Source organism: Arthrobacter sp. 10L430 (assembly GCF_056395245.1).
Genome location: NZ_JBFTJD010000006.1, coordinates 1 through 57,285 on the forward strand (window position 1 = coordinate 1; position 57,285 = coordinate 57,285).

The 57,285-nt window shown below is 63.3% G+C and carries 56 protein-coding genes and 1 pseudogene (1 of these 57 only partly in view); 41 read left to right on the plus strand and 16 right to left on the minus strand.

The genetic code is table 11. The features are described from left to right. Window positions 1–310, plus strand: a 310-nt coding sequence (locus AC1DDG_RS08400) for an aldehyde dehydrogenase family protein (RefSeq protein WP_476875683.1), incomplete at its 5' end; no start/stop codon positions are given. 409 nt (window positions 311–719) lie between these two features. Continuing rightward, the gene (locus tag AC1DDG_RS08405; protein ID WP_476875684.1) at window positions 720–1,787 is read left to right on the plus strand and encodes a glycoside hydrolase family 16 protein; all 1,068 of its coding nucleotides are present in this window, start codon (window positions 720–722) and stop codon (window positions 1,785–1,787) included. A 102-nt stretch (window positions 1,788–1,889) separates the two neighbouring features. On the opposite strand, the gene AC1DDG_RS08410 is transcribed toward AC1DDG_RS08405, so the two are convergent. The 3 genes from AC1DDG_RS08410 to AC1DDG_RS08420 form a co-directional block, all read right to left on the minus strand. Continuing rightward, window positions 1,890–2,360 carry an SRPBCC family protein gene (locus AC1DDG_RS08410; protein WP_476875685.1) on the minus strand — a complete coding sequence of 157 codons (471 nt, stop codon included), beginning with the start codon at window positions 2,358–2,360 and terminating at the stop codon, window positions 1,890–1,892. Next, complete coding sequence (locus tag AC1DDG_RS08415; protein ID WP_476875686.1) at window positions 2,335–2,706, minus strand: ArsR/SmtB family transcription factor; 372 nt, start codon at window positions 2,704–2,706, stop codon at window positions 2,335–2,337. Before AC1DDG_RS08415 ends, AC1DDG_RS08410 begins: the two co-directional genes overlap by 26 nt. A gap of 100 nt (window positions 2,707–2,806) precedes the next feature. Beyond that, entirely contained in the window at window positions 2,807–3,562 is a 756-nt protein-coding gene (locus tag AC1DDG_RS08420) for a phosphatase PAP2 family protein (protein ID WP_476875687.1), read from the minus strand. A gap of 442 nt (window positions 3,563–4,004) precedes the next feature. Between AC1DDG_RS08420 and AC1DDG_RS08425 the strand changes: the two genes are divergently transcribed. Next, complete coding sequence (locus AC1DDG_RS08425; RefSeq protein WP_476875688.1) at window positions 4,005–4,487, plus strand: hypothetical protein; 483 nt, start codon at window positions 4,005–4,007, stop codon at window positions 4,485–4,487. Window positions 4,488–4,605: 118 nt separating this feature from the next. Here AC1DDG_RS08425 and AC1DDG_RS08430 read toward each other — a convergent pair whose 3' ends face one another. Next, window positions 4,606–6,516, minus strand: a complete 1,911-nt coding sequence (locus AC1DDG_RS08430; protein WP_476875689.1) for an FAD-binding monooxygenase — start codon at window positions 6,514–6,516, stop codon at window positions 4,606–4,608. Window positions 6,517–6,740: 224 nt separating this feature from the next. Between AC1DDG_RS08430 and AC1DDG_RS08435 the strand changes: the two genes are divergently transcribed. From AC1DDG_RS08435 to AC1DDG_RS08475, 9 genes are all read left to right on the plus strand, one after another. After that, entirely contained in the window at window positions 6,741–8,225 is a 1,485-nt protein-coding gene (locus AC1DDG_RS08435; protein WP_476875690.1) for a fumarylacetoacetate hydrolase family protein, read from the plus strand. Then, a complete protein-coding gene (locus tag AC1DDG_RS08440) occupies window positions 8,222–8,944 on the plus strand; it encodes a GntR family transcriptional regulator (RefSeq protein WP_476875691.1) in 723 nt (240 codons plus the stop codon). The genes AC1DDG_RS08435 and AC1DDG_RS08440 overlap by 4 nt, the downstream gene beginning before the upstream one ends. Window positions 8,945–8,956: 12 nt before the next feature. Beyond that, window positions 8,957–10,471, plus strand: coding sequence for a 5-carboxymethyl-2-hydroxymuconate semialdehyde dehydrogenase (gene hpaE, locus AC1DDG_RS08445; RefSeq protein ID WP_476875692.1), 1,515 nt, complete (start codon window positions 8,957–8,959; stop codon window positions 10,469–10,471). Between the two features lie 49 nt (window positions 10,472–10,520). Then, a complete protein-coding gene (hpaD, locus tag AC1DDG_RS08450) occupies window positions 10,521–11,615 on the plus strand; it encodes a 3,4-dihydroxyphenylacetate 2,3-dioxygenase (protein WP_476875693.1) in 1,095 nt (364 codons plus the stop codon). Between the two features lie 88 nt (window positions 11,616–11,703). Next, on the plus strand, window positions 11,704–12,489 hold the full coding sequence (hpaH, locus tag AC1DDG_RS08455; protein ID WP_476875694.1) for a 2-oxo-hept-4-ene-1,7-dioate hydratase: 786 nt from the start codon (window positions 11,704–11,706) through the stop codon (window positions 12,487–12,489). Next, entirely contained in the window at window positions 12,474–13,295 is an 822-nt protein-coding gene (locus AC1DDG_RS08460; RefSeq protein ID WP_476875695.1) for an HpcH/HpaI aldolase family protein, read from the plus strand. The genes hpaH and AC1DDG_RS08460 overlap by 16 nt, the downstream gene beginning before the upstream one ends. A gap of 166 nt (window positions 13,296–13,461) precedes the next feature. After that, window positions 13,462–14,889, plus strand: a complete 1,428-nt coding sequence (locus AC1DDG_RS08465; protein WP_476875844.1) for an NAD-dependent succinate-semialdehyde dehydrogenase — start codon at window positions 13,462–13,464, stop codon at window positions 14,887–14,889. 67 nt (window positions 14,890–14,956) lie between these two features. After that, window positions 14,957–16,357, plus strand: coding sequence for an MFS transporter (locus AC1DDG_RS08470; protein WP_476875696.1), 1,401 nt, complete (start codon window positions 14,957–14,959; stop codon window positions 16,355–16,357). Window positions 16,358–16,474: 117 nt separating this feature from the next. Then, window positions 16,475–17,599 (plus strand): FUSC family protein, encoded by a 1,125-nt coding sequence (locus AC1DDG_RS08475; RefSeq protein WP_476875697.1) that lies wholly within the window; start codon window positions 16,475–16,477, stop codon window positions 17,597–17,599. A 202-nt stretch (window positions 17,600–17,801) separates the two neighbouring features. Here the strand turns inward: AC1DDG_RS08475 and AC1DDG_RS08480 are convergent, their stop codons facing one another. Together AC1DDG_RS08480 and AC1DDG_RS08485 are read right to left on the minus strand one after the other, a co-directional pair. Then, window positions 17,802–18,296, minus strand: a complete 495-nt coding sequence (locus tag AC1DDG_RS08480; protein WP_476875698.1) for a nucleoside deaminase — start codon at window positions 18,294–18,296, stop codon at window positions 17,802–17,804. A 231-nt stretch (window positions 18,297–18,527) separates the two neighbouring features. Continuing rightward, complete coding sequence (locus AC1DDG_RS08485) at window positions 18,528–19,082, minus strand: TetR/AcrR family transcriptional regulator (protein WP_476875699.1); 555 nt, start codon at window positions 19,080–19,082, stop codon at window positions 18,528–18,530. A 329-nt stretch (window positions 19,083–19,411) separates the two neighbouring features. Here AC1DDG_RS08485 and AC1DDG_RS08490 point away from each other — a divergent pair, with 329 nt between their 5' ends. The 6 genes from AC1DDG_RS08490 to AC1DDG_RS08515 all read left to right on the plus strand — a co-directional run bounded on the left by AC1DDG_RS08490 (window position 19,412) and on the right by AC1DDG_RS08515 (window position 27,765). After that, window positions 19,412–21,592 carry a hypothetical protein gene (locus AC1DDG_RS08490; protein WP_476875700.1) on the plus strand — a complete coding sequence of 727 codons (2,181 nt, stop codon included), beginning with the start codon at window positions 19,412–19,414 and terminating at the stop codon, window positions 21,590–21,592. Between the two features lie 398 nt (window positions 21,593–21,990). Beyond that, window positions 21,991–23,427 (plus strand): glycoside hydrolase, encoded by a 1,437-nt coding sequence (locus tag AC1DDG_RS08495; protein WP_476875701.1) that lies wholly within the window; start codon window positions 21,991–21,993, stop codon window positions 23,425–23,427. Between the two features lie 48 nt (window positions 23,428–23,475). Then, window positions 23,476–24,810 (plus strand): ABC transporter substrate-binding protein, encoded by a 1,335-nt coding sequence (locus tag AC1DDG_RS08500; protein WP_476875702.1) that lies wholly within the window; start codon window positions 23,476–23,478, stop codon window positions 24,808–24,810. 47 nt (window positions 24,811–24,857) lie between these two features. Next, window positions 24,858–25,739: a carbohydrate ABC transporter permease gene (locus AC1DDG_RS08505; RefSeq protein ID WP_476875703.1), complete on the plus strand. Its 882-nt coding sequence runs from the start codon at window positions 24,858–24,860 to the stop codon at window positions 25,737–25,739. Further along, window positions 25,736–26,647: a carbohydrate ABC transporter permease gene (locus tag AC1DDG_RS08510; RefSeq protein ID WP_476875704.1), complete on the plus strand. Its 912-nt coding sequence runs from the start codon at window positions 25,736–25,738 to the stop codon at window positions 26,645–26,647. The genes AC1DDG_RS08505 and AC1DDG_RS08510 overlap by 4 nt, the downstream gene beginning before the upstream one ends. Window positions 26,648–26,685: 38 nt before the next feature. After that, window positions 26,686–27,765, plus strand: a complete 1,080-nt coding sequence (locus AC1DDG_RS08515; protein WP_476875705.1) for a LacI family DNA-binding transcriptional regulator — start codon at window positions 26,686–26,688, stop codon at window positions 27,763–27,765. 491 nt (window positions 27,766–28,256) lie between these two features. On the opposite strand, the gene AC1DDG_RS08520 is transcribed toward AC1DDG_RS08515, so the two are convergent. The 4 genes from AC1DDG_RS08520 to AC1DDG_RS08535 form a co-directional block, all read right to left on the minus strand. Continuing rightward, complete coding sequence (locus AC1DDG_RS08520) at window positions 28,257–28,523, minus strand: hypothetical protein (RefSeq protein ID WP_476875706.1); 267 nt, start codon at window positions 28,521–28,523, stop codon at window positions 28,257–28,259. 76 nt (window positions 28,524–28,599) lie between these two features. Next, window positions 28,600–29,346 carry an IclR family transcriptional regulator gene (locus tag AC1DDG_RS08525; RefSeq protein ID WP_476875845.1) on the minus strand — a complete coding sequence of 249 codons (747 nt, stop codon included), beginning with the start codon at window positions 29,344–29,346 and terminating at the stop codon, window positions 28,600–28,602. A 171-nt stretch (window positions 29,347–29,517) separates the two neighbouring features. After that, window positions 29,518–30,867, minus strand: coding sequence for an MFS transporter (locus AC1DDG_RS08530; RefSeq protein WP_476875707.1), 1,350 nt, complete (start codon window positions 30,865–30,867; stop codon window positions 29,518–29,520). A 3-nt stretch (window positions 30,868–30,870) separates the two neighbouring features. Then, window positions 30,871–32,412 (minus strand): bifunctional 3-(3-hydroxy-phenyl)propionate/3-hydroxycinnamic acid hydroxylase, encoded by a 1,542-nt coding sequence (locus AC1DDG_RS08535; RefSeq protein ID WP_476875708.1) that lies wholly within the window; start codon window positions 32,410–32,412, stop codon window positions 30,871–30,873. A 123-nt stretch (window positions 32,413–32,535) separates the two neighbouring features. On the opposite strand from AC1DDG_RS08535, the gene AC1DDG_RS08540 reads away from it, so the two are divergent. The 7 genes and pseudogenes from AC1DDG_RS08540 (at window position 32,536) to AC1DDG_RS08570 (ending at window position 38,270) form a co-directional block, all read left to right on the plus strand. Further along, window positions 32,536–33,540 carry an amidohydrolase family protein gene (locus AC1DDG_RS08540; protein ID WP_476875709.1) on the plus strand — a complete coding sequence of 335 codons (1,005 nt, stop codon included), beginning with the start codon at window positions 32,536–32,538 and terminating at the stop codon, window positions 33,538–33,540. A 293-nt stretch (window positions 33,541–33,833) separates the two neighbouring features. After that, a complete protein-coding gene (locus AC1DDG_RS08545; RefSeq protein WP_476875710.1) occupies window positions 33,834–34,703 on the plus strand; it encodes a dioxygenase family protein in 870 nt (289 codons plus the stop codon). Between the two features lie 9 nt (window positions 34,704–34,712). Next, a complete protein-coding gene (locus tag AC1DDG_RS08550; RefSeq protein ID WP_476875711.1) occupies window positions 34,713–35,777 on the plus strand; it encodes a maleylacetate reductase in 1,065 nt (354 codons plus the stop codon). A 91-nt stretch (window positions 35,778–35,868) separates the two neighbouring features. After that, window positions 35,869–36,267 carry a nuclear transport factor 2 family protein gene (locus AC1DDG_RS08555; RefSeq protein ID WP_476875712.1) on the plus strand — a complete coding sequence of 133 codons (399 nt, stop codon included), beginning with the start codon at window positions 35,869–35,871 and terminating at the stop codon, window positions 36,265–36,267. Window positions 36,268–36,542: 275 nt separating this feature from the next. Further along, entirely contained in the window at window positions 36,543–36,977 is a 435-nt protein-coding gene (locus AC1DDG_RS08560) for an ester cyclase (RefSeq protein ID WP_476875713.1), read from the plus strand. Further along, on the plus strand, window positions 36,961–37,137 hold the full coding sequence (locus AC1DDG_RS08565; protein ID WP_476875714.1) for a hypothetical protein: 177 nt from the start codon (window positions 36,961–36,963) through the stop codon (window positions 37,135–37,137). Before AC1DDG_RS08560 ends, AC1DDG_RS08565 begins: the two co-directional genes overlap by 17 nt. Window positions 37,138–37,702: 565 nt before the next feature. Then, window positions 37,703–38,270 (plus strand): annotated as a pseudogene (locus tag AC1DDG_RS08570) (recombinase family protein). Between the two features lie 348 nt (window positions 38,271–38,618). On the opposite strand, the gene AC1DDG_RS08575 reads toward AC1DDG_RS08570, so the two are convergent. Next, on the minus strand, window positions 38,619–39,398 hold the full coding sequence (locus AC1DDG_RS08575) for an IclR family transcriptional regulator (RefSeq protein WP_476875715.1): 780 nt from the start codon (window positions 39,396–39,398) through the stop codon (window positions 38,619–38,621). Window positions 39,399–39,575: 177 nt separating this feature from the next. On the opposite strand from AC1DDG_RS08575, the gene AC1DDG_RS08580 reads away from it, so the two are divergent. Both AC1DDG_RS08580 and AC1DDG_RS08585 read left to right on the plus strand, forming a co-directional pair. Next, window positions 39,576–40,394 (plus strand): maleate cis-trans isomerase family protein, encoded by an 819-nt coding sequence (locus tag AC1DDG_RS08580; protein WP_476875716.1) that lies wholly within the window; start codon window positions 39,576–39,578, stop codon window positions 40,392–40,394. Between the two features lie 12 nt (window positions 40,395–40,406). After that, window positions 40,407–41,789, plus strand: a complete 1,383-nt coding sequence (locus AC1DDG_RS08585; protein WP_476875717.1) for an SLC13 family permease — start codon at window positions 40,407–40,409, stop codon at window positions 41,787–41,789. A 254-nt stretch (window positions 41,790–42,043) separates the two neighbouring features. On the opposite strand, the gene AC1DDG_RS08590 is transcribed toward AC1DDG_RS08585, so the two are convergent. Further along, complete coding sequence (locus tag AC1DDG_RS08590; protein WP_476875718.1) at window positions 42,044–42,658, minus strand: cysteine hydrolase family protein; 615 nt, start codon at window positions 42,656–42,658, stop codon at window positions 42,044–42,046. 189 nt (window positions 42,659–42,847) lie between these two features. Between AC1DDG_RS08590 and AC1DDG_RS08595 the strand changes: the two genes are divergently transcribed. From AC1DDG_RS08595 to AC1DDG_RS08620, 6 genes are all read left to right on the plus strand, one after another. Beyond that, a complete protein-coding gene (locus tag AC1DDG_RS08595; protein WP_476875719.1) occupies window positions 42,848–43,873 on the plus strand; it encodes an ABC transporter substrate-binding protein in 1,026 nt (341 codons plus the stop codon). Window positions 43,874–43,981: 108 nt separating this feature from the next. Continuing rightward, complete coding sequence (locus AC1DDG_RS08600; protein WP_476875720.1) at window positions 43,982–44,770, plus strand: ABC transporter permease; 789 nt, start codon at window positions 43,982–43,984, stop codon at window positions 44,768–44,770. Window positions 44,771–44,786: 16 nt separating this feature from the next. After that, on the plus strand, window positions 44,787–45,581 hold the full coding sequence (locus AC1DDG_RS08605; protein WP_476875721.1) for an ABC transporter ATP-binding protein: 795 nt from the start codon (window positions 44,787–44,789) through the stop codon (window positions 45,579–45,581). A gap of 11 nt (window positions 45,582–45,592) precedes the next feature. Beyond that, window positions 45,593–46,375, plus strand: a complete 783-nt coding sequence (locus tag AC1DDG_RS08610) for an ABC transporter permease (RefSeq protein WP_476875722.1) — start codon at window positions 45,593–45,595, stop codon at window positions 46,373–46,375. Window positions 46,376–46,525: 150 nt separating this feature from the next. Continuing rightward, window positions 46,526–47,986, plus strand: a complete 1,461-nt coding sequence (locus AC1DDG_RS08615) for a DHA2 family efflux MFS transporter permease subunit (protein WP_476875723.1) — start codon at window positions 46,526–46,528, stop codon at window positions 47,984–47,986. A gap of 172 nt (window positions 47,987–48,158) precedes the next feature. Then, a complete protein-coding gene (locus AC1DDG_RS08620) occupies window positions 48,159–48,881 on the plus strand; it encodes an isochorismatase family protein (RefSeq protein WP_476875724.1) in 723 nt (240 codons plus the stop codon). Window positions 48,882–49,131: 250 nt separating this feature from the next. Here the strand turns inward: AC1DDG_RS08620 and AC1DDG_RS08625 are convergent, their stop codons facing one another. After that, window positions 49,132–49,329 (minus strand): transposase, encoded by a 198-nt coding sequence (locus tag AC1DDG_RS08625; RefSeq protein WP_476875725.1) that lies wholly within the window; start codon window positions 49,327–49,329, stop codon window positions 49,132–49,134. Between the two features lie 521 nt (window positions 49,330–49,850). Then, window positions 49,851–50,030, minus strand: a complete 180-nt coding sequence (locus AC1DDG_RS08630) for an IS3 family transposase (protein WP_476875846.1) — start codon at window positions 50,028–50,030, stop codon at window positions 49,851–49,853. An 852-nt stretch (window positions 50,031–50,882) separates the two neighbouring features. Between AC1DDG_RS08630 and AC1DDG_RS08635 the strand changes: the two genes are divergently transcribed. From AC1DDG_RS08635 to AC1DDG_RS08660, 6 genes are all read left to right on the plus strand, one after another. Next, entirely contained in the window at window positions 50,883–51,206 is a 324-nt protein-coding gene (locus AC1DDG_RS08635) for a 2Fe-2S iron-sulfur cluster-binding protein (RefSeq protein WP_476875726.1), read from the plus strand. Window positions 51,207–51,292: 86 nt separating this feature from the next. Next, window positions 51,293–52,573, plus strand: coding sequence for an aromatic ring-hydroxylating dioxygenase subunit alpha (locus tag AC1DDG_RS08640; RefSeq protein WP_476875727.1), 1,281 nt, complete (start codon window positions 51,293–51,295; stop codon window positions 52,571–52,573). A 3-nt stretch (window positions 52,574–52,576) separates the two neighbouring features. Continuing rightward, complete coding sequence (locus tag AC1DDG_RS08645) at window positions 52,577–53,092, plus strand: hypothetical protein (RefSeq protein ID WP_476875728.1); 516 nt, start codon at window positions 52,577–52,579, stop codon at window positions 53,090–53,092. Next, entirely contained in the window at window positions 53,089–53,895 is an 807-nt protein-coding gene (locus AC1DDG_RS08650; protein ID WP_476875729.1) for a 3-methyl-2-oxobutanoate hydroxymethyltransferase, read from the plus strand. The genes AC1DDG_RS08645 and AC1DDG_RS08650 overlap by 4 nt, the downstream gene beginning before the upstream one ends. A 12-nt stretch (window positions 53,896–53,907) precedes the next feature. Next, window positions 53,908–54,756 (plus strand): alpha/beta fold hydrolase, encoded by an 849-nt coding sequence (locus AC1DDG_RS08655; RefSeq protein ID WP_476875730.1) that lies wholly within the window; start codon window positions 53,908–53,910, stop codon window positions 54,754–54,756. Then, window positions 54,756–55,460: a 2,3-bisphosphoglycerate-dependent phosphoglycerate mutase gene (locus tag AC1DDG_RS08660; protein ID WP_476875731.1), complete on the plus strand. Its 705-nt coding sequence runs from the start codon at window positions 54,756–54,758 to the stop codon at window positions 55,458–55,460. The genes AC1DDG_RS08655 and AC1DDG_RS08660 overlap by 1 nt, the downstream gene beginning before the upstream one ends. Here AC1DDG_RS08660 and AC1DDG_RS08665 read toward each other — a convergent pair. Continuing rightward, window positions 55,384–55,620, minus strand: coding sequence for an RpiB/LacA/LacB family sugar-phosphate isomerase (locus AC1DDG_RS08665; RefSeq protein WP_476875732.1), 237 nt, complete (start codon window positions 55,618–55,620; stop codon window positions 55,384–55,386). The genes AC1DDG_RS08660 and AC1DDG_RS08665 overlap by 77 nt on opposite strands. On the opposite strand from AC1DDG_RS08665, the gene AC1DDG_RS08670 reads away from it, so the two are divergent. Continuing rightward, window positions 55,538–55,858, plus strand: a complete 321-nt coding sequence (locus AC1DDG_RS08670; RefSeq protein ID WP_476875851.1) for a hypothetical protein — start codon at window positions 55,538–55,540, stop codon at window positions 55,856–55,858. The genes AC1DDG_RS08665 and AC1DDG_RS08670 overlap by 83 nt on opposite strands. Here AC1DDG_RS08670 and AC1DDG_RS08675 read toward each other — a convergent pair. Further along, window positions 55,855–56,802 carry a substrate-binding domain-containing protein gene (locus tag AC1DDG_RS08675; protein ID WP_476875733.1) on the minus strand — a complete coding sequence of 316 codons (948 nt, stop codon included), beginning with the start codon at window positions 56,800–56,802 and terminating at the stop codon, window positions 55,855–55,857. The two genes, AC1DDG_RS08670 and AC1DDG_RS08675, sit on opposite strands and share 4 nt — an antisense overlap. A 99-nt stretch (window positions 56,803–56,901) precedes the next feature. Here AC1DDG_RS08675 and AC1DDG_RS08680 point away from each other — a divergent pair, with 99 nt between their 5' ends. After that, window positions 56,902–57,285 carry the 5' portion of a zinc-dependent alcohol dehydrogenase gene (locus AC1DDG_RS08680; protein WP_476875734.1) on the plus strand. The gene runs 765 nt beyond the window's last position, so the window shows 384 of its 1,149 coding nt (coding positions 1–384); its start codon is at window positions 56,902–56,904; its stop codon lies beyond the right edge, outside the window.

Below are 57,285 nucleotides of genomic sequence, written 5' to 3' on the forward strand. Positions count from 1 at the left end.
CGACAACCCCCTCGTGGCCGAGGAACAGTTCGGCCCGGCCCTGCCCATCATCCGCTACAGCACCGTGGACGAGGCCGTCGCCAAAGCGAACGGACTCGACGTCGGGCTTGGCGCCTCGGTCTGGTCCTCCGATCCGGCCCGCGCACGTGAAGTGGCAGCCCGCATCGAGGCCGGCACCGTGTGGATCAACAAGCACGGCGCAGTTGACCCCCGCGTCCCCTTCGGCGGCGCCAAACAATCAGGGTACGGCCTGGAATTCGGCGTCGAAGGCCTCAAAGCCCTCGGCATCCCCCAGGTCATCAACGGCTAACGGGTCAGTTACCCTCGGCAGAAGAGCCGCCGTCGCTGCATGCGAGGGCGGCTCTTCTTCGTCCTCGCGAACCATTTTCAGCCGGGAACCAGACCCGCCGGGGAACGCCGGCTAACGCTCCTCTCCGGGTCACAACAACCAGTTTCGGTTTGCAGTCAATGGTCACGAACCGGTAACGTTGGCGACTGGTCCAGAGGACCTGGCCCCAAAGGGGCCCCGGATGCCCGAATGCTGGGCCCGGATGCGTCGAGTGGCGATACAGCCGTTACCCCCCTGCCAAGGGGGGCCGAAAAGAGCTTCCCGCACGCGGTCATCACCCCGTTGTGGTTACATACGTGTGAGCCTGTCTATGCCCCGGAGGGGTCTTTTGTTCAATAGAAAATTAGCCATTGCAACGACCATTGGTGCCGTGTTCCTGACCGGATGCGGCGCTGCCACGACCCACCAGGCATCAGCGCCTGGTTCCGTGGCCCCGGCTGTCTCCGCCGCGGCTGCGACGGCCCCGACGGCCGGAGTCTCAGCTGCTGCCAAGGCGCCGGCGTCCGCTGCCGTGGCGAAGGCAAAAACCGCCCACGCCGCGGCAACCGCTAAGCGTGCGCCAGAGAAGGTCCCTGCAGCAGCCCCCGCGCCCGCGGCCAAGACTGCTGCGCGCCAGGTAGCGCCTGTTGTTGCTGCCCCCGCAACGGCAGTGGCGGCGAAGGCCGCGGAGGCCGCCGCCCCTGTCAAGGCAGCTGCGCCCGCGCCGTCAAAGCCGGCACCTGCGGCTCCCGCACCCGTCGCACCGGCCAAGCCGGCGCCGGCAGCCCCCGCACCCGTCGCCACCGCGGGCAACGGCACCCAGGCTGCCACCACCCACGGGTGGGGTCCGGTTGTTACCGGCGATGAGTTCTCCTACGCCGGCGCTCCGGACCGCACGAAGTGGGGTGTCTACAACGGTTCAGGCCACGCGGGCAAGGGCGTCCGCAGCCCCCAGGCCTGGTCGGTGGGCAACGGTGTGGCCACCGTGAGCGGCAACTCCGCCGGAACCACGGGCGGCATGTCGGCCAAGTTCGCGCAGCAGAAGTACGGCCGCTGGGAAACGCGCATGAAGACCAACGTCCGGGACTCCGAATACCATCCGGTCCTTATCCTTTGGCCCAATAACAACGCTTCCCCGAACTGCGCCGAGATCGATTACGCCGAGAGCACCTCGGACACCGCTCTGATGAAGTTCTTCCTGCACTATGCCTGCGGCGGCAGTGCCCAGACCACGTCAGCGAAACCGGTGGATAGCACGCAGTGGCATAACTACGCGGTGGAATGGACCCCCGCCGGCATCACCGGGTACATCGACGGCGTGAAGACGTTCACCGACACGAACCCTGCGCACCAGCCCTCCGTCGGCATGCACCAGACACTTCAGCTCGACTGGTTCCCTGACGGCTCGGCCACGTCACCGTCGCAGATGCAGGTCGACTGGGTGCGCGTCTACAAGTAGGTCAGCACCGACAAAATCAGCCAGACAGGATGCCGGCGCCCGCGAGGGTGCCGGCATCCTTTCTTTGTGGCCGGCTGCGAGCCGCCCCTGCCGTGGCAGGGTCTAGGCCAGCACCTTGTCGAGCTTGGTAAACGAGGTACCCCAGCCCTCGCGCGTCATGTCCACCCATTCGGTACTGTCGAAGGGGCCCTGCGTAAGGTGCAGCCGGGTCCGGCCTCCTCCGAGGTCCTCGAACTCAAGTCGCATTTCGACTTGGCGGGTGGTGCCGGTGTCGGGCTCTGCCCTCTGCATGGCCACCAGCAGCGACGGCGGGTCGTAGGCGGAGATCACGGCGTCGATGGGCCCCTCCTTGGCGACGCCGTCCTCGTCCCAGGCCATGACCAGCTGCCAGGCTCCGCCGACACGGGGTTCGACGACGATCCGCTCCCGGGGCGAGTCCACTCCCTCCGGGCCGAACCATGCGGCGAGCTGGTCCGGATCAGTGAAGGCCTTGAAGACCAGTTCGCGGGGAGCATCAAACTCCCTGGTCATGGTGAGGGTGTGGGACTCAGTGGTGTTCTCTTGGGTGTTCATTGCCTGACTCCTGATTCTTCGGATCTTGTTGGATTTTTCGCAAATGCGCATCGAGACGGCTGAAGCTGTCGTCCCAAAAGCGCCTGTACCTGTCCATGTATTCGGCGGCCTCGCGCAGCGGTGCGGCCTCGAGCTTCGAGGAGCGCCATTGCGCATTTCGGCTCCGGGTGATCAGCCCGGCGGTTTCCAGCACCTTAAGGTGGCGGGAGATCGCCGGAAGGCTGATATCGAAGGGCTCGGCCAGCTGATTCACGGTGGCCTCGCCCTCCGCCAGCCGGGCCAGGATCGCCCTGCGCGTGGGGTCGGCGAGCGCCGAGAAGATGAGGCTGAGCCGGTCGGATGACATCAGAGGGCGCCTTTTGTACTTAACGCTTTTGCTAATTAACTGATGCGTTAAATATGCGCTCCGGGGGTCCCGCTGTCAAGGGTTCCGCAGGACGCCTTGCCTACTGAACCTGCTCGATGGCCCGCCCGCCACCTCGTTTGTACACACGGTAGGCAGTAATGACGATTACGAGCCAAGCCCCACCCAGCGCCCAACCCGCCAGGACATCAGTGAGCCAGTGGTGGCCGAGGTAGACCCCGCTGAGGCCCATGGTCACGGCGAACAGGACCGCAACGGAGCCGGCCAGCACACGGCTCCGTGTCCTATCCACGCGCAGCGTGATCAAGTAGGCGATCATGCCAGCGATGACAACCGCGTTCAACGCATGCCCGCTGGGAAACGATGCGGAGAAATCATAGGGCGGTACAGCCTCGAGCAGAGGTGGGCGGATGCGGACCACGAGCCGCTTGCCGACGATCGTCATCAGCAGCGAACCGGCCGATGCAGTGACTATGTGGGTTGCCGGGATCCAGGACTTCCACCTGATGGCCAGTATCCCCGCGGCAGTCACGACAAGAACTGGCATCCCAACTGTGTCACCGAAGAAGGCGTAGGCAGTGACCAGGACATCCAGCGCGGGAGAGCGGACGCTTTCGCCCGCAGCCAAGGCCGGGCGGTCCAGGCCCGCCCACCCGTCAGCCGCGTCCACCGACCCGGAAACCCAGACGAAGAAGCACATCAGGCCCAACGCGGTCGCCGAGCCAGGCAGCAGCGCCCGAAGCAGCCCGCCATCCCGGCTTATGAGTCCGACGGAGCCATCGCGACGCCCGACGATATGACCCTGATCCACCTCAAGGCGAAGGCTTTCATCGGTCAAGCTGCGTCGTTCATAGCTCAACGTCATCTCCACCTCGCTGTCAGACCCGCCGACACACCGTTAGCCAAACCCGGCGATATTGGGGATGCAGCCGGGCCCGGCCGTAGTGGTCCCGAGCGAAGGTTTGCGCACCGTTCGGGGCACTGCCACAATGACAGCCCCGGCTTGGAAAAAGTAGGGGCAGCCCTCAAGAAAAGGTTGCCGGAGGCCACTAACATGGGGGGTCAGCGCGCTGACGCCGAAGCGGTTGTTGCCTGCCCGGGATTAATCCGTAGCTGCGGCCGGACGGGACGCGCCAGCCGAACCTTCGCCTCTTGCCCCCAAGCGCTTCGGGGAGCACCATGACAAATGACGACAGGGACGGCCCCTAAGGCGTCGTCCCCGTGACCAGCGAGGGAGGATTCATGATCCGGGACAACAGCGCGGCCCAGGAGCCGCAATCGTGACCATCAAAGGGGCTCTTGCCGCCGGGGCTCTGGCGGGAGCGGCAGGCACTACCGCCCTGAACACCGTCGCGTACCTGGACATGGTCTGGCGGGCCCGCGCCGCCAGCAGCACTCCCGAAGCCACCGTGAAGAAGCTTGCGGACGTCACTGGCATTCCGATCCCGGGCACTGAGGACGAACGCACGAACCGCATAGCCGGATTGGGGCCATTGATGGGCCTCATGGCGGGAATCAGCGTCGGTGCCGTTCTCGGGCTGGTCCGCGCGGCCGGATACCGGCCCGGTCCTCTCGGTACTTGCCTGGCCGCCACGGCCGGGGCGCTCGTCGTCGGCAATGGCCCCATGACCGCGCTCGGAGTGACCGACCCCCGCACGTGGTCCCGTACGGACTGGCTTAGCGATATCTTCCCGCATCTGGCCTACGGCATCACCGCGGCAGCCGCGCTGCGGGCACTGGACCCGGAGCCATCAGCAGGTTAGACGCCCGGCAGTGGATGTCCCGCCCTTGCGTCCCCGGCCGGCTCCGGCCAACGACACTGCAGGCTGCACCCGAATGGGCGCAGCCTGCAGTTCATAAGTGGATAAGGAGCCGGTTTACTCAGTGGTCCAGGAATTCGGGGACGCGCTTGCCTGCTCGCAGGAGGGGCGCGAAGAACGCGGCGAGTTCCGCCGTCGCCGTCAAGGGCAGGACGTTCGCCACGTACTGGTCCGGGCGCACAACCACGACGACGCCGCCGCGGTCGATGCCGCGCAGTTCGAAGATGTCCGCCGCCGGATCGGTGGCGTAGACCTTCTCGAGATAGGTGAGCTGGAACGGACCGACCTCCGGCTTGAACACCGCCGGGACGGTGCCGATGTCGATGTTCGTGTGGTCCTGCTGGTAGATCACCTTCACGTCGAACCATGCGTCACGGTCGGCTCCCGACGGCGTTGCGGACAGCGGCGAGTCGGGTGAGTTCGCGATCCACTCGGCAAAGTCGGCCACGGGCGACGGGGCGCCGGCCGCGGCCGGGTCGGCAAAGACGTAGATGCGCCACCGGCCGTCCGCCGTTGCCTGGTGGCCGAGCTGCAGCGGGTTTGTGTCGCAGACACGCACGACGGGCGCGGACTTGAAGCGCTTCCCGATGGTGAAGCCGGTGGCCAGGTCTTGGTGTGCGGACTCGGCGATGAGCATGGAGGGGGAATACTGGGTCATGAACCCCGCCGGGAATTCGGCAGTGCTGACGTAGAAGTCCTCCAGCTCGGAGGGGTTGTCGAATTCCTCCGGCTTCTTCGCCATGAGTGTGGACCACTCCTTGTCGAAGTCGATAAGGTTTTTCGCGACGACCTGGCGCTCGGCCGAGTACGTGGACAGCAGGCTCTCCGGGCTGCGGCCCTCGAGGACGTGGCCGAGCTTCCATCCCAGGTTGAAGCCATCCTGCATGGAGACGTTCATCCCCTGGCCGGCCTTGGCGCTGTGCGTGTGGCAGGCATCACCGGTAATGAACACCCGCGGCGTGCGGGTGCCGCGCTGGTCCGGGAGGACGTCGTCGAACCTGTCGGTAAGGCGGTGGCCCACCTCGTAGACGCTGTGCCACGCCACATTGCGGACGTCGACGGTGTAGGGATGGACGATCGCGTTGGCCTTGGCGATGATCTGCTCGATGGTGGTCTTGCGGACGGCTCCACGGTCGTCCGCGGCCACCTCGCCGAGGTCGACGTACATGCGGAAGAGATGGCCGCCCTCGCGCGGGATCAGCAGGATGCTGCCGCCGTCATGGGACTGGATGGCGCACTTGAGGCGGATATCGGGGAAGTCCGTGGTGGCGAGCACGTCCATGACCCCCCAGGCGTGGTTGGCCTGGTCTCCTGCCATGGTGCAGCCGATCGACTCCCGCACCTTGCTTCGCGCGCCATCCGCGCCCACAACGTACTTGGCCCGGACCACACGCTCCTTGCCCTCGTCGGGGCCGGACGTGTGAGCAAGCGTCACTGTGACCGGGTACTCCCCCTCGCCGACTTCCAGCCCGCGGAACTCGTAGCCGTAGTCCGGCGACATGCGCGTTGGGGCTTTCGCCATGACATCGGCGAAGTAGTCCAGCACACGGGCCTGGTTGACGATGAGGTGCGGGAATTCGCTGATCCCGGCCGGGTCGTCGAGCGTGCGGGCGGCCCGGACGATGTTTGAGGGGTTCTGGGGGTCCGGCTTCCAGAACGCCATTTCGGTGATCCGGTAGGCCTCGGCGATGATCCGCTCCGCGAAGCCGAAGGCCTGGAAGGTTTCGACGCTCCGGGCCTGGATGCCGTCGGCCTGACCGATCTCGAGCCTCCCGCCGCGGCGCTCCACGATGCGGGTGGTGATGCCGGGGAACTGGGACAGCTGCGCGGCCGTGAGCATGCCTGCGGGCCCGGTGCCCACGATGAGCACGTCGACCTCGTCGGGAAGCTCCGTGGGCCGGTTGATGCCGACACCGGCGGCCGGCTGGAATCGCGGGTCACCGGATACGTAACCGTGATGGTGGAAATGCACGGGGATTCCTCACTTCGTTGTGTGGCTGTTTAGGGCAGTCAATTGTGTTCGATATCAGAACTAATCGTTCTATAATAGAAATCTTTGGATGATCCAAAACTGTACGCAGATATGACCTGCGTTACAAGTGCCCTTGAAAACACCCGAGAAATCAGGGGTTGACGTTCGGTGGCTCCTAGGCAATAGTGATTGTATACGATTTCGTACTCGATGAGGAGTAACTCTTGGAACAGGTCACCGACCACATCCTGGCCGCGGCCCGCAAGGTCATCGCGGTGCACATCAACTACCCCAGCCGGGCAGCCCAGCGCGGCCGCACTCCGGAACAGCCGTCTTACTTCCTGAAGCCATCCTCCTCCCTGGGCCTCAGCGGCTCAACGGTGGAACGCCCTGCCGGCTGCGAACTCCTCGGCTACGAAGGCGAGATCGCCCTGATTATCGGCAAGCCTGCCCGCCGTATCGGAGTGGAGGACGCCTGGAGCCACGTCGAATGGGTCACCGCGAGCAACGACCTCGGCGTCTACGACCTCCGTTATGCGGATAAGGGCTCGAACCTCCGGTCCAAGGGCGGCGACGGCTTCACTCCCGTCGGCCCCGGACTCATCGCCGCGGACGCCGTCGACCCGGCAGGCTTGCGCATCCGTACCTGGCACAACGGCGAGCTGGTCCAGGACGACACCACCGAAGACCTGTTGTTCCCTTTCGCCCGGCTCGTCGCTGATCTTTCGCAGCTGCTCACGCTCGAAGAGGGCGACATCATCCTTACCGGCACGCCGGCCGGCGCCTCCGTTGCCAAGCCAGGCGACGTCGTCGAGGTTGAAGTCAGTACGACGACGGCGGGAGCCGGCGGCGCCGGCCTCGCCACCGGCCGTCTGGTCACCCGGGTGGAGGAAGGTACGACGCCGTTCGCCGATTTCGGTGCACGGCCCAAGACGGATGATCTCCAGCGGGAGGAAGCCTACGGCTCCCGGGAAGCCGCCGGTCTGGCAGCCGGGGCGGCGACGGTGCCGGTACTGACGCCGAAGCTGAAGGCCAAGCTAGAGAGCGTCTGCACCGCCACGCTGTCCTCCCAGCTGCGCAAGCGGGGCCTGAACAACGTCAGCATTGACGGCCTCAGCTCCACCCGGCCGGAAAGGCGGATCGTGGGCCTCGCCCGGACCCTGCGCTACGTGCCCAACCGCGAGGACCTCTTCAAGACCCACGGCGGCGGCTTCAACGCGCAGAAGAAGGCGATCGATTCGGTCAACGAGGGCGAGATCCTCGTCATGGAAGCCCGCGGCGAGAAGGGCACCGGCACCATCGGCGACATCCTTGCCCTCCGCGCCCAGGTCCGCGGTGCCGCAGCCATCATTACCGACGGCGGGGTCCGTGACTTCTCCGCGGTGGCCGCCATGGACATGCCCACCTACTATGCCAACCCGCACCCGGCCGTCCTGGGCCGCCGGCACATTCCCTGGGACACGGACATCACCATCGCCTGCGGCGGCACCACCGTGCAGCCAGGGGACATCATCGTGGCTGACTCTGATGGCATCCTGGTCATCCCGCCGGCCCTTGCCGCAGAGCTCGCGGACGATTCGATCGCCCAGGAACGCGAGGAAGTCTTCATCGCCGAAATGGTGCAGCAGGGCCACAGCGTGGACGGCCTCTACCCGCTCAATGCCGAATGGCGGGCACGCTACGAGGAATGGGAAGCGGGCACCAAATGACTGAAACAGCCACTGCAGGCATGCGCACAGGCAGCAAATCAGAACAGGCCTACGCGGCCGTCAAAGCCCGGATCGTGGACGGGACCTACTCCCCCGGCTACCGGCTGGTTCTCGCCAAGATCGCCGAGGACCTCGGGGTCAGCGTGGTTCCGGTCCGCGAAGCCATCCGCCGGCTCGAAGCCGAAGGGCTGGTCAAGTTCGAACGGAACGTCGGCGCCACCGTGTCCGGGATCGACCCCACCGAGTACCTCTACACGATGCAGACCCTGAGCATCGTCGAGGGCGCCGCCACCGCACTGTCCGCCCCGCTGATCGGGGAGGCTGACATTGCCCGTGCCCGGGCAGTGAACGCCGAGATGCGCGAATGCCTGGAACACTTCGACCCAGTCCGGTTCACCCGGCTGAACCAGGACTTCCACAGCGTCCTGTTCGAGCACTGCCCAAACCCGCACATCCTGGACCTTGTCCACCGGGGCTGGAACCGGCTCGCGTCCCTGCGGTCCTCCACGTTCCGATTCGTCCCCGGCCGCGCTCATGACTCAGTGGCCGAACACGAAGCCCTGCTCCGGCTCGTCGAAACCGGCGCCAGTGCCGACGACATAGAAAAGGCAGCCCGTTTGCACCGCAGCGCCACTCTGGACGCTTACCTGGCCCAAACCCCGGCAGCAGTGCAGTCCGCTGCAGCCGACCACCCGACCCCGCAGACCTCCCAGCAGTAAGGAAAAGTAACAATGACGTTCACTGCCGCAGAAACCACGGCCCACTACGTTCCGCAGGATCTTCCGACCCACATCCAGCACTACATCAACGGCGAATTTGTTGATTCCGTGGGCGGCAAAACCTTCGACGTCCTGGACCCGGTCTCCAACACCAACTACGCCACCGCCGCCGCGGGCCAGAAAGAGGACATCGAGCTCGCTGTCGGCGCCGCCCGCGAAGCCTTCACCAATGGCCCGTGGCCTAGGATGAAGCCCCGCGAGCGCGCCCGCGTCCTGAACCGGATCGCGGACGCCGTCGAGGCCCAGGAGGAACGGCTCGCGGAACTCGAGACCTTCGACACCGGCCTGCCCATCACCCAGGCCAAGGGCCAGGCCCTCCGCGCCGCGGAGAACTTCCGCTTCTTCGCGGACCTGATCGTGGCACAGTTCGACGACGCCATGAAGGTCCCCGGCTCGCAGATCAACTACGTGAACCGCAAGCCGATCGGCGTCGCCGGCCTCATCACGCCGTGGAACACGCCGTTCATGCTGGAGTCCTGGAAGCTCGCCCCTGCACTGGCGACCGGCAACACCGTGGTCCTCAAGCCGGCCGAGTTCACCCCGCTCTCGGCCTCGCTCTGGGCACAGATCTTCAAGGACGCGGGCCTGCCGGACGGCGTCTTCAACCTGGTCAACGGTCTCGGTGAGGAGGCAGGCGACGCGCTGGTCAAGCACCCGGATGTCCCGCTGATCTCCTTCACCGGCGAGACCACCACGGGGCAGACGATCTTCCGCAATGCGGCAACCAACCTTAAGGGCCTGTCCATGGAGCTCGGCGGCAAGTCCCCGTGCGTCGTGTTCGCCGACGCCGACCTGGACGCCGCGATCGACTCCGCACTGTTCGGTGTCTTCTCGCTCAACGGCGAGCGCTGCACCGCCGGCTCCCGCATCCTCGTCGAACGCGCCATCTATGACGAGTTCTGCGAAAAGTACGCCGCCCGCGCAAAGAACATCGTGGTCGGCGATCCGCACGATCCCAAGACCCAGGTGGGCGCGCTCGTCCACCCCGAGCACTATGAAAAGGTGGCCTCCTACGTGGAGATCGGCAAGTCCGAAGGCCGGCTACTGGCCGGCGGCGGCCGCCCGGAGCACCTGCCCGAGGGCAACTACATCGCCCCCACCGTGTTCGCCGACGTCGCCCCGGACGCCCGGATCTTCCAGGAGGAGATCTTCGGCCCCGTCGTCGCCATCACGCCGTTCGAGAACGACGACGAAGCGCTGGCTTTGGCGAACAACACCCGTTACGGCCTGGCGGCCTACATCTGGACCCAGAACCTCACCCGGGCCCACAACTTCTCCCAGGACGTGGAAGCCGGGATGGTGTGGCTGAACAGCCACAACGTCCGCGACCTGCGCACCCCGTTCGGCGGCGTCAAGGCCTCCGGGCTGGGCCACGAGGGCGGCTACCGCTCCATCGACTTCTACACCGACCAGCAGGCCGTGCACATCACGCTCGGCACCGTTCACACCCCGAAATTCGGCGCCTAAGTTTTTCGTCAGCGCCCAACCAGACCCCTTTCAAAGAAGAGAGAATCCCATGAACCGCCAAATTTCACAGGACAACATCATCCCCAAGCCTTCCGTACCGGCGCCTGACATCGTCCGCTGCGCCTACATGGAAATCGTGGTCACCGACCTCGCCAAGTCCCGCGAGTTCTACGTGGACGTCCTCGGCCTGCACGTCACCGAGGAAGACGAGAACACCATCTACCTGCGGTCCCTCGAGGAGTTCATCCACCACAACCTGGTCCTGCGCAAGGGGCCGATCGCCGCCGTCGCCGCCTTTGCCTACCGGGTGAAGTCCCCCGCCGAGGTGGACGCCGCCGAGGCCTACTACAAGGAACTGGGCTGCCGCACCGAACGCCGCAAGGAAGGCTTCACCAAGGGCATCGGCGACTCCGTCCGCGTGGAGGACCCGCTGGGCTTCCCCTACGAGTTCTTTTACGAGACCGAGCACGTGGAGCGCCTCACCCAGCGCTACGACCTCTACTCCGCCGGGGAACTGGTCCGGCTGGACCACTTCAACCAGGTCACCCCCGACGTTCCGCGCGGCCGCAAATACCTCGAGGATCTTGGCTTCCGCGTCTCCGAGGACATCCAGGACTCAGACGGCGTCACCTATGCCGTGTGGATGCACCGCAAGCAGACCGTGCACGACACCGCACTGACGGGCGGCAACGGCCCGCGCATGCACCACGTCGCCTTCGCCACGCATGAGAAGCACAACATCATCCAGATCTGCGACAAGATGGGCGCCCTGCGCATCAGCGACCGGATCGAGCGCGGCCCCGGCCGGCACGGCGTCTCCAACGCGTTCTACCTCTACATCCTGGACCCGGACGGCCACCGCATCGAGATCTACACCCAGGACTACTACACCGGCGACCCCGACAACCCCGTGGTGACCTGGGACGTCCACGACAACCAGCGCCGCGACTGGTGGGGCAACCCCGTGGTCCCGTCCTGGTACACCGAGGCGTCCCTGGTCCTTGACCTGGACGGCAATCCTCAGCCCGTCATCGAGCGCACCGACGCCTCGGAGATGGCCGTCACCGTGGGCGCCGACGGTTTCTCCTACACGCGCAAAGACGGAGCCGACGCCGAGGGGTTCAAACTCGGGGCGCAGGTCTAGCCAGACAGCGCTGCCGGCCCCGCGCCATGGCGTGCGGGGCCGGCAGCCTTCCGACGGACTGACCTGCCCACCATTGAGGAGCGCATGAATGCTTGACCCGAAAACAATCGAGGCGATCGCCGACGAACTCGTGGAGGCCGGCCGCAGCCGGACGCCGGTGCCGCGCCTGACTGCCCGCTACCCGGACATGACGGTGGAGGATTCCTACGCCGTGCAGCAGCTGTGGCGGCGGCGGAACGAGGAAGCCGGCCGGACGCTCGTGGGCCGCAAGATCGGCCTCACGTCCAAGGCGATGCAGGCGGCCACGGGCATCACCGAACCCGACTACGGCGCGATCTTCGACGACATGGTCCTCGAAACCGGCTGCTCCGTCCAATGGGACAGGTACACACACCCGCGGGTCGAGGTGGAGCTCGCGTTCGTGCTCAAGCAGGACCTCTCCGGCCCCGGCTGCACCATCTTCGACGTCCTGAACGCCACCGACTACGTGGTCCCGGCCCTCGAGATCCTGGACTCCCGGATCGAGATGGAGGACCGGACCATCGTGGACACCATCGCGGACAACGCGGCCATGGGCGCCATGGTGGTGGGCGGCAACCCCGTCCGCCCGGACGCCGTCGACCTCCGCTGGGTATCCGCGATCCTCTACAAGAACCAGACGGTGGAAGAGACCGGCGTGGCCGCCGGCGTCCTGGACCACCCCGCCGCGGGCGTGCACTGGCTCGCCAACAAGATTGCCGCCCACGGCGACAGCATGAAGGCCGGGGACATCATCCTCGCCGGCTCTTTCACCCGACCGCTGTGGGTCTTCAAGGGTGACACCGTCCACGCCGATTACGGACCCCTCGGGAGCATCACGTGCCGATTCGAGTAGAACCCGATGCAACATTCCGGGACGCCTTGGCAGCCGCGGACAGGCCGCTCGCCGGCATGTGGGTCTGTTCCGGCAACCCGCTCGTGGCCGAGATCTGCGCCGGGGCAGGCCTGGACTGGCTCCTGATCGACGCCGAACACAGCCCCAACGGCCTGGAATCAATCCTGGCCCAGCTCCAGGCAGTGCACGGCTACCCCGTCCAGACCCTGGTCCGTCCCCCGGTCAACGACACCGTCATCTTCAAGCAGTATCTGGACCTTGGCGTCCAGAACCTGCTGGTCCCCATGGTGAACTCAGGGGCCGAGGCCGAAGCTGCCGTCGCCGCCACCCGTTACCCGCCGCACGGCGTCCGCGGGGTCGGCTCGGCGCTGGCCCGCGCCGCCCGGTGGAACCGCATTCCGGACTACCTGGCCCGCGCCTCCGAAACGGTGAGCGTGACCGTGCAGATCGAGTCCGAATCCGCCGTTGCCGCGGTGGAGGACATCCTGGCGGTGGACGGTGTGGACGCCATCTTCCTGGGACCGTCAGACCTCGCCGCCTCGATGGGCCTGCTGGGACAGCAGGAACACCCAAAGGTGCGCGCCGCCGTCGAACACTGTATCGCCGCCGCCAACACGGCGGGCAAACCCGCCGGCGTGAACGCCTTCAGCCCGGACACCGCCCGCAGCTACCTGGCGGCCGGCGCCGCGTTTGTTCTGGTGGGCGCCGACGTGGCAATCCTGGCCCGCGGCTCCGAAGCACTCGCCGCCGAGTACGTCAGGCGGGACCCGGTAACTGAGCCTGCTGAAACCCCGGCCAGCTACTGACTCGAACCGCTGGTTGAGCCTGTCGAAACCGCTTCCGCCGGTTGAGCCTGTCGAAACCCCGACCAAAACTTTCTGAGGAGACTCCCGCATGACCACTTAGCCCGCACTCTCCCCTGCCGTCTCACCCGCCCGTGAGACTGATCTTCTCGCCTCCGTCCCCACCGGCCTGCTGATTGGCGGGCAGTGGCGGCAGGCGTCCGACGGCGGCACGTTCGACGTGCACGATCCAGCCACCGGGGAGGTACTCGCCACCCTGGCCTCCGCCACGAGCGCAGACGCCGTCGCCGCTCTCGACGCCGCAGACAATGCCCAGGCCTCCTGGGCCCGGACGGCGCCGCGTGAACGCGCCGAAATCCTGCGCCGCGCCTTCGACCTTGTCACCGCACGGGCTGAGGACTTTGCCCTGCTGATGACCCTGGAAATGGGCAAACCGCTGGCCGAAGCCCGCGGCGAAGTCACCTACGGCGCCGAATTCCTGCGCTGGTTCTCGGAGGAAACCGTCCGAGATTACGGCCGCTACCTGACGACACCGGAAGGCAAGAACAAGATCCTGGTCCAGCACAAGCCCGTGGGCCCCTGCCTGCTCATCACCCCCTGGAACTTCCCGCTCGCCATGGCCACCCGCAAGGTCGCCCCCGCCGTCGCGGCCGGATGCACCATGGTCCTCAAGCCGGCCAAGCTCACCCCGCTGACCGCACAGCTGTTTGCCCAGACCATGCTCGACGCCGGCCTGCCCGCCGGCGTCCTGAACGTCGTCTCCTCCTCGTCTGCTTCCGGTATTTCCGGACCGCTGCTCGCCGATCCCCGGCTGCGCAAGGTCTCCTTCACCGGCTCCACCCCGGTCGGCAAGCGCCTCATGGCCGACGCCGCACAGAATGTCCTGCGCACCTCCATGGAACTCGGCGGCAACGCCCCGTTCATCGTGTTCGAGGACGCCGACCTGGACAAGGCCGTGGACGGAGCCATGGCCGCCAAGATGCGGAACATGGGCGAAGCCTGCACCGCAGCCAACCGCTTCCTGGTCCAAGAATCCGTGGCGGCCGAGTTCACACAAAAATTCGCCGCTGCCATGGGAGCCCTGGTCACCGGCCGCGGGACGGAACCGGACACCAAGGTCGGCCCGCTGATCGACGCCGGCGCCCGTGACGACGTGCACGCACTGGTGAGTGCCGCCGTCGAGGCCGGCGCCACAGCGGTTACCGGCGGCGCACCGGTAGCGGGCGCCGGCTACTTTTACCAGCCCACCGTCCTGGCCAACGTGCCGAATGACGCCGAGATCCTGCGCCAGGAGATCTTCGGGCCGGTGGCTCCCGTCACCACCTTCACCACCGAAGAGGACGCCATCCGGCTCGCCAACGCCACCGAATACGGTCTGGCGTCCTACGTCTACAGCCGGGACTTCAACCGGCTGCTCCGTGTGGCCGAACAGATCGAGTTCGGCATGGTTGGCTTCAACGCCGGCGTCATCTCCAACGCCGCCGCTCCGTTCGGCGGCGTCAAGCACTCCGGGCTCGGGCGGGAAGGCGGCTCCGAAGGCATCGCCGAATACACCACCACGCAGTACATCGGCATCGCCGACCCGTACGCTTCCTGACTTTCTGGACTTCGTCAAAAGCCACCGCTAGCGGGACACACCGACGTGCCCGCAGGAAAGAGACACAATGAGCGCCCTGTCGCATCAACAACGCAATTCGGCACCGCACCGAAATTCGGGACGGGAAAACCGTCGAGTAGCGTTTGCCACCATCGTCGGGACCACCGTCGAGTGGTACGACTTCTTCATCTACGCGAACGCTGCCGGCCTGGTTTTCGCCAAGCTTTTCTTTGAACCCGCCGGCAACGACATAGCCCTGTTGGTTTCCTTCGCGTCAGTGGGTCTGAGCTTCCTGTTCCGGCCCCTGGGCGCATTCCTGGCCGGACACTTCGGAGACCGATTGGGTCGCCGGGCCATGCTGGTCCTCACCCTGATCCTCATGGGAGCCGCCACCACCCTGATCGGCGTGCTGCCCACCTACGAGACCGCCGGCCTGGCTGCACCCGTCCTGCTGCTGCTCCTGCGCATCCTGCAAGGCATCTCTGCGGGCGGGGAATGGGGCGGTGCGGTCCTCATGGCCGTGGAACACGCGCCCAGTTCCAAGCGCGGCCTGTTCGGTTCGTTCCCCCAGCTCGGCGTCCCCTTGGGCATGCTGCTTGCGGCCGGCGTCCTGGCCCTGATGTCCGGCGTGGTCTCGCCCGGCGCGGCTTTCGTCGAGTGGGGCTGGCGTGTCCCGTTCCTGCTCAGCTTCGTGCTGATCATCGTGGGCTTCATTGTGCGCCGGAGCGTAGACGAGAGCCCTGTCTTTGCGGAAATCGCCACTCGGAGGCAGCAGACGCGCGTTCCGATCGTGGAGCTGTTCAAAAAGCACTGGCTGCTGGTCCTCCTTGCGGCGCTGGTCTTTGCAGGCAACAACGCCGCCGGGTATATGACCACCGGCGGCTATATCCTCAGCTACGCCACCGCCCCGAAGGGACTGGCCATGGACCGCACCCAAGTGCTCCTCGCCGTCACGGCCGCGGCCGCCCTGTGGTTCGTCTTTACGCTCATCGCAGGTTTCCTCGCCGACAGCATCGGCCGCAAGAAGACCTACCTCATCGGCTATGGCTGCCTGATGGTCACGTTCTTCCCGCTGTTTTGGCTCATCAATACCGGCAACATCTGGGCCATGCTCCTGGGCCTGGCCTTGTTCAGCGTCGGACTCGGCCTCACCTACGGACCGCAGGCCGCCCTCTACAGTGAACTCTTTCCGGCATCCATCCGTTTCTCCGGAGTGGCCATCTCTTATGCCCTGGGCGCGATTATCGGCGGTGCCTTTGCTCCGGCGATCGCCACCGCACTGGTCCAGGCGACGGGGACCACCATGTCAGTGTCTGCGTACCTGCTCGTTGTCGCGCTGATCTCAACGGGCGCGGTGCTGATGATCCGCGAACGGAAGGGCATCGACCTGGGCATCGACAACCAGGCCGAGCAGGAAGTCGGCGCCACCGTGTTCGACAGGCGCAGCGCCGTCACGAACGAGGTCTGATCCCCGGGATTGAGCCTGTCGAAACCCCCCCGGTCCTCGACAGGCTCAACACCGGCAGTAGGGCTACCCGGCCTGCCGCGGCAATGTCCGGGGCGGCTCCGGCAATAGACTGAAGCCATGGCCCAGACAGGACTCTCCGCAAGCAGACGGTTCCTGCGAGGAAGGATCCGCACGGGGGTGGTCCGGAGCCGCAACTCGCTGGTCCCTGCCGTCCAGATGACGGTCTGCGCCGTGGGTGCCTATGCGTTCGCCGAGTACATCCTGGGGCACACCGGTCCCCTGTTCGCGGCCACGTCGTCGCTGATTGCCCTCGGGTTTTCCCGGGATCCGCGCCTCCGCCGCGTGGTGGAGGTTGGCCTGGGCTGCACCCTGGGCATCGTCGTCGGCGACCTGCTGCTTCACTGGCTGGGCGCCGGAATCTGGCAGGCCGCCGTCGTCCTTCTTTTCTCCATCCTGCTGGCCCGCTTCCTGGACAGCGGCACCATCTTCACCACCCAGCTCGGGCTGCAGTCCCTGCTCGTGGTGCTGCTGCCGGCGCCGGCCGGCGGGCCGTTCACGCGGAGCATCGACGCCGTGGTGGGCGGTGTTTTTGCGCTGCTGGTCACCATTCTGGTGCCCAAGGACCCGCGCCGTGAGCCCCGGAAGGACGTCCAGAAGCTGCTGCACGAACTCGCGGAGGTGCTGCGCGAGTGCGCGTCGGCCCTGCTCCACAGCGATTCCACCGAGGCGTGGCATGCGCTGGTGCGCGGCCGCAACTGCCAGCCGCTGGTGGATGCGATGAGGCAGTCGCTGCGGGCGTCCGGCGAGGTGGCCACGCTGGCGCCGGCCTACCGCAGGCACCGGGACGAGCTGGACCGGCTGGAACAGTCACTTGATTTCATTGACCTCGCGCTGCGCAACAGCCGGGTCTTCGCGCGCCGGCTGACCAGCGCGATCAACCACGCGGCGCTCTCCGACGAAGCCGTCGAGAATATTGCCGAGGTCCTGCAGGAGACGGCGGCGGCCATCGATGAGCTCTCGCTGGGGCTCGCGGAGGTCCACGACGGCGTCCGCCGCACCCATCTGCGCACGGCCCGCGTCGACCTGAGCGACATCGCCGGGCGGCTGCACCCGAGGATGCTCAAAGTGCAGCGGCTGGAGGGTGAAACCGTGGTGATGCTGTTCCGGCCGCTGATGGTGGACCTGCTCGAGGCCACCGGCATCGACCCGCGCGAGGCCCGCGACATCCTGCCGCCGCTGTAGGGGGCCGCTGGCTGAGTTCGCCGCGCATCCGAGGAGGCCTGACGCGCAGCGCATGACGTTGGATCAGTGCCGAACAGTCCAAGGGATCGGCAGCTGCAACCACGGGTTGGAAGCCCGAGCGCTGCGAATTAGTTTCCGCTGCCAGTGCCGGAGTAGATAGTCATTTCGCGGCAGCCCTTGGTCCAGGTGGCACGCCCTGGTCCTACTCGACGGTGTCCTCTCCGATGTCCTCCGCCCACAAGTCCGGGTTGTTTTCCTGGAACGTGCGCATCATGTCCACGCACCGCTGATCATCCAAGACCACGACCTCAACGCCACGTGATCGCAAAAGCTCGAACTCGCCGTCGAACGTGCGGGCTTCGCCCACCACGACCCGCGGGATCTTGAACTGGATGATGGTTCCGGTGCACATGGCACACGGGGCGAGGGTGGTGTAGAGCGTGGTGTCCCGGTAACTCTTCTGCCGGCCGGCTGCACGAAGTGCGGCCATTTCCCCGTGCGCGATGGGGTCGCCGTTTTGGACTCGCTTGTTGTGTCCGCTCGCGATGACCACGCCGTCACGGGCGAGTGCTGCTCCGATGGGGATGCCGCCTTCGTTGACGCTCTTTTGGGCGGCTTGATAGGCGGCTTCGAAAGCGGGGTCAGGGGCTGCTCCTGGTTCCGGGTTGGCGGCGGACTGCTGCGGTTCGTAGGTCATGGGGTCATCTTCGCATGCGGCCATTTTGCCGACTCCACTAACAGGCTGGCGTCATCAGCTCAGCAGTTTGGGTGGAGGTGTTTTTCCTCGCGTCGGAAAGCGCTAGATTCCACGCCAAGCCAAGCGATAGACCAGTTCATTGGCAAATATTTTGTGAGACAGGTGCGGTTACGAGACATTTCGGCCGCTTCCCTCCGGTGACGAGGTCCGCCGGGAGAGCGCAGCGAGGGCTCACGACCGGTGGTGGTCCATCAGCAGCTCGGCCATGGCCCTGGCGCGGCCAGCGGCGCGGGAGTCGCCCTCGGCCGCGGCGACGATGGCTCCCTTGATCAGGATGTGAATGGACCAGGCGAAATCGTGCGGGTCGTTAAGGCCAGCGGATTCTGCGAGTTCCGCAATCTGTTGCCGCGTCTGGTCCATGTACCGGATGCTCGCTTTCCCGAGGGGGTGGTCGGGGCCCATTTCCATCATCACGTGCAGGAAGGAGCTAACCTGGGCCGCGCCTTGGCGGAACCAGTCGTCGAAGACATCGAAGATCGTCAGCATGGCTGCCTCGTCGCTGGTCCCGCGCCGGGCGATTGCGTTCTGGATCGCGGCCGTGCGTTCCAAGTACCACTGCTCGAGGAAGGCAAGGACGACATCGTCCTTGGAGCGGAAGTGCCTGTAGAAGGTTGCCTTGGCCACGCCTGAAGCACGGATCAGTTCGTCGACTCCGACATCGCGGATGCCGCGACGGGCGAACAGTTCATAGGCGGCGGCAACGATCTTCTCCCGAGGCCTATCCATTGCACGGGGCCTTGACTGTTCAGCTCTGCTTTCTGGGGTCTGCACACACGGATGATACACAATCCCACTGGGCCGAGACAGACCGTTCTGTCTAGGGCGACCCGACTGCATCAGTTCGACCCTTATCGGGACATCGCCGCCTCCTGTCAGGCTGCCGAACCGGCATCAGGAAGAACCAAAACCCTGCCATAAACACGAATCCCCAACCCAAAAGGCAGGATTCCCGCAGCTTCACGGCCGGTCCACGATGTGACAGGTCAAATACGGCGGCTTGGTGGTACGCTTTCGCGAAAATGCCGCGCTGGGTGGCAGTTGCCGGGGAAAACTTAATGATTCTGTCTTCACGTTTCACGCGTCCGCTTGCCGCGGTCGTCGTGGCATTGTTCCTTGTCGTCGGGCTGCCACACACAGCTTGGTCGGCTTCCTCGGCGCCGGGCGCCCCTAAGTTGACGGCGCTCACGTTGGAATCCGCGGCGGCAGCGGAACCGGGCGACACGGTGACGTGGCGGTGGCGGGCCCGTGAAGATACCGAAGTCGTCGGTTCGCTGGTCCTCCGCACCGACAGCGATCCGCAATGGCTGAGGTTCCTGCCGTTGCTGAACGCCGTCCAGGACGGTGACGGGTCCTGGACCGGGACCGTTTCCGTCACGCTGAACGACTATGACTGGCCCTCCGGCTCGCTCTACGTCACGGAAATTCAGATGAACGATGGAGCGGCGTACGGCGCTTTCTCTTCGCCGTCGGATTTCACCTCCCCGACCGTGGCGGTGAGCGGTACCGAGTATCAGCTTGGTCCCCGGCTGCGGGACGTGAGCTTTCTGCCGAGTCAACCGCTCCCGGGCGATACGGTTCGCGCTACGTTCCGGGCGGAGGATCTGCAGGGTATCCGCAGCCATCAGGTGACAGTCAAAGGCCCCAATGGCTACGTGGCGTCGATGTACAACGAGCACGTTGACGCCCGCCAGACCGCGGACGGCAGTTGGGAGTGGGAGGACTTTATTGCCACCAGCGCCGAGGACCTTGCGCCCGGGACTTACTGGGTAGCCTCAGCCTCGCTTTACGATCACAAAACGGGATCCTCTTCAAGCTGCTGCTACCCCGCCCCCGGAGAGTCACCGGATAGCTTCGTGGTCGCCGACGATCCGGCGTACACCACATCGGTACCGGTCATCTCGGGCCGGGCCCAGGTGCCCTACACGCTGAGCGCGGATCCTGGTATGTGGGGGCCGGGCCCCGTTGACCTGTCGTATCAATGGACGACCAAGTCACTGACGGGGTGGCCACTCGAGGCGCAGCCTATCGAGGGTGCTACCGGCCGGACCTACCAGTTGAAGTACGGGCTCTATCAGGACCAGCTGCAGGTCCGCGTCACCGGCACCTGGCCCGACGGAACCAAGCGCACACGCTTCTCGGAACCAATCACCAAGGTCCTGAACGGTGATCTTGGAGCCCACAAGGCCACCCTGACCGGGGCGGCGGCGGTAGGAAACAGACTCACAATCAACGTCGACGGTACCTGGCCTGAAGGAACGTGGTTCGACTATGAATTCGTTGCCGCCGACGGCAAGACCATCAAGCCGGGCCAATTCATCGATCTGGCGCCGGAGCACTTGGGTAAAACTATCGTCGGGCGAGTACGGGCCTACGCGGACGGCTACAACACCGGCTCGTTCGACGCTGCCCCCGTGACCGTAGTGAAGGGAACGATCCCGAATGTCTACAACCTCGGGTACAACAACTACCCGACCTATGGCATCCCTGTGGAACCGGACATCAACACCATGGATCCTGGGTGGACCACTGATTACCAGTGGATGAGGAACGGTCTTCCGTTCGCAGGTGCCACCACCCCTCGTTACACCCCCGTGCCTGCTGATATCGGCACGAAACTTACGCTGCGCGTCAGAAGGAATCACCGGGCCTACAACACCTTCACTGAGGTCTACGGACCCGGCGCCTATCCCGTCCTGAAGGCGACCTGGTCGACCTCGACGAAAGCCACACTCTCGGGAACGGCCAAAGTCGGTTACGCCCTCACAGCCGGAGCCGCATCCCAACCGCCGGGAACAACGTACACCTACCAATGGTTCCGCGGCGCGACTGCCATCCCCGGAGCGACAGGGCGAACCTACACACCGGTAGCAGCCGACCGCGGACACCAGCTCCGGGCGCGGGTGACGCCCCTCAACCCCGTCTACTACATCCACGCGGCGTGGACTCCCTACTCAGCCGTCATGGCTTACGGAACACTGACTCTTGGAACGCCCTACCTCAAAGGCCCGGCCCTGGTTGGGGGCGCACTCACCGCGTTCATTCCCGGGTACACCGCCGGAACCACTCTAAAGAGGCTGTGGCTGCGTTCGGGCGTCATCATCGCGGGGGCCACCGGAGGTTCCTACCGGCTCACACCTTCCGACCGCGGAAAACGGATCTCTTTCCGGGTCATCGCCAGCAAACCCGGTTACACGACAGTGACCAGGTCTTCGCCGCCCACTTACACGATCCGCTGAACAACGGGCGGCGCCACCTCATGCACCGGAATCGGGCCCGGTAGTGGGCCATTCGTCGGCGGGCGCTTGCTGAGTTGGGCTGGCGAAGGACTGAGCAAGGTCGCATATGACGGATTCTGTTTCGGATTGTCGCCTCCCAGGAGCATGGACCGCCAGTGTCGTCGGTACTGCCTTTCTAAAAGGAGATACGACACCATCAGCGGGGGCGGCGCCACCCGTGCCCTGTGCCCGGTCCGCGGCGCCCCTGGTAGTAGTCGCAGTCATGGAGTGGTCCCTTGCTTCCGCATAGAGCTCCGTCAACGGTGGTGCAACCTTTTTTGGTAAAACGCTTGATCAATCCCGGGCGCATGAGTATCTTTGGGTGATCAAGCGTTTTAGCAGACAGGACATCACCGCCGATGACTCGCCCAGCATTCTTCCAGCCCACCGATGGATGGGTCGGAGATCTCATCCCCTTCGAGAAGGACGGGGAGTTCTGGCTCTTCTACCTTCACGAGGTCCGCACCGATCCGAAACCAGGAACCTCGTGGAACCTGGTCACCACCAAAGACCTCACGCAGTTTGAGGACCAGGGCGTTTCCCTCCAGCACGGAAGTGAAACCGACCTGGACTTCAACGCCTACACCGGTAGCGTAGTCGTCGATGAAACCGGCATCCATCACCTGTTCTACACGGGCCAAAACCCGCGAAACCTCGGCCTGGACGGTGCGCCCCTGCAGCTCGTCATGCGGGCCACGAGCACCGATGGCATGCAGACCTGGGTGAAGCACCCGGAACTGACTTTCGGCGCCCCTGACAACTACGAGTCCGGGGACTGGCGGGATCCTTTCGTCTTCCGGGACGCGGCCGCAGGCCAGTGGCGGATGCTGCTGGCGGCACGGCACTCCGACGGACCGGAACGCCGTCGCGGCGTCATCGCCCAGTGCGTGTCCAGTGACCTGATCACCTGGCAGCACACCGAACCGTTCTGGGATCCGCGCCGGTACATCACCCATGAATGCCCGGACGTCTTCGCCTGGGGTGACTGGTGGTACATGGTCTACTCGGAGTTCTCCGAGTCGTTCACGACCCGCTACCGGATGGCCAAGAGCCCCGACGGTCCGTGGACAGTACCGAGTCGGGACAGCATCGACGGGCGCGCCTTCTATGCCTCAAAGACCGCGGAGCGTGACGGACGCAGGTTCTTCTTCGGCTGGATCGCCACCAAGGAAGGCAACCGTGACGACGGCCCCTGGCAGTGGGCCGGCACCATGTCTGTCCTCGAAGGACACCAGAACCCCGATGGCACCCTGGCGTTCTCCTTCGCCGACGAACTCGTGGAGAGCTTCTGGGACGATATTCCCGTAACGTTTGACCGCGCGCTTCCTGCCGCCCTGCACGCTCCGGACGGGTATGCGGCGATCGTGTCCCGTGAGGACCTGCCCCCGCAGTTCTATGCCAGGGCAGTTCTGCAGATCGCACCTGACACAACAGAGTGCGGATTGCTGCTGCGGTCAACTGACGACGGGGACCGGTCCTACGTCATCCGACTCGAACCGAAGCGCGGCAGGCTCGTCTTCGACCGGTGGCCGCGGGAAGTCACCGGTGACGCGCAGTGGCACGTCTCCGGTGACATTCCGTTCAACATCGAACTGGAGCGCCCCTGCGACCTCGCCCCCGGCGAACACACCCTGGAAGTCATCCTCGACGGCGACCTGTGCGTGGCCGTTCTGGACCGGCAGGTCGCCCTCAGCGCCAGGATCTACGACCTGCCCGCCGGCCGGCTGGGCGTTTTCGCCGGCGAAGGATCCGTCACCGTCACCGAACTTGAGATACGTCAGCGCACCGACAACTAAATACCCCTCCACCGCATATCCTGTTCCAATCGAAGGAGATTGTTCCCCTTGCAGAAACTATTTCGCACGGCTGCCGTAGCGGCCATAGCTGCCCTGTCGCTGGCCGCCTGCGGCGGCGGTGGGGCCACCAGCCCCTCCAATGTGAGCCCGACCGGCGAGATCAAACCGAGGGAAATCTCGTGGCTGCTCTCCCGCCCCGCCGACGGGGCGGTAATCAACATTATGAAGAAAATCGCGGACGACTATGCCAAGGACCACCCGGGCTTCTCGCTGAACCTAATCACCACCCCCGATAGGCCCTCCTACATTCAGAAGCTTGAAACCCTCGCCGCTGCAAACAAGCTTCCCGAGCTGTTCGACACGGATGCGACCCCGTTCGCCCAGCAGCTGGCCAAGCAGGGCAAGATGCTAGATGCGGAGAAGCTGCTCAAAGACCTGGGCGTCTACGACAATTACCGCCCCAACGCGCTGAACTACCAGCGCTTCGACGACGGGTCGCTGTACATGGTTCCGTTCCAGTTCGAACTGGAGTTCATCTGGTACAACAAGGCCCTCTTGCAACGGGCCGGCGTCTCGGTGCCGAAGTCGCTCGATGACATCCCCGCGATGTGCACCGCCCTGCGCAGCTCCGGCATCACACCGATCGCCATCGACGGGCAGGATCAGTGGCCACTGGAGCGGTACGTCGCTTACCAGGCGTTCAGGGCGGCGGGCCCGGACTTTCTCCAGAAGCTGAAGAAGGGCGAGGCGAAGTTCTCCGATCCTGCCGGAAAGAAGGCCGTTGACTGGGTGGCTGCGCTCGGCAAAGCCAAGTGCTTCCAGGATGGCTTCTCCTCGCAGGGCTACTCCGACGCCCAAAACCAGTTCACCTCGGGCAAGGCGGCCATGTACAACATCGGCACGTGGGAACTGCCCAGCCTGGCGACAGACAAGCTGAACCCGGATGTTCGGGCCAACATCGATTTCATGACCCTTCCGACAACGCAAGGATCCGTCACCGCTGTCAACGAATACGTCTCGCCGTCCGGAATCGGCATGGCCGTGAACACCAAGACCTACGACCCGCTGGTAAGCGACTTTCTCAAGTTCGCACTGACGAAGTACCCTGCGGAGTACGCGGCCACCGGCGCGCTGTCACCGACGACCGACGTGCAGACTGCCACCCCGGCGAATGCGACTCCGCTGTACAAGAAAGCCCTCGAGACTGCCAACGACCTCGGGGATCAGCAGGCCATGCCGTGGGATACCCAGCTGGACCCGACGACTGACGCCCGGCTCAAGCAGGAGCTCGTGCTCCTCGTCCAGGGCGACATCACGCCCGAACAGTTCACCGGCACGATGGACAGCACCATCGCGCAGAACGCACCGAAGTTCTTCAAATAACACGCAGCGGTGGGGGGCTTCGGCCCCCCACCCGAAAGGGCCCCGCCATGCTCCCCAACAGGTCGCGACTTTCAGTCCTGGTATTCCTGCTCCCACCCCTGCTGCTCTACGGCGCCGCCGTACTGTTCCCCATCCTCCAGTCCCTGTTCCTGAGCTTCTTCTCCTGGAACGGCATCAGCGACATGGAGTTCGTGGGCCTCGCCAACTACATACGGATGTTCACCGGCGACGACGTCTTCTGGCGCTCCTTCCTCAATGCACTTGGCTACCTGTTCATCTGCCTGGTCCTGCAGCTCGGCGGTGCGCTGCTCGTCGCCAGCCTCATCACCTCGCTGCGCCGGGGCCGGGAACTCATCAAGACGCTTTACCTGCTGCCGGCCGTAATCTCCACCGTGGCCATCGCCTTCCTCTTCGTGCGGATCTACTCCATCGACCCCGTGGGTCTGCTCAACCAGGTTCTGCACTGGATCGGCCTCGGCGCCCTCGAACACGCATGGCTCTCCGACGTGAACACCGTCCTAGCCGCAGTATCGGTACCGGAAGGGTGGCGCTTCACCGGCCTGTACATGCTCATCCTCTACGCGGCGCTGCTGTCCGTTCCACAGGAACTCGAGGAAGCCGCCCGCCTCGACGGTGCGTCGCGGTGGCAACTGTTCACCAAGATCCGCTTCCCCCACATCCGGCCCGTCTGGATCACCACCACGATCATGGCGACAACCTACGGCCTGCGCGGATTCGATATCCCGTATCTGATGACCAACGGCGGCCCCGGACAATCCTCGGAGCTCCTGACCACCTATATGTACAAGACAGCTTTCACGAGCACTGACTTCGGCTACGCCAGCACCATCTCGGTATTCATCGTCGTGGAGTGTCTGATCGCCGTCGGACTCATCCTCCTCATGCTCAAACGAAAGGCGGACGCATGACCGCGCAAGCAGCTCCGATCACAAGGCCCACCCCTGCATCATCAGAGAGCAGGCCGCCGCTCCCCAGGCGGCGCAACCGCAAGCCAAGCCTGCATGGCGCTCTGTCAAAGGTGCTGATCGCCCTCATCGTCATCGTGCAGGTCTACCCGCTCGCATGGCTTTTCATCACCAGCCTGCGCACCGAACAGGACTTCGCGACCGGCGACCCGTTTGCACTGCCCAAAGCGATCACCTTCGATAACTACGCCCGCGCGTTCGAGACCGGCAATCTCGGCATGAACATCGTCAACAGTTTCATCGTCACGATGGGCGCCAACCTGCTGATCGTGCTGCTGGGAATGATGGCAGCATATGCACTCCAGGTCCTCGGCTTCCGCCTCAGCAAGGTCGTCCGCGGCCTGTTCCTGATCGGCATCATCGTGCCCGTTCAGATCGCGCTTGTCCCGCTTTTCATCGACTACTCGACAATCAACCTGCTCGACACGTATCCCTCGATGATCATCCCCCTGGCGGGCTTCGCCCTTCCGATGTCGATCTACCTTTTCTCCTCGTTCTTTGACTACATCCCCCGGGAAACGTACGAGGCGGCCTCGCTGGACGGCGCTGGCCCATACCGCATCTTCGGGCTCATCACCCTGCCCCTGTCGGTAAACACTGTCGTGACCGTCGTGCTGGTCAACAGCATCTTCATCTGGAACGACTTCATCTTCGCCAACACCTTCGTCCTCTCTGAGGAGCTCAAGACCATCCCGCTGGGCCTGCAGAACTACATCGGAGCCATGGGCAAGACCGACTGGACGGCCACGTTCGCCGCCGTCTGCGTCACCATCACCCCGCTGCTGCTGGTCTTCCTGGTGCTCAACAAGGCAATGATCCAGGGCCTGGAAAGCGGGGCGACCAAGGGATGACTGCAACAACCGACGGATATACTCCTGACGGAGGGCACATGATTTCGCAGGAGAATAGTTCGGGCACGCCATCGGCTGCGACTGCCGCCGTAAGACAGGCCCGGCGCCCCCAACCCGTCACCCTCCGGCAAGTTGCGGAAGCGGCCGGCGTCTCCACCGCCACCGTCTCCCTGGTCGTGAACAAGAAAAAGACCGCCCGGATTTCCGACGAGACCCGCAAGCGGGTGCGGGACGCCATCCGGGATCTGGGCTACCGGCCCAATGCGATGGCGCAAACCCTGGTCAGTGGCAGTTCCCGGTTCATAGGCCTCGTCGCCGACGCCATCGCCACGACCCCGTTCGCCGGCCAGATCATCCACGGTGCACAGGATGAGGCCTGGAAACACGGATACGCCCTCCTGATCGCCAACACCGAAGGCAATAGCGAGTTGGAGACGGACGCGATTGCCATGATGCTCGAATACAAGGTCCGCGGCATCCTTTACTCGACCTGGTTCCACCGCGCCACGGACATACCGGCCTCCCTTCGGGAGTCGGACTTCGTCCTCGTCAACTGCTTTTCTGCGGAATCCGGTGCCCGGGCTGTCGTCCCGGATGAAATACAAGGCGGCCGTTCAGCCACGGAGATCCTGCTGAAGCACGGCCACCGCCGGATCGCCTTCATCAACGCCACCATCCCGGCCCCGGCGAAAGACGGACGCCTCCAGGGCTACAAGGAAGCGTTGGAGGCGGAGGGCATCCCATTCGACGCGGGCCTGGTCCTCGAAGCCTATCCAGACCAGGAAGGCGGGTACGGAGCCACCGAGGAACTCCTCAAGCGCAACGTCACGGCCGTGTACTGCTACAACGACCGAATGGCGATGGGACTATACGACGGGCTGCGCGAGCACGGCCTCTCCATCCCCGACGACATCGCAGTGGTGGGATTCGACAACCAGGAAGTCATCGCCGCCCACCTCCGGCCCCCGCTGTCCACGGTATCTCTCCCCCACTACGAACTGGGCGCAGCGGGAGTGAGGATACTGCTGGGGCTTGAAGAAGCACACGCCAGCGCCCCCGCAAAAATCCACTGCCCCACGGTGGAACGAAATTCGGTGCGGGCACTGGCCCCCGCCTAGCCAACCCCAGGCATCTGCGAAGCACCACGAACACGACGGCCTGGGGAGCCAACGGAATCCACCGGGCATGATCGCAGGGAAGACGACGACATGACAGAAGGTCCGAAATCGGCATTCCTGAATGCGCCACTAGAGGTCCTTGAAAGCGCAGAGTGAAACGCCCCTTCACGGCACGGTACGCGCCTAGCCACGAGATCCTCGATTACGCGGCCAGGGCGGACTTCCGCAGCTAATGAAGGCCTTTGTGCGGAGTTTGGTCGGATGCAACTCTGTGACTTCCAGACTCTGGCACTCTGTTGGAGCGTCCGCCGCCGATAGTAATGATTATGACAAGCTGTGCCTCAGAAGAGGCTGGTGTTTCTGAAGGATGATCATGGCCCGCTGTCAATGACGGCGGATGCTACGACAGATGGCTGAGAGCCAACCGGGGACGGGTGGGGCTGGTCGGCTGTCTGTGGTGGTTGCCCGATGTTCCTTTTCGGCCACGAACGTTAGTGGTTCTTCGTCTGCTGGGTGCGACTAGTTAGGTGATCGCGTTGACGACGTGCCGGCAGGAAGCGGCGGAGACCGATCAGGATGGCTGCGGATGCGGCGGCAAAGATAGCACCTGTCAGGGGTGCCCAAGCGGTCCCGAGGGTGTCGACGGTGGGCTCGCCGAGGGCTGCGCCCGCTGCGATGCCAATCTGGTTGAAGACGGCCGCGGCCGCGTATCCAACCCCACAGATCCCCAGCAGTACGATGGCGACCACGACATTCACAGGCAGCAGCGTCAGGCCGAGGAAGCCGGCCCTCACAACAAGCAAAGCAACGAGGGCGGCACGGTCTCGTGTTTTGTCACGATGCAATGTCGGCGGACACGCCCAACTCGCTGGAGATCGTCCGCGCGGTTTCGAGGAGCACCGAGGTGACCTTGTCCATCTCGTCTTTGTCCACTTCTTCCGCAGGGAACACGACGGTGATGGCGAGGGGCAACGAGTCCACTGACGAAAAGACGGGGGCCGAGACTGAGGAAACACCGGGGATGATCCCTCCTGATGTGATCGCGTAGCCGGCGGCAAGGACTTCGCTGCGGCTCCGGTCAATGTCGGTGTCCGAGTATGCCTCGGCTTTGTGGCGTGCCCGGTCAGCCGTCAGGGCAGCGGCGGACATGGATTCGGGCAGGTAGGCGAGAAAGATGAGTCCGCCGGAGGAGGTCAGCATGGGGAGTTTTGCGCCGACCCGGACATTGAATGGAAGTACGTGGGCGCCGTAGTCCCAGCGGACGACCACCGGCCCGTCTTCTCCCCAAACGGAGAGGTTGACGGAGTGCCCGCACGCGTCCCGCAGCCTCATTGCGTAGTCCGAGGCCACTGAAACTTCATTTGTCCGCCGCAGGGATTCGGCGCCTAGCCGCCGCATGGCCGGCCCGAAGTCGTATCTGCCCGTCTTCGGGGACTGCGAGGCCAATCCGGAGCGGACCAGGCTGACCAGATACCGATGGGCCTTATTCGGCTGGAAGCCGCTGCGCTCGGCAATCTCGGACAGCGCCAAAGGACCGCCGCCAGCTTCGAGGGCCTGCAGCACGCGCATGGCCAGCTCCACGGACTGTATACCTTGACGCTCGGTCGCTGGTTCCTGGTCGAGGTCGCTCAAATCAGGTCACTTCCCTTTTTGTCTTGTATTTCGCAGCCGATGCGCCGTTGGCTGCACCCCAAAGGCTGATGCCGTGATGGGGTGCAGCCAGTTTACGGGGCAGCAGCGGCCTGTCTGGTTCTAGGCCTCCCGGGCCGGGACCCCGGACAGGGGTGTGTTCGTCGGCGCAGGTGTCGTAAAGGTCTTCACCTTCACTTGAGGTACGAGCATGGAGGCCACGGCCCCAACTACAGCCGGAATGGCGAAAGCGTAGAAGTTCCACTCGAGGGAGAGCCCGGAGGTCATGACCCAGGCGCCGAGCGAGGGTCCGACAATGGCGCCCAGGCGTCCGAAGGAGAGCGCCCAGGCCAGGCCGCTTCCGCGGATGTCGTCGGGGTACCGGGTCAGGATGAAGCCGTTGACCAGGATCTGGGAGCCGATGAAGCCAACGCCGCTGAGGAACATGAAGATGAAAAGTACGATCACGTTGGGGTTCAGGCTCATGACGATCAGGCTGACAGCGCCGGTCAGGAATGCCACGATGACCACCGGCTTGGCTCCTATGGCGTCAGCTATCCGGCCGCCGATCACAACTCCGACGCCAACGCCGACCCACATGGCGGCGGTTTGAAGCAGTGCCGATCCCAGGGAATAGCCGCTGGCCTGCATCATCGTTGGCAGCCAGGCAGTGATGCCGAAGACCAGCAGGAGGCCGCAGAACGTCATCACCCAGAACAGCAGGGTTGCCGCGGCGACGCCAGAAGAAAACAGGGGGCCGATGCCGGCGAGGTGCCGCTTTCCGGCCACGGTCAGTACCGGCACGGGCAGCCCCATGGACTCGCTGAGGCGATGCGCGTCCTCAATTTTGCCGGTCCGGAGCAGATGTACCGGCGGGACCGGCAGCAGTTTCCATGCGAACGGCAGGCTGATGAGGACCGGGATCACCCCGATGATGTACAGCCACCGGTAAGAGATGCCTGGAAGCATTACGGCTCCCAACAGCGGCGCTGCCAGGCCGCCGGCGGCATAGCCGGCCATGACGATCCCGGTATTTCGATTGCGGTGGCTCGGGACGGACAGATCTGCCACATAGGCCAGCAACGTGGGCAGGACGACGCCGAGCCCGAGGCCGACAAGTGCGCGACCGGCCCCGAAGAGGGCCACATTCTGTGCCAATGCGGAGATCACCATGCCGACGGAGAAAACGATGCAGCTGGCAAGGATCAGCCGCAGGGCTCCGATCCGGCGCATCATGGCGCCGGCCAGTCCGGCTCCGATGAGCATGCCTGCCCCTACGACTGAACCCAACACTCCGGCGGAGGCCTTGTCTACGTGCAGTGAAGCATCGGCCAGCAGGGCAGGAACGGACACGCCGTAAACCGCCAGGTCGTAGCCTTCGAGCGCGGCGATCACGAAGGCGATGGCCAGAAGGGATCGTTCAGTAATGGCCCGGACGTATCGTTGTCCGACCGCCGTGTGAGTTGTTGACATGGCCTACACTCCTACTGATGCTGTAGTGCTGCTCACTGTCGAGCAGGCATTGTGGTACTCGCGGCGGAGTGAACCATACTCGTCGAGCGTCCCCGCCGCTCCGTAAATGTAGAAATCGGGACGGACAAGAACTGCGGAACAACTGTTGTTCTCAAACCAGTTCAAGTAGCTCCCGTTGATGTCCGTGAACGACCCGATGATCAGTCCGGTGTCCGGGTCGATGACGACGACATCGCCAGCGATGTCGGCGGATGACGGCTCGGTCGCTCGGTACCATTGAGCGCTGCATAGAAGCCGGAAGCCGTATCCGAAGACTTCGTCGAAGCGTCCGGATGCCGTCCCGGTGCGGACTTCGTCCTGGATGAAGAGGCGGCCATTGGCCGGATGGGACGTGGGTGCGATGAACCCCGGGCCGAGCCCGGGGAACTTCAGTTTGTCGGGCTTCAGGTTGTTCCGCCGGTTTGCGATGTATTGCTCGTCCCTCTGCCGGGCCTTCTCCGGATCGCGCATGGTCTGAACTTTCCCGAGCTCGATGCCCTTGTGCACGACGGCCGCCACATGGGGCTCCCGCTCGCTTTGGTAGGTGTCAAGGATATTCTCCCCGGCCCGGCCTGCGAGCAAAAGATCGAGTTTGAAGGCCAAATTCTGGGCGTCGCGGATACCGGAACACATTCCCTGTCCGAGGAACGGCGGCATCTGATGGGCCGCATCGCCTGCCAGGACGATCCTTCCCTGCCGCCACGGGCGGGCGATCAGGGACCGGAAGGTGTAGGTGGCTACACGGATGAGCTCCGCCTGGTCCGGCGACAGGTAGTCCTTGACCCGTGCCCAGACTCGTGCCGGGTCGCGCTCGGTCAGGAATGCCTCTTCAGAGTCGAGCATGAAGCTGAAGCGGTGGTGATCAGGTCCGAGCGAAATGATGGATTGCGGCTGCTTCGGATCGCACACCTGGCGTGCAAGGGGCACGTCAACTTCACCGGTGAGCCGGAAGTCGCAGACCAGCCACGGCTCGGAAAAGCCAAAGTCTTCCAACTCCGAGCCCATCCAGCCACGGGTGAAGCCGTTTCCGCCGTCGCAGGCCACAACGTAAGATGCCCGCACGGCGCCCTCCGGGACCTTCACGTCCACGCCGTCAGGGGATTCTTCATAACCCTCGACGGGCGCATTGAACCGCACGGTGACATTGGGCATGGATCGGCAAAGACGGTCCAGCTCCTCTTCGAGGTCAGGCTGGTACATCATGTACCACTCCGACCACCCCGATGCCCCTTTCAGGGCGAACTCGTGCTCGATGAGCAGCTCGCCGGCGGCGTTGCGCCATTCGTAGTTCCGCTGGGCATTGATTTTGGGCAGCATTGCCTCTGCGATTCCCAGCCGGGCGAAGGTCCGCATGGTCTCGTCGTCGAAAATCGCGGCACGTGGCAGGTTGTAGAGCCCGGCGTACCTTTCCAGCACCACAACCTTGTGGCCGGCTTGGCCCAGCAGCGCTGCCGTGGCCATGCCGGCTGGGCCGTAACCCACTACGGCAACATCAAAAGTTTCCATCGTCATCCTCAGGTCTTGAACTGGACCACTCCTGTGATCCTTGACACAAGGCAAGCGTAGGATTCATTATTAGTGAAGTCAATGCATATTAGTGAATTGATTTTGCGGCCAAAGGAGATCGTTTTGAAGAAGATTGCCCTCGAAGAACACTTCGTCACCCCGGACCTCGTCGGGTACGGAAACAGCACCAGCTCGATCGCCCAGCCCCAAGCGTGGGCGGATGCCTCCAGACGGCTGCTTGACATCACGGAAGAACGGCTGCCCGAGATGGACCTGCACGGGATAGACATGGAAGTCCTGTCCCTGAACTCCCCCGGCGTCCAAGCCGAGACGGATCCAGAAACAGCCATCGCCAAGACGAAGACCGTGAACGACTTCCTCGGCGGCATCATGGCTGAGCGGCCTATGCGCTTCTCCGGCTTCGCCGCGCTCCCCCTGCAGGACCCACAGGCGGCAGCTAAAGAACTCGAACGCGCGGTCACCGAACTCGGCATGAAGGGCGCGCTCGTCAACGCCCACACCAACGGAATGTACCTGGACGACCCGAAGCTCCGCGTCGTCTGGGAGATGGCCGAAGGTCTTGACGTGCCGCTGTATCTGCACCCGGCCAACGGTGTGGACACCGCCCACGTTCTGGACGGTCACCCGGAACTCGTCGGGCCCATGTGGAGCTGGGGCATCGACACCTCAACCCATGCGCTCCGGCTGATTTTCGGCGGAGTTTTCGATGACTTCCCCAACGCCAAGCTCCTGCTGGGCCACATGGGCGAAGGACTCCCCTACGCCCTCTGGCGGCTGGACTCCAGATGGGACTTCCACAACCGCCACGGCATCGAACTCGCCAAGGGCAAACCCTCCGAATACCTTCGGGACAACCTCTACATCACGACCAGCGGCGTGTGTTCGCCCGCACCCCTGCTCTGCGCAATCCTCGCCGTCGGCGCTGAACACATCCTCTTCGGAACCGATTACCCGTTCGAGACGATCGAAGAGGCCGCCAGATTCCTCGACAACGCACCCATCAGTGAATCTGACCGGGAGAAGATCAGTTTCCGCAACGCTGAAAAGCTGCTGCGCCTGGGGGAACCGGCGGTCGCTGTACCGGGGCTGGCTACGGCTTCACGCTAGCCGGGCTGGGCCTTCCGGCTGCACCAGCATCAGGGTGCAGCCGGTGCCGGCCTTGCAACCAAAAGGGGACTCGTCGCTAAGGCCCCTCGAAGGCTGGCAGGAGACCGGACCGCCCGAAGAATACGCGCAGCGACTGCCTGGTTGTTCCCCCGGAGGAATGACGTCGGCGACAGACTTCGCGGGTAGCTGGCCGACGACAGGCAACCGTACGATCAGCACGCTCCTGGACTTACGACCTAGGAATACCCGGCATCACCCTCCCCCGCTAACTCCCATTCAGGAATACGAGAAACATGGCAACGAACGTTGACGCCGACGCACTCACCTCGGAAGTGCTGCAAAGCTTCTCCTCCACCCCCGACGAGAGGCTCAAGCAGATCCTGGGCAGCCTGACCACACACCTGCACGCCTTCGTCCAAGACATTGCACCTTCCATCCAGGAGTGGGAACAGGCCATCGACTTCCTCACCAGGACCGGAAAGACATGCACCGACGTGCGGCAGGAATTCATCCTTCTCTCCGACGTCCTCGGCGTCTCCATGCTCGTCGAGACCATCAACGGGCAGGAAACCCCGGAAGCGACAGACTCGACCGTCCTCGGCCCCTTCCACATGGTCGAATCCCCGGCCCGTAAACTCGGCGACGACGTCTCCCCCGAAAGCGAAGGACCACGCTGCGTCGTCAGCGGCAGAATCCTCGCCATCGACGGTACCCCCGTCCCGAACGCGGAGATCGACATCTGGCAGGCCGACACGAAGGGCTTCTACGACGTCCAGCAGCCCGGCATCCAGAGCATCGGCAATGGCCGGGCCCTGCTGCACTCGGACGCGGAGGGCCGCTTCCACTTCCGGTCCGTCGTCCCGATGTATTACCCCATCCCCACCGACGGGCCCGTCGGGGAACTGCTGGACGCCACCGAACGGCACCCCTACCGTCCGGCCCACATCCACTTCCTCGTCACAGCCCCCGGCTTCAGGGAACTAACCACCCACATTTTTATCGGCGGATCCGACTACATCGACTCCGATGCCGTGTTTGCCGTCAAGGGATCCCTGGTCAAGGACTTCACCGAAAATCCTGATCCCGACGACGCCGCACGATACGGAGTCCAAAGCCCCTTCCGGCACGGCCGCTTCGATATCGTCCTGCACCCCGAATCCTAGGAGAGCACAATGTCCACCCCGTTTTTCTATGAAGCCCTGCCGATGCGCGTCAGCTTCGGCGCCGGCTACCGGTCCAAGCTGGCCGACGAAGTAAACAAACTCGGCCTCAAAAGGGTCCTTGTCCTCGCCACCGAATTCCAGAAAGATCTCGCCCAAGAGATCTCCGACTCCCTAGGCGAGCTCAGCGTCGGCGTCTACGCCAAAGCAGAAATGCACGTCCCCATCGAAACCGCCCGGGACGCCCAGCGCTTCGCCACCGAAGCCGGCGCCGACGGCTGCATTGCCGTCGGAGGTGGCTCCACCACCGGCCTGGGCAAAGCCATCGCCCTCGAATACGGCACCCCGATCATCGCCCTACCCACCACCTACGCGGGATCTGAAATGACGCCCGTCTGGGGCCTGACAGCCGACGGCGTAAAGAAAACCGGCAAGGACCCAAAGGTCCTGCCCACCAGCGTCATCTACGACCCGGAACTGACCCTCTCGCTACCGGCCGGCATGTCCGTCACCAGCGGATTCAACGCGATCGCCCACGCCGTCGAGGCCCTCTACGCCCCCGACGGGTCCCCGATTATCTCCCTGATGGCCGAAGAAGGCGTCCGCGCCCTCGTCACCGCCCTGCCGAACATCGTCAAAGACCCCCAAAACATCGAACACCGCAGCGACGCGCTCTACGGCGCCTGGCTATGCGGTGCAACCCTGGGCGCCACAACCATGTCCCTGCACCACAAGCTCTGCCACACCCTGGGCGGGACCTTCAATCTCCCGCACGCCGAAACCCACACCGTCGTTCTCCCGTACGCCCTGGCATACAACGCCCCCGCGGTTGCCGGCGCCGTTGAAGCGCTCCGGAGGGCCACCGGAGCCACAGACCCGGCCGCCTACTTGCGCGAACTCGGCCTCGAGCTCGGCGCCCCCGCCTCGTTGCGCGAACTCGGGCTGACCGAAGAGAATGTCGAAACGGCCGTCGATCTCGCAACCCGCAACCCCTACGCCAACCCTCGCGAAATCACCGGCGACAACATCCGCCGCCTGCTCACCGCAGCGCTGAACGGCGACCCCGTCACGTTCTAACTCATCACAATCACAGCCGATGGCCAGCGGGGGAAGCCCAGGCTTGCCCCGCTGCCTTTCCCGCCTGAACACCACGAAGGAGCCCTACACATTGGCGCAGACGATCGGCCCTGACCACGCCCTCATCCGGGGTCTCGAAGACCAACGGTATGCAGCGGTCCTTGACCAGAACTTCGACATTCTCACGAGCCTTTGCCACGCCGAACTGGTCTACGGCCACACAGGTGGAAACCGCGATTCGCTGGACTCGTACCTGAACAAGCTCCGCACGGGCACCCTCCGCTACCACCGCATCGATCACCCCGTGGACAACATTGTGCTGGTCGGAGACACCGCCCTTGTCTTTGGACAGATGAACGCCCACCTCACCGTCAACGGCAGCAATAAAACCCCTCAACAACAGCACCCTTGCGGTGTGGACCAAAGACGGCGGCGACTGGAAATTTACCGCCTACCAGCCGACACCGGTGGCATCCTCGGATTGAGCTGAGCCATGCACGGCGGCGGACAGCGGCTGCAAACACCCAATGGGGAGTCACAACCAGGCGTCACTCCCCCGACGGAAGGCGAATTGACAGTGTCTACTGAAACGACGAGCGGCATCAGCGATGAAGAAGCTCCAGAACGTTCGCGGGACTATGAGCTAACCGCTTCACCCTGGATTGGACTCCACTATAAGTACGAACACGGCCGATTCGTTGTCAACACCGGGCAATCCCCGCACCGGGGTATGGCCGGCCACACTGAACAAGCAAAGGAATGGAAATGACCGAAGAACTACGCGCGCGGATGGACCGATTCGTCGAGTTCATCAACTCAGCCGATGAAACAATTGGTGAGGAGATCGTTGCCCCGTCGGCGATCTTCCATGTGCCCTTCCTGCCCGAACCGGTGCAAGGCCCCACAGGCTACCTCGACATCATCGACGTGATGAGGCAGGCATTCCCTGACGTTCAGTGGTCACTCGAAGAAACCATCATTGAAGGGAACGCGGTAGCGGCGCGATTCACCCTGCGGGGTACCCACGAAGGAAACTTTCTCGGCGTACCCGGCACGGGCAAGTCGATCCAAACCCAGGCCATGAATATCTATCGCTTCGAAAACGGCCAGATCATCGAGGAACACGGGCTCCCTGACCTGTTCGGACTGATGATACAGATCGGCGCCATCGACACACCGGGCGGTGACGACCGCGGCTGAACTACAAGCCGGCACGCCTCATGATCCTGAGGTAGAGCAGAAGATGGAAAAGCTGGGCCTTAATGCGACATTCAGGGACTCGGCGGCGTTCGAGAGCTTGTGGGAGTCGCAGGACAAGCGCCTGATCCCCCTCATCGAGCGCGCCGCGCAGCAGAAGTAACCACTCAGGTCCCTTGGGAGCCGCATGCCGGCCGGTCTCCCACGGGACCGCAATACGGTGGGCACGAAGCTGCGTCGAATGCCGCAACGCCAGTGCTAGTTGGGTCTCCTGGCGCTGCTGTGGCCGAAGACTACCCGCACGCTCGAAGAGATCTCTCACACCGGATCGTGACGCATCCGGCTACTTGTACACGGAACCCGCATGGGCCGTCTCGGTGCCTACAAGGGCATGCCCCATTTTCAATCCTTGACGACATACCGCCGTTTGGTGGAACGGGCCGTTGCCCGCACCCTCAGCTGGCTATGGGTCGTGACAAGTTCAAGTTCCCGGGCATGGCTTGGCCCGCCCTCCCGGCGAGTGGACGGGCCATTCCAGCGTCTCATCGCTTGCCCTGGTTGTGAAGGGGAGCTGCTATGCACCTCCTTCGAGCCTTGGAAGCGAGACTTTCCTTCGACCCTGTCATCCTGAGTACACCCCAACCTGACGACGTGGGCCAGCACGTCTTGACGTTCTTCTGGAAAGGCCCTAGAACTCAAGCTGACAGGTTGATGGTTTGAAGGCGACGGTGGCCGGACTACGGATTGGGTACGTGCGCGTGAGCACGCTGGACCAGAACGACAAACGCCAGCTCGACGGGTTGGTACTGGACAGGGTTTTCACGGACAAGGCCTCCGGCAGGGACACGGCCAGACCGCAACTGGCCGAACTGTTGGGTTACGCCCGTGACGGGGACACCGTCCTGGTGCACAGCATGGACCGGCTCGCCCGCAACCTGGACGACCTGCGCGCCCTGGTCCAACACCTCACCCGCAAGGGCGTGCGGGTGGAGTTCGTCAAGGAACACCTGCTCTTCACCGGGGAGGACTCCCCCATGGCCAACCTCATGCCGTCCGTCATGGGTGCTTTCGCTGAATTTTCAACGCTCAATGATCAGGGAGCGGCAGCGTGAAGGCATCGCCCTGGCCAAGCAGCGAGGCGCCTACCGCGGACGCAAGAAAGCCCTCACACCGGAACGGGCGGCCGAACTGGTACAGCGTGCGGCCATCGGGATTCCCAAATCCGTCCTCGCCAGTGACTACGGCATCAGCCGGGAAACGGTGTACCAGCACATCCGCCAAGCCCCACTGGCCTGAACCCCCGCCCCTGCCATGCCAGCCATTACGCCAGAGCTGGATTACTTCAGGTTGACGGAAGGTCCGTTATCGGCGCCGAAAGCAGTGAGAAGCAAGGCTCCACGAAGCTGGAGCCGATTGGATTCACAGCCATACTCTCGCTGTTATCCGCGTTCGAACCCTACTCCGTAATTCACCGGGACTGAACTGTCCTGGGAGGCATCGCCATGCGCCTTGGAGCGAGCAATCACGCTGTGTGACGACACGTCGGCCTGCTCCAGGGACGAATGATTCCCAGTCGGACCGAGCTTCCTAGGATCGGCTGCAGTCAGCAAACACCGGGGACGCCGGCAATGTTCTCTAGCCCTTTTATTCGTTCACATCCTGGTAGGCAAGGGCGCTACTCGCGGCGGCGGCTGCCCGTGCCACGATGGGGCCGAGCCTGGGCACGTCGGCGGGCGTTATGCGCTGGGTGGGAAATCCGAGGCCCAGAACACCGGCCAGCCTACCGGTGTGGTCAAAAACGGGTGCGCTTACCGATCCGACGTCTTCGTTGCGTTCACCGAAGGCCGCGTAGAAACCCTGCTCTCTGGCCGCCTGCGCCTGCTGCCGGAGAAGATCGAGGGTGTCCGGAGTTGCAGGGGTGTAGCGGCTCATCTCCGATTCGGACAACGACCTCCAGGCATCCGGGTCATAGGCCAGGAAGATCTTGCCCGGAGCTCCTGCGTGAAGAGGCATCACCATTCCGACCATGAAGGGCCGCATCACCACGTGGCGCGTTTCTGCGACTGCGACCACTGTACGGAACGCTCCGTCTCTGACGTAAAGACATGCGCTTTCGCCTGTCTCGTCGCGGAGCTGCTGCAGCACGGGTTTTACCAGCTTGACGAGGTCGAGCCCCAGGGTTCCGGGTGCGGCCCAGCGGACCATGCCGATTCCGATCCGGTACTGGTCTCCCTCCCGGTCCAGGAATCCTTCCCGGACCATGTTCTGAACGAGCCGCTGGCAGGTACTGGAGGGCAGTCCCGTCCGCCGGATGATCTGCTGGAGAGTCGGCTCGGGTTCGGCGACGGAGAAACAGTCCAGGATCTCGGCGACCTTGTGGAGCACCAGAAGTGGTGATGAGCCTGAGCCCTGTTCGGATGTCACGGAGGGTCCTTTCTGCTGTAATTCCCGATCTTGCGCGGATCCCATCCTAGACAAGCGGGAAGCGGGCTTCCCGCTAACAGCATGTGATCCGTTTGACATTCTACCAGTGAGACCCACATCATGGGATGGCAACCCAGATTATGGGATTACCTATCAGCACAACGTCGTGGAGAAACCATGAGCACTCCTGAAGTCACCTGTGAAACTGCCGCCGAGCCCAAGCGCCCCGGTGCGTCCCGCGTAGGCCTGATCGTTCCCAGTTCGAACACCACCATGGAAACCGAGCTTCCCGAGCTCTTCCGCCGCCAGTCTGAGGCCACCGGGCACAAGTACACCTTCCACTCCGCCAGGGCGGGCATGAAGAACGTCAATCGTGAAGAGCTTCTCGCGATGGTAGGCAAGGCTGCGGGCTGCGCCGAAGCCGTGTCGGACGCCGACGTGGACGTCATCGCCTACGCCTGCCTCGTGGCCGTCATGGCGCAGGGGCCGGGAGCACATGCCGGATCCGAAGAGGTCATCGCCGCTGCTGCCGCCGGAAACGGGCATCCGGCACCGGTCACCAGCAGCGCCGGAGCGCTGGTACGAACCCTGCAGGAGATGGGCGTCCGCAAGGTTGCCATGATCACCCCGTACATGAAGCCGCTGACCCAGATGGTGGTCGAGTACATCGAGGGCGCCGGAATCACCGTCCTGGATGCAACCAGTCTCGAAGTTGCCGACAACCTGGCGGTCGGCTGCCTGGACCCGCAGAACCTTCCTGGCATCGCGCGTAACCTCAAGCGCGAAGGCGCCGAGGCCATTGTTCTTTCCGCCTGCGTCCAGATGCCCTCACTTCCCGCGGTCCAGGCCGTTGAAGATGAACTCGGCCTGCCCGTCATCACCGCGGCGACGGCCACGACGTACGAAATCCTGAAAGCGCTCGGGCACACTCCGGCCATCACCGGCGCCGGCAGCCTTCTCTCGGGAACCCGCGCCCTGACCGGCGCGAGCATCTAAGCGAACGCCGCCATGTCGCTATCTCTCATCGCGTTCTTCATCCTTGTAGCCGCCTTTGCCATCGGCTCGTTCACCAGGATCAATGCCGGACTCATCGCCCTTGTCGCCGCCTTCGGCGTCGGCACTCTTCTGGTGGGCATGCCCATCAAGGACGTCATCGGCCAGTTCCCGGCCGGTCTGTTCTTCATCCTCGTCGGCGCCACCTTGCTTTTCGCCATCGTGAGGATCAACGGCACCATCGACCTGCTCGCCTACTGGGCCGAACGCCTCGCGGGTGACCGCAAGGTACTCGTTCCCGTCCTGATGTTCCTCCTGACTGCGGCACTCGCCTCCGCTGGGGCATTCACGCCGGCCGCCATCGCAATCGTCGCGCCGGTAGCCCTGGCACTTGGCCTCCGGTTCGGCATCAGCACCCTGGCCATGGGCCTGGTCATCGTTCAGGGCGCAAACGCCGGTGCATTCTCCCCAGTCAATCCCTTCGGCGTGCTCGCCAACGTCATGCTCGATGACGCAGGAGCGTCGGCCGATTCCTTGAAGCTGTACATCTACTGCTTCGTGTTCAACGCCGTCCTGGCCGTCATCGCCTACGTCCTCGTGCAGTGGATCATGAAGCGCCGCGTTACACCTGGGAGCGGCAGTGAAACGGGCCTCTCCGGAGCCGATGCCAGCCAAGGCATCGTACATCCAGGGGCGGCCAGAAGCGTGGCCGGCGGCTCGGGGGCCTCGGTGCTCACCGCTGCAGCGCCTGCACAGGTGGCTACGGACCCGGCCTTGCGTCAGGGCCCGGTTAAGGTCGCGGCAACCCCGATGCGGATCATGACCCTGATCGGCCTGGGAGCGCTGCTGGTATTGACGACGGTTCTGGGCATCGACGTCGGAGTGGCGTCCCTCGTCGTCGCCCTGATGCTGATCTGCGCGAACCCCGGCGTGCAGAAGCCTGCCGTGGAGAGCATGCCCTGGTCCGCCATCATCCTGGTCACCGGCATCGTCACCTACGTGGGCCTGCTTGAAGAAATGGGGGCCCTGAAGGAACTGGAGGCAGGTATCGCCGGTTTGGGCGACAGCTCCCTTGCCGCCCTGATCGCCAGCTACGTGGTGGCGGTCGTGTCCGCCTTCGCCTCCACCGCCGGCACTCTCGGCGTGGTCAGCCCGATCGTCACCCCCATCGCAATGGACCCGATGCTCTCCCCCATCGGCGTGATCACAGCCATCGCCATCAGTTCCTCCGTGGTGGATGTCAGTCCGATGTCCACCAGCGGAGCGCTGCTCATGGCCAGCGCCCAGCCGAAGGATGAGCGGATGTTCTTCCGGGCCTTGCTGCTCTGGGCAATCGCGATGATCGGTATCGTCCCGCTCCTCGTCTGGCTCATCTTCGTCCAGCTCGGCCTCGGCTAACCAACAAGCCCCGTTGCGGGGTGCCCGGGACCATACAGGCACCCCGCAACGGCTCAGCCCTCCAAGTGGTGCTTCCGACGGAAATCCCCAGGCCAATCAGCACTGCGGATCCGCTTCAGCTCCCTCACCGAGGTGAACTCCACGATCGACGGGGATCATTCTCCGCGCCCTTGCCGTCCTGCTCGAGAAGGAGTATGTCCCCTGACGTGCCGGCTCCCCATGGCCTCGGACCGCGGCCGCTGGGAACAATGATGTCACCCACGTTCGGCGGAGATCCGGAGGCCTTCAATAACGTGTTTGCTCCGCGTAACCGCCCCGAAGCCGCTCGCGACCGACCTAACAGTGTTGTTGTGAGCTATTTCCGAGTAGTCTCCACAGCAGTCCTCGACGAGAGTGACCAGGAAGTCGAGACAAGTTGCATCCCGTAGCGATGTTTCTACGCAGATGCTCGTTGCTGTCCCGCAGAAGAACAAAGACGTGCGATTGAGAGATCGTAAGAGCCCTTCCAGCCCCGTGTTCGTGAAGGCGCTGTAGCGTGCTTTGGGAAGTACGTGGTCCTGTGGCTGCGGTACTAGTGTGAAGAACTCCGCCCCCCACGTTCCGGGCAGGCAGGACTGTGAATCGCGGGGTTCCAGATGACGGGCGCGCCACTCGGCAGTGTCAGTTTCGGGATCATGCAGGTTCTGCATGAAGACGACAGGCACTCCAAGTTCCCTGGCATCCTGCGTGAATATTTCAATGCGGCCAACGACGGATTGCACTCGCTCAACGTCCCTTCCACGTAGCCCTTGGTAGCCGCCGCTGTGGCAAAAATCGTTCTGAATATCGATTACGACGATTGCCGCCTTCGAAGTATCAAGTCGTCTCACGTAATGTCCTCAACTTTGGGCGAATGGTTTGACCATACTATTGACATGCCTTCGTGATGTAAATTACTGTCCCTTTCAACGGGCGGCGAAACTTCGCCGCCGCCTGAACAGCGTGGTTCGTCTGGCTCCAACCCTTGGTTGCAATGCGTCGAACCCATTTCGCAGCTGTCTGAACTAAGAGGAGCTTTGATGTTTGCTTGGATACTGGCCAAGAAAAAGTACCGCCCCGCGCGTCTCCCCGCCTTGGCCTCAATGGCGGCAGTGACGGCGCTGGCGCTGACCGCCTGCGGCGGCGGCGCCAGCAGCGCACCCAACTCTGACGGCGCGCCGGTTCAGCTTCGGGTCATCGAGTCGAACAAGCAGGATCCGACCGAGCTCGGCGCGGAAGCCGGCAACTACGTCAATATTTGGTCGAAATGCTCCCCGGAGGTGAAGGTCAACCTGACTGCCGGCGAGAAGGTGGCGGAGGCGTTGGCAGCCAAGAGCGCTGACATCGGAATTACATCCCCCAACCGCGTTATCGGTGCGATGTCCCAGGGACTTAGGGGAAAGATCATAGGATCATCGATGCCGGTTTGGGATCAGTACGTGGTTGTTAGGAAGGACAGTGGGGCCAAGTCGTTTAGCGATTTGAAAGGCTCCACCTTTGCCATCAGCAGCTTCGGCTCTGCGGGGGATTACGCCACTCAGAAGATCGCTCGTGAGGAGGGCTGGGGCCCTGACGACTTCAAGACTGTCACAATGGGCAGCCTTGATGGGATCATGGCCGGGCTCAAGAGCGGCACAGCAGACGCCTTCCTGTGGAGCGCCCAGGCGGCTTTTGGTCTGGAACTTGAAGGATCCGCAAGGGTTCTCGGCAGTGTGAAGGATCTTGTGGGACCCAACGCCATGACAGTGGTTTTCGCCACCGACGAAATCATCCAGAAGAACCCAGCGGCCGTTAAGGCCTTCGCGGAGTGCTACTACAAGGCCACCGAGGCAATCATGGACGACTCTGGCTTGGCCACGAAGATGCTGGTCGAAAACTGGGGAATGGAGCCAGCACTCGCGTCGAAGATCATCGAAAAAGAGATTCCCCTGAGCTCGCGGGACGGTGAATTGAGCCCGAACCAGCTGGAAGGACTCCTCGAAGCTACGCAGTTTACGATCAAATCCGCCAAGTCGCTCACCATCGACGACGTCAAGGGCATGTACAAGCATTGGAAGAGCCTGTGATGACGGCTCGCCAAGGCGCAGGGAGCTGAACCGATGCAGACCAATTTGTCAGCACCACCTCGCACACAACCACGACTGTCCACTCCGAAGGTGCTTCGGACTGCCGACGTGAAAGCCCAGGCACGAATCGGTCGGGTCACGGTGGTCGTGGCGGCCCTGATCGTCTGGGAAGTCCTAACCCGGTTCGGCCTAATCGACAGCGATTTCGTTTCCACTCCGCTGGCCGTGGGCGTGGCGTTCACAGAGATGCTGCGCAGCTCGGAAGTATTGTCAGCGTTGGCCAGCACAGGGGGAAATATCCTCTTGGCATTCATTATCGGTACGGTTATCGGCGTCATAGCCGGGACAGTGATGGGCCTGTCCAAAACGTTGTGGCAGGCCTACTCGGCTCCATTGTTGTTCCTGATGTCCACGCCGAAGTCGATATTCCTGCCGATTTTCATCCTCTTGTGCGGCATCGGTTCCACGTCTGCCGTTGTCTTCGGCGCGTTCGAAGCGGCGGTGTTCGTAACTATTAACGTGGCCGCAGGCATGGCGCTCGTCGAAGATCGCCACATGAAGGTGGCACGTGCGTTCAAAGCGTCCTGGGCCCAGACCATCCTTGCCGTGGTGCTGCCCTCTGCGCTTCCCGGGATCTTTACAGCCCTGTGGTTCGGAATCCGCCATGCCTTCATCGGTGTTCTGATCGCGGAACTGTGGGCTTCTTCAGACGGGGTAGGGGGACTGATCAGGGTCTACTCGGAACAACTCCACACTGACAAGACCCTCGCCCTAATGTTGGCAGTCACCATTCTGGCCATTATTGCGGGCACCATCTGGAATCACTTAGAAACACGGCTGACGCGATGGCGGCAAAGCTCCGCTGCCGGGGCCGCAACAACAACCGCGACAAGTTAGGTAAACAGCAATGCGAATGTCCATCAACGATGTTTCAGTCACGTTCACGCGTGCCGGATCGACGGTCGAAGCACTCAAAGATATTAACTTGTCGCTGCACGAAGGAGAATTCGTAGCCCTCCTTGGTCCAAGCGGCTGCGGCAAGTCCACGCTGTTGACTTGTTTGGGAGGGCTGATGACGCCCACAAAGGGCGAGATCATCGTCGGCGAGTCAGTTGTAGAAAACCCGGATCCACGGAGGGCCGCCTTCGTCTTTCAAGACTATTCTCTGTTGCCTTGGAAAAACATTCTGGACAATGTCGGCGTTGGTTTGCGGTTCGCCGGAGTCGGGAAACAGGAACGGCGCGAGCGCAGTCAGGAACTGCTCGAGATGATGGGATTGTCCCAGTGGGGTGAATCGCATCCGGGACAGCTGTCAGGCGGTATGCAGCAGCGCGTGGCGGTGGCCAGAGCTTTGGCGATGGATCCGTCAATCCTGCTCATGGACGAGCCTTTCGGTGCACTGGACGAACAGACCCGGCGTTCGCTGGGCGAAAGCATCTCGACAGTTCTGACGGAGAACAAGCAGACGGTCGTTCTGGTCACCCACAGCCTTGATGAGGCCATCTACTGGGCGGATCGCGTCATAGTCATGTCGGCCCGCCCTGGCCGAATCATGGCCGAAGTCCAGATCCGGCAGCCCCGGCCACGTCCACTCGAATTTATCGCTCAAGAAGATTTCGCTCAATTGCGTTCCCAGCTCTTCTTGATGCTGAATGAGGCCATGGGCCACGACCAGCAGGCCAGTCCGCTAGAAGCGCAGCGAGCATAGGGAAGGTTGACATGAAAGAACAAAAAGCCTCCCCGCTGGTATGGCCGCTGCGGGCGCTTGGGCTAGGGGCGCTGATTGGTGTTTGGGCTTTTGGAAATGGTCCTGGTGGGATTTCGCCGCTGGTTCTGCCTACTATCCCTAGGGTTGTGGAAGCGCTCGGGGAAGCACTGTCGCAGTTCTCGACGTATGAAGCGGCCGCGATCACTTTCGGTGAAATCCTCGCCGCATTCATCCTCGCCTCGGTGTTCGGCCTTGCCGCGGGCTTCTGGGCCGCGAGGACACCTTTGCGGATGCAGATTTTCCAATCAATCTTTGTCTGGGGTTACCTCGCTCCATTGATCCTCTTCTACCCGATCTTTATTCTGTCCTTCGGCACGGGAGTAGGGTCGAAAATTGGCTACGGGGCAGTCAGCGCCTTCTTCCCAATCGCCTATAACTCGTTGCGGGCCTTTGCTACGGTGCAACCCACGATGCTGAAGGTGGCCAGGGCGTTCGGCGCCAGCTCATTCCAAACCGACTTCCTGATCAAGTTGCCCAGTGCGTTGCCGCTAATCAGTTCCGGAGTACGCATCGGTGCCGGCGCCTCAATGATCACGGTCATTTTCGCCGAGATGCTTGCCTCGACGGCGGGACTTGGTTACCAACTGGCGCTGAACAGTCAAACCTTCGCCGCTCCCCAGGCCTTTGCCATGATCATTCTGCTCATGGTCCTAGTCGGGGTGCTTCAGGGATTGGTCAACCTCTTGCTCACGCCTAGGCGCGAGCGAGGAAAAATTATCAATGTCGCCCATTAACTAGAGGGCAGCGTCCAGGGGCTGGCAGCGAGTGAATGACGGTCTGGCGGCGGGGCCAAAGCAAGATCGCAGAGCTTTGGCCGAAGCCACCCTGGACGTGGTGGATTCGGACCGATCTCCGAAAACGCAATGACTGGAAGGCTGCGGAGCATGACCGAAACTGAAGTGCAACCGACCGGGCGCCGGTTTCCGGGGGAAATAGCCAGATGGATACTCCTTTTCGCCATCACGACAGGAACGTTCATGGCCAATGTCGATGCCACAGCGGTGGTTGTGGCATTGCCCACGATGGCCAGGGAGTTCGGCGTTGAAATCGATTCGCTGCAATGGGTGCTGTCGGCCTACCTCCTGGCCATCACGGCGGTGCTTCCTGTCTTTGGGAAGCTCTCGGATGCAATCGGCCGAAAGAGAATCCTGAGCCTAGGCCTGCTTATGTTCGTCCTCGCGTCACTCTGTGTGGGCATGGCGCCGGCTCTGGCGGTCATGATTCTGTTCCGGGTACTCCAAGGAATTGGAGCTGGCATGTTCATGGCGACGATCACGCCACTGGCCCTGGCGAACTTCCCTGTGGACCAAAGGGGCCGGATTCTCGGAATCATCGGCAGTATGGTTGCCGCAGGAACGTTGCTAGGGCCGGCCTTGGGTGGAGTCCTGACGGAAGCGTTCGGCTGGCGCGCGATTTTCCTGATAAATGTTCCGGTCGGGCTGATAGGCGCCATCGGCACCCTGGTATTGCTCCCAAAGGACTCAAACAAGTCGAACAGGGCGCCCCAGCTGGACATCCTCGGCATGACTTTATTCATTACATTTTCGTCCACCCTGCTGCTTGGGCTAGGCTTCGCGCCCCGCCTCGGGTGGTCGAGCGGTGTCGTGGTCGCTCTGCTGGCAGCGGCGGTGATCGCTTGCGCGCTCTTCATTTTGCGCGAGCTGACCACCGCCGGCCCGCTTATCAATCTCCGGTTCTTCCGTAGACGCGTCTACGGCTGGGGGATGCTGGCGGCGTTCCTCTCGTACATTCTTATGCTGTTTCCTGCTTTTCTATTTCCCCTCTACCTGCACGACGTCCTGGGCTGGTCGATTGGCCTAACCGGACTGATGATGACGTGCCAAGCCTCCGCGATGCTCCTGGTGTCACCCGTTTCGGGCTGGTGGAGCGACCGCGTAGGTTCCCAACGGCCGGCCCTAGTGGCTTTGGCCGTCATGGTGCTAACGTTCCTAACCGCGTCGTTCCTCGAGGCAGATTCGTCGCCATGGTTGGTGGCTGCTCTTCTGGTGCTCTTGGGTGTTAGCGTCGGGCTCTTCAGCTCGCCGAACAGTTCGGCAGTGATGGGCGACTTAGGGCAGGACCAGGCCGGAGTCGCCAACGGCACAATCGCAACTCTCCGGAACCTAGGTAGGTCCATAGGAGTGGCGCTCACCGTTTTGCTCTACCAGCTGTTTGCTGGCTCTCCCGCTACAGCCGAGATCCCGGCCGACCGCTTCCTGGCTGGCTTTCAAGGTGTCCTGTTGGTCGGCGCGTCGCTGGCGGCAATTGCCTTTCTGGCGGTCGTGTTTATGTACCGCGCGGGCAGTGCCACTCCAGAGCCTCGCTGCCGGTCATTGTTGGACTGACGAGTTAGTTACTGAGCCATATACCGATATCCAAGCTCGACAAAGTTCTCTAAGCCCAGACCCCATTGACGCTACCGCAAGGTGTCGTTTTTTGCGCTCTTATCCTGCGTTGACGACACGAAGCTCCACCTATTACTGATGAGGAATAATCGTGAATTCTTGGCGAGACGTTATGTCGGACGAAGCTTACGAAGCTTTCGACACCTTCCTAGATCCCACCCCCGTAGTGGGGCAGCGACCGGCGCTTTTAGTTATCGACGTAGTCACCGCTTTCCTGGGTGAAGAGGGCCTCCCCCTGACGGCCTCGCTTGCCGACCGACCCTTGAGCTGCGGGCAAGCTGGATGGTTGGCACTGCCACGAGTTCGGGTTCTTTTGGAGTGGGCACGTGACCGGGGATTTCCCGTCATTTACACCGTGGGAGATTCAGATATCCTCGGTGGGGCCTTAAAAAAAGCAGTGGACGACAGGCAGGCCAGCCGATCGGAGATGGCCGAAATTCCGGACGCGATCACCCCCTTCCCCGGGGAGGCTGTCATCCCTAAGGCCCGTGCCAGCGCGTTCTTCGGGACGCCATTGACAGCTCTCCTGATTAAGGAAAAGGTCGACTCTCTTATCGTCGTGGGATGCACAACGTCCGGTTGCGTACGTGCCACGGTAGTGGACGGACACTCTTTCGGCTGGCCGGTCGTCGTCGCGGAAGATGCGTCCTTCGATCGCGCAAAACTAAGCCATGACGTCAGCCTCTTCGAGATGAACGCCAAGTATGCGCAAGTCTTTACCGTCAAGGACATCTTTGCCGCTTACGCAGCCTCATCGGATTCCGCTTCTCGTATCACAAGTAAGACTAAGCGGCCTCCCCTAGACAAGAGCCAGAATCTGACTACAGATTTATAGCGACTACTTCCAGTCAGCCTATTCCCCTCCGTGTTGGTTGCCGTACCAACCGCGGATTAGGTGGAACACGACATCTGGACAGTCGCCTGCACCCAGACGTAGTGATCGCCTCGGAAAGGTCCTTGGGTCCGTCCCAGACCACGATGCACACATCCTCCGCCGCGGTTCTTGAACTCCGTGAACACCCGAGCCAGTACCTGGCTCCCGCCTCGGCCTACGGCCCAGAATCCCGAGGATGTCGCGTTAGCGTTCACGGTGACGCCAAGGACGATGTAGAAGGGCTTGTCGCGGCGGACCTGCCGTCACGGATCCGGACATGGATCGCGTCGATGAAGACCACCGGGTAGGCGCGCATAAGGGTTCTGTTGGCCATTCGGCCATCACCTCGGAGACCTTCAGTGACCCTGCTGATGGTGTCCTTGGAGACGTTGGCGGCCCCAGTCGCCATCGACGTGCGCGGCTGACCCAGTTGTCAGGCCTCGGGCGGCAGGGACAGGATGTCTCGTCGATTCCCTCTAGGCCGAGGTGGATTGTCGTCACAATTTGAGGCTCCAAGCTGCCCTCCCGCAACCTGGAACATCGAACTCCACCGGCACTCGCTCTCGGCCTGCCCGTGCCTCTCGGGGCCAAGATGCTCGGTGATCTCAGCTTCCAGCAGGTTTCTTCTCAGGGCTGCCAGTAGTCACCAGGGCCCCAGCAGGCTCACGCTCGCGCGCCTGCTCCAGCAGCGCCTCCGCGAGCTCCTTCTGATCGGTGATCTCTCCCGTCATGGTCGATCATCTCTGCGGACTCATTCATAGCTTGCCGTTCGGCGAGGCCACGCCGTTCCCACCGCTTTCGTACAGTCTCTGTGCAGTACACGCCACACAGGAGCGGCACCAGCCGTCGCCGGGCAAGGTTCCGGAGAGCATGAGACGTTCCTGACAGACGCGGACCGGTCCCCGAAAATCGGAGTGGCTAAGTAAGAGCCTATGGCTGCGAGGGGGCCTGAGCACAGTGTTGCACCGGGCTTAGGCCCTTGGGCATTGTGGGGATTCTTTCCGTGTTGTACCAGTGGATGTAGTAGTGCAGTGCTGTTTCCAGTGCGTGGGTGTTGAGAAAGCGGACACGGGAAAAATTCTTCCTTAAGGTGCCCGAAGAGCTTTCCATCACTGCGTTGTCCGCAGCAGTTGCGCTTGCGGGACGTTTATGGACTGCGCCAAAGCCTTCGGGGAGATTACGCCAGCAGATGTTCTGGGCTCGCCGTGGAGGCGACAGTGTCGTTCGAGGTTGTCGTCGCTGACGAGCTTGGTAACTTGCCCGCGGTCCTCTCGATCACGGTGGCCAGGAAATGGTGGTTGGCGCCATGGAGGCCCTGGTCCGCGAACTACGCCGGGAGCAGTTCTGCGGTCATTGTAGATTCGCAGCTTTGCCGGAACCACGGAGCGACTGGACGGGGTGAACTTGTCGTTAAGGAGCTTGTCATGTCGCAGCGATTGATCTGACCGACTTCCCGGTAGACCTACACCTCGTTTCGGGTAGGGCCGTGGCTCACCTAACTCGGGACCGTGCCGAGGGCCGTTCAAAAGCCCACTCCCCCGGCATGCATGGGGTCCGTGGCTTCCTGCAGGTCAGGCGAGGGAGAGCAAGACCGCACGACAATGTCCCTACAGCCCTTATCCTCCTCCAGCATGGGTCCACCGCAACGCGCTGGCCCTGGGCGCGCTTGAAGCGGTTGATCACGGGTCAGCCCGGTCGAATCGAATTGCCTGAGCCCTGTCACGAGCTACGTTACGACACGTGCGGTTTGGCACGACCGACTCAACCTCACGAGTGCCGCAGCCAGAAGACTTGCCTGCCTCCAGTGGTCGTGTGCGGAGATTTCGCCGGAATTGAACGAAGATCGACCACCTTTCCCCCTCGTCATCGTGAATATTGACGTTCAGCAATTCCGCGTCAGAAACCGTTGACAGCCGCGGTTACTAAAGGGCATTATGGTTAGACCATTAGCAGGAGGTTTAGATGGTCAAGATTTCGTATGTCAGTGCCGCGGGAACAACCAATGTCGTTGACGCTGAGCCCGGAGACTCAGTCATGTCCGCTGCTCTCCGCAATGGAGTGTCCGGCATAATCGGCGAGTGTGGTGGGAACAACTCCTGCGCTACTTGCCACGTATGGGTACGCGAAGAATTCTGGGACGCCGTCGGCACCCCGGGCGACATCGAGGCGGACCTGATCGACATGGGCGTCTCTCAGCCGCGCGATTGCAGCCGACTCGGATGCCAGATCGTGCTTGAAGAGAAGCTCGACGGTTTGGTCGTCGACCTGCCGCCCACTCAGCCCTAAATCTCACCATCCGGGCGAAAGTACATGTAGGGCCCGGACAACAGTGAGTACTCTCAACGCCAGTCAGGACGAAAGGATCCTTCGCAATGTTGCGTACGGACATCAATGAATTGTTGGCCCAGGCGGGTCCGGGAACTCCCATGGGTGACCTTTTCCGCCGCTATTGGCAGCCGGTGCTGCTCGCCGAGGAACTCCCCGAGAACGACTGCCCGCCGGTACGCGTGAAGGTGCTTTCCGAGCGTCTCATCGGTTTCCGTGACTCCGAAGGCCGCTACGGCCTGATGGACGAGTTCTGCGCGCACCGCGGTGTTTCGCTGTGGTTCGGTCGTAACGAAGAAGGCGGCCTGCGCTGCCCGTACCATGGCTGGAAGTACGATGTCACCGGCCAGGCCGTGGAGGTCCCGAGCGAGCCGGCGACGAGCAACTTCTGCGCCAACGTCAAGCTGAAGTCGTATCCGATGGTCAAGCGAGGCGACGTGCTCTTCGCTTACCTTGGCGACCCCGCCGCTCAGCCGCCGCTGCCTGAGTGGGAGGCCTACACCGTCCCGGACGGACAGGTCTTCACCTCCAAGCGCCTGCAGGAATGCAACTGGCTCCAGGCTCTTGAGGGCGGCATCGACTCGAGCCACGTCACGTTCCTGCACGGCGGCAACTTGGAAAGCGACCCGCTCTTTAAGGGCTCCAAGGGCAATGAGTACAACAAGGGCGATCTCAAGCCCTTCTTCGAGGTGGTCGACTCCGAAGGCGGCCTGCTGATCGGCGCCCGCCGCAACGCTGAAGAGGGTAAGTACTACTGGCGCGTGACGCCGTGGGTGCTGCCGAACTTCACGATGGTTCCGCCGCGTGGTGACCACCCTGTCCATGGTCACTTCTGGGTGCCGATCGACGACGACAACTGTTGGGCATACAGCTTCGACTACCACCCCACCCGTCAGCTTACCGAAGCCGAGGTCGCTGCGATGCGCGCCGGTAAGGGTGTCCACAGCGCGAACGACGCGTCCTATCGCCCACTGGCGAATAAGGACAACGACTACCTGATGGACCGTGGGTCGCAGAAGCGCGGCGAAAACTACTCGGGCATCGAGGGGATCGCGCTTCAGGACTCCTCCCTGCAGGAGTCGATGGGCCCGCTCGTCGACCGGACCAAGGAACGCCTCGTCGCCACCGACGCCGGCATCATCAAGGCCCGCCAGAAACTCTACAAGGCCGTCAAGGCGCTGCAGGACGGCGTCGAGCCTACTGGCAACCGCGCCCAGGACCAGAAGGTTCGTTCGGTCGCGATCGTGCTCCCGGCCGATCAGTCCTTCGTCGAGGGCATCGGCGAGGCCATGGTCGCCGAACCTGCCAAACCACACACCTCGGTCTGAGCCATGTCTGACCACGATCACGACCACGCGAGTGGTCCGCGCTCGGTGCCGGGTGGCCCGAGCTCGTGCGCTGAGGCTGCGACCGCCAAGGAAGCGGCCTACCGAATCGACTACCCTCTGTCGGCCGCGCGGAACACCCGTGTCGTCGCCCTCGATGACGAGGCGGAGCGGATCATTCGCTCCGCGGCGTTGCTTGAGTGGGGTCAGGCTCGTTTCTTCTCCATAGCCGACCCGGGCGAGGTGCTGGTTGAGGTAGACGGCTCGAACGTGCCCCTGGATGAGGTCATGACCGACACCAACACGGTGGTCATGGTAGCCACTTCCGGCGAGAACGCGGCGGCGGTCGCCGCCATCGGTGATCTCGCCCGTGAACGCGGCATCATGACGGCAGGACTGGTCGTCACCCCGGGTGCGCTCACCAGTGACGCCCTCTTCCACCTCCGTCCCCACGCCCGGATTCTGCTGGTCCCGGCGGAAGACGACGATCTGATTGAACTGCTGAGGGCCACCCGCGCATGATCACCATGACCATTCCCCAGCTCCAAGCCATGAAGGCGGCCGGCCGGAAGAGTGCTTGCATCGTCGCATGGGATTACCAGATGGCACGCATCGCCGACCGCGCTGGCGCTGACATCATCTCCGTGGGCGACTCCGTAGGCGTCAACCTGTGGGGCCAGTCGCATCCGTTGGAGATCACCATGGAGGAGATCCTCGTGGCCGCAAGGGCGGTGCGCCGTGGTGTCGGCAACGCGCTCCTGAGCTGCGACTTCCCCTTCGGCCCGCTTCAGGAGGGTGTTAAAGAGGCTGTCAGTGCAGCCATCCGCCTGGTGAAAGAGGCCGGCGTTGATCTCGTCAAGCTCGACGGCGCCGCCGACTTCCCCGAGGCGGTCGAGGCCGTCACACGTGCCGGCGTGCCCGTTTTTGCGCAGTTCGGTATCACACCGCAGACGGCACTCAAGTACGGTGTCGCGTATTCACAGGCCGAAGGCGCCCTGGTCCCGGACGAGATGGTGGAGCAGTTCGTCACTGAGGCCAAGCGGCTCGAATCTGCGGGTGCCGTCGCGCTCAACTTCACGAACTCGGGTCCCGTGGTGGGGCCAGCCGTGGTGGACGCCGTTTCCGTCCCGGTGCTCGGCGGTTTCGGCGGCGGTCCCTGGCTTGACGGCCGGATTCGGATGTCCACCGCCGCGATCGGCTACAACGCCAAGTGGATAGACAAGGAACCCACCACCTATGCCAATGTTGGGCGCGTTGCCTATGACGCTCTCACCGAATGCATCGCCGATATTCGCGGGGCGCGGCATCTCCGCGGCCAAGGTTGATAGGAGGTAGTCGTGCCCGTTGTCGAAATTGATGGGATCACCACCCGCTACGAAACGGTGGGCGACGGCCCGCCGCTGCTGATGTTCAGCCCGGGCGGATTCGACTCTACCCTGGAAAACTGGACAACTTTCGGCCGCTACCGCGACCTTGGCTTCGTTGATGCGCTCAAGGACAGTTACACCTGTGTGGTCTTTGACCGTCGCGAGTCCGGACAGTCCGGCGGTCGAGTGGAGCGCCTCACCTGGGACCGTTATGTGACCCAGGCGCTGGGGCTCATCGATCACCTCGGCTATGACACCGTCCACACCATGGGTGGCTGCGTTGGGTGTTCGACGGCGGCGGCACTCGCCGTGCAGCACCCGGAACGCGTGCGTAGCATGGTGCTGTTCTCTCCTGCCGGTGGACCGCAGTACCGCATGAGTCAGCACCGCCGCTTCGCCCAGCACCTCGCCTTCGCGATGGAGCACGGCATGCAGGCCGTCGTCGAGTTGGCCCGTTCGAGTACCGCCGGGTTCAGCAAGGATCCGCGCGTCGGGCCCTGGGCGGCACCGCTGCGCAGCAGCGAGGAGTTCGCTGCGGCTTACGCAGCCCTGGACGTGAAGAAGTACGAACTGATCGTTGGCGGAACCGTGCGGGGTCTCTTCGACAGGGATACGGTGCCGGGTGTCGAGGCCGAGGATCTCATGACCCTTCAGGTGCCCGGTCTGGTCGTGCCGGGTCAGGACAGCTCCCACGCGCCATCCGCCGCGCGCTACCTCGAAGAATGCCTCCCGGTTCACGAGTACTGGGACGTTCCCGTTGTCGAACAGACTCCGGAAACGGCCCCCGCACGGATCCGGGCGTTCCTCGAGCAGTACTGATGCCCCGCCTGGTGCTGCTGCGCCACGGTGAGAGCGTCGCGAATGCCGACGATGTATTCGCCGGTTGGCTCGACGTTTCCCTCACCGAGCGCGGCCGCACCGAGGCGCGCGACGCCGCCGGGAGCCTTGCGGGGCTGTGTCCCGACGCGGTACACACCTCCGTTCTCGGGCGGGCCGTGGAAACGGCCCGCCTGCTGATCGAGGAAGCCGGCTGGGAGCTGGCGCCGAGCGCGCACTGGCGGCTGAATGAGCGGCATTATGGCGCGCTTCAGGGCCTGGTCAAGGACGAAGCCCGGGCGCGCTTCGGCGCGGGAAAAGTTCAGTGGTGGCGCCGCGGCGTGGACGGCCGGCCGCCCCAAGCAGACGACACCGTACTTGCCGCTCAGCGCGCCGATCCGCGCTATGCCGCGCTTCCCGAAGCGGCGGCCATTGCCGGGGAGAGCCTTGCGGATGTCGTAGAACGTCTGACGCCGTACTGGCGCAATGTCTTGGCCACGGAACTCGCCGCGGACCGAACCGTGGTGGTGGTGGGGCATGGCAACGCGCTGCGGGCCCTGATGCACGTGTGCACGGGGGCGTCCCTGGATGAGACGGGCTGCATCGAGCTGGGCACCGCGGTCCCGGTCACTATTCAGGCGCAGGTTTTAGCTCCATCCGAGTTCGCTGATCATCTCCACGCCGTCTGCGTGCTGCCCGCCCCCTAAACCGTGTTTCCAGGCACAGTTCCGCCAGAGCCAGCGCTTGATCGTCGCCGAGGACTTTGCTGCCAACGTTGGCCTGATTGTTTCCCCGGGAGATCCACACCGCGAAGCGGCTGCAGGTGAGGCCCGCGCGCACGCCACAGATCTTGTTGCACGCGATCACCTCGCCCTGCCCGCTGTCCCCCGATCACGATAGCCACCTCCGCTGCTTCGTGGGCGACATGGCGGCTTACTGCCGCGCACAGCGGTGGATAATCGACGACGAGGCCGGGCTCGTGAGCCCCGGCGTCAAACGTCTCAAGGCCACGCTCGCCGAGTCACAGCAGCAGCCGAGCTTTAAGCTTGATGCAGTCGTGGTCGGCGGCGACGGCGATACGCATACGAGTAGTCATATTGCCTAGCCGACGAGCCCGCGAACGGACTCAGCGAAAAGCTCCTCCACCTTCACGGTCTTGGTCAAGATGCGCTGCCTGCTTGCCTGTTCGATGAGGTCCGCGAGCACGGCGCGGTTCGGCTCGATGCCATAGGGAAGCGGGTCATCCCAGCCTGTCGCCTCGAGAACCTTGAGGTGGAGGCGGTCAGCGGAATCGGGCTCAGCGATCGCACCGGCCTTCAGATCGGCGACATACTGGCGCTTGGACTCGGCGAACGCCTCGAACACGGCCACGGCTGCATCCGGGTGTGCCTCCAGGACCTCGTCCTTGATGACCACGAGGTGGTTGATCGGGTAGAGGCCCGTTGCGCGCAAGGCTGTGAGGGCGACGTCGTTCGCGTTGGGTATGAGCGGGACAATGTCGGGGGAGTCGCTCTTGACGCCGATTGCGGCCTCAAGCTCGCCGTCGAGCACCATCTGTTCGAGCGTCTTGCCGGCCGGGCCGGAAAAGACGTTCGACGGCGGCGTGTACGCCTCGACGTGCTCGTCGCCGGAGAGGACCCAAGTGACGGAGTCGAGGTCAAGGCCGTACTGATTTGACATAATTGCGCGGGCCCAAACGCCGGTGGTCACGGTGTATCCGCGGTTCACGCCGACGCACTTGCCCACAAGCTGTCCGGGATCGGTGATGCCGGAGTCGCGGCGGACCACGATAGCGTTGTGGTGGAAACCGCGGACCAGGAAGATCGGCAGGGCGGTGAACTTTACGCCGTGTTCCCTGGCGGTGAGGTAGGTGGTGAGCGCTATTTCGCTGACGTCGAAGGCAAGCTCGCGGACCATGCGACGGAATCCCTGGACGAGGACGGGCACCTCCTCGAAGTCGAGCGAGTAGCCTTCAGGGACAACCGTACCGTCCTTGACACGGCTGTTATTCCCTTGGGATCGGCTGAGAGCCGAAAGCTGGACGGGCATGTTGCCTCCGATGAGGTCTAGTGATGGCTAACACTTGCATGGTAGATTGGACTAACCATTTTGCCAAGGCCTATAGGCCGTGCTCGAAGGAGCCAGTAGATGTCTGAGAAGGTGCTTGCGGCGGTCCGGGTTGCTCCGGGAACCACCGAAATGCGCGAATTTGACCGGCCGAATATCGACGATCAGTCGGCCCTGTTGAGGATCGAGGTCGCAGGAATTTGCGGCACGGACGTGAAGCTTTACTCAAAACCGCCCAGAACCGCGGCCACGCACGGCCCGGTGATCATGGGCCATGAAAACGTCGGCGTCATCGTGGAGGCCGGCGAAAAGTTCAAGAAGCGCCAAGGACTCGAAGAAGGCGACCGCGTCTTCGTGGAGCATTATGTTGCCTGCTTCAGTTGCGAGTGGTGCCGCATTGGCGAATATCGCCACTGTGAGGCCACCGACTGGCGCACCAACCCGGACGCGCGCCGTTTCGGATAC

Coding starts and splice junctions, on each gene's coding strand:
- AC1DDG_RS08645 (WP_476875728.1), top strand. CDS start 52,577: ATGTCTGACCACGATCACGACCACGCGAGTGGTCCGCGCTCGGTGCCG.
- AC1DDG_RS08635 (WP_476875726.1), top strand. CDS start 50,883: ATGGTCAAGATTTCGTATGTCAGTGCCGCGGGAACAACCAATGTCGTT.
- AC1DDG_RS08630 (WP_476875846.1), bottom strand. CDS start 50,030: ATGGAAAGCTCTTCGGGCACCTTAAGGAAGAATTTTTCCCGTGTCCGC.
- AC1DDG_RS08510 (WP_476875704.1), top strand. CDS start 25,736: ATGACCGCGCAAGCAGCTCCGATCACAAGGCCCACCCCTGCATCATCA.
- AC1DDG_RS08415 (WP_476875686.1), bottom strand. CDS start 2,706: ATGTCATCCGACCGGCTCAGCCTCATCTTCTCGGCGCTCGCCGACCCC.
- AC1DDG_RS08495 (WP_476875701.1), top strand. CDS start 21,991: ATGACTCGCCCAGCATTCTTCCAGCCCACCGATGGATGGGTCGGAGAT.
- AC1DDG_RS08485 (WP_476875699.1), bottom strand. CDS start 19,082: ATGGATAGGCCTCGGGAGAAGATCGTTGCCGCCGCCTATGAACTGTTC.
- hpaD (WP_476875693.1), top strand. CDS start 10,521: ATGAACCGCCAAATTTCACAGGACAACATCATCCCCAAGCCTTCCGTA.
- AC1DDG_RS08615 (WP_476875723.1), top strand. CDS start 46,526: ATGACCGAAACTGAAGTGCAACCGACCGGGCGCCGGTTTCCGGGGGAA.
- AC1DDG_RS08550 (WP_476875711.1), top strand. CDS start 34,713: ATGTCCACCCCGTTTTTCTATGAAGCCCTGCCGATGCGCGTCAGCTTC.
- AC1DDG_RS08545 (WP_476875710.1), top strand. CDS start 33,834: ATGGCAACGAACGTTGACGCCGACGCACTCACCTCGGAAGTGCTGCAA.
- AC1DDG_RS08620 (WP_476875724.1), top strand. CDS start 48,159: ATGTCGGACGAAGCTTACGAAGCTTTCGACACCTTCCTAGATCCCACC.
- AC1DDG_RS08660 (WP_476875731.1), top strand. CDS start 54,756: ATGCCCCGCCTGGTGCTGCTGCGCCACGGTGAGAGCGTCGCGAATGCC.
- AC1DDG_RS08475 (WP_476875697.1), top strand. CDS start 16,475: ATGGCCCAGACAGGACTCTCCGCAAGCAGACGGTTCCTGCGAGGAAGG.
- AC1DDG_RS08530 (WP_476875707.1), bottom strand. CDS start 30,867: ATGTCAACAACTCACACGGCGGTCGGACAACGATACGTCCGGGCCATT.
- AC1DDG_RS08650 (WP_476875729.1), top strand. CDS start 53,089: ATGATCACCATGACCATTCCCCAGCTCCAAGCCATGAAGGCGGCCGGC.
- AC1DDG_RS08470 (WP_476875696.1), top strand. CDS start 14,957: ATGAGCGCCCTGTCGCATCAACAACGCAATTCGGCACCGCACCGAAAT.
- AC1DDG_RS08410 (WP_476875685.1), bottom strand. CDS start 2,360: ATGAACACCCAAGAGAACACCACTGAGTCCCACACCCTCACCATGACC.
- AC1DDG_RS08515 (WP_476875705.1), top strand. CDS start 26,686: ATGATTTCGCAGGAGAATAGTTCGGGCACGCCATCGGCTGCGACTGCC.
- AC1DDG_RS08580 (WP_476875716.1), top strand. CDS start 39,576: ATGAGCACTCCTGAAGTCACCTGTGAAACTGCCGCCGAGCCCAAGCGC.
- AC1DDG_RS08480 (WP_476875698.1), bottom strand. CDS start 18,296: ATGACCTACGAACCGCAGCAGTCCGCCGCCAACCCGGAACCAGGAGCA.
- AC1DDG_RS08610 (WP_476875722.1), top strand. CDS start 45,593: ATGAAAGAACAAAAAGCCTCCCCGCTGGTATGGCCGCTGCGGGCGCTT.
- AC1DDG_RS08605 (WP_476875721.1), top strand. CDS start 44,787: ATGTCCATCAACGATGTTTCAGTCACGTTCACGCGTGCCGGATCGACG.
- AC1DDG_RS08640 (WP_476875727.1), top strand. CDS start 51,293: ATGTTGCGTACGGACATCAATGAATTGTTGGCCCAGGCGGGTCCGGGA.
- AC1DDG_RS08535 (WP_476875708.1), bottom strand. CDS start 32,412: ATGGAAACTTTTGATGTTGCCGTAGTGGGTTACGGCCCAGCCGGCATG.
- AC1DDG_RS08675 (WP_476875733.1), bottom strand. CDS start 56,802: ATGCCCGTCCAGCTTTCGGCTCTCAGCCGATCCCAAGGGAATAACAGC.
- hpaH (WP_476875694.1), top strand. CDS start 11,704: ATGCTTGACCCGAAAACAATCGAGGCGATCGCCGACGAACTCGTGGAG.
- AC1DDG_RS08560 (WP_476875713.1), top strand. CDS start 36,543: ATGACCGAAGAACTACGCGCGCGGATGGACCGATTCGTCGAGTTCATC.
- hpaE (WP_476875692.1), top strand. CDS start 8,957: ATGACGTTCACTGCCGCAGAAACCACGGCCCACTACGTTCCGCAGGAT.
- AC1DDG_RS08505 (WP_476875703.1), top strand. CDS start 24,858: ATGCTCCCCAACAGGTCGCGACTTTCAGTCCTGGTATTCCTGCTCCCA.
- AC1DDG_RS08625 (WP_476875725.1), bottom strand. CDS start 49,329: ATGGCGACTGGGGCCGCCAACGTCTCCAAGGACACCATCAGCAGGGTC.
- AC1DDG_RS08595 (WP_476875719.1), top strand. CDS start 42,848: ATGTTTGCTTGGATACTGGCCAAGAAAAAGTACCGCCCCGCGCGTCTC.
- AC1DDG_RS08440 (WP_476875691.1), top strand. CDS start 8,222: ATGACTGAAACAGCCACTGCAGGCATGCGCACAGGCAGCAAATCAGAA.
- AC1DDG_RS08585 (WP_476875717.1), top strand. CDS start 40,407: ATGTCGCTATCTCTCATCGCGTTCTTCATCCTTGTAGCCGCCTTTGCC.
- AC1DDG_RS08490 (WP_476875700.1), top strand. CDS start 19,412: ATGATTCTGTCTTCACGTTTCACGCGTCCGCTTGCCGCGGTCGTCGTG.